General features: G+C 68.6%; 49 protein-coding genes and 4 pseudogenes (1 of these 53 running past the window's edge). 34 read left to right on the forward strand and 19 right to left on the reverse strand.

All coding sequences use genetic code 11. From position 1 onward, the window contains the following. On the reverse strand, positions 1-859 hold the 5' portion of the coding sequence (locus ACH4G3_RS22675) for a phosphorothioated DNA-binding restriction endonuclease (protein ID WP_397626234.1). 35 nt of this gene lie to the left of the window's left edge; only the first 859 of its 894 coding nucleotides appear in the window; it begins with the start codon at positions 857-859; its stop codon lies off the left edge, out of view. A 217-nt stretch (positions 860-1,076) separates the two neighbouring features. Between ACH4G3_RS22675 and ACH4G3_RS22680 the strand changes: the two genes are divergently transcribed. The 4 genes from ACH4G3_RS22680 (at position 1,077) to ACH4G3_RS22695 (ending at position 8,685) form a co-directional block, all read left to right on the forward strand. Continuing rightward, a complete protein-coding gene (locus tag ACH4G3_RS22680) occupies positions 1,077-1,661 on the forward strand; it encodes a TetR/AcrR family transcriptional regulator (RefSeq protein WP_397626235.1) in 585 nt (194 codons plus the stop codon). Positions 1,662-2,199: 538 nt separating this feature from the next. Beyond that, positions 2,200-3,018 carry a nuclease-related domain-containing protein gene (locus ACH4G3_RS22685; protein WP_397626236.1) on the forward strand — a complete coding sequence of 273 codons (819 nt, stop codon included), beginning with the start codon at positions 2,200-2,202 and terminating at the stop codon, positions 3,016-3,018. A gap of 206 nt (positions 3,019-3,224) precedes the next feature. After that, positions 3,225-7,724: an AAA domain-containing protein gene (locus ACH4G3_RS22690; RefSeq protein ID WP_397626237.1), complete on the forward strand. Its 4,500-nt coding sequence runs from the start codon at positions 3,225-3,227 to the stop codon at positions 7,722-7,724. Between the two features lies 1 nt (position 7,725). Then, on the forward strand, positions 7,726-8,685 hold the full coding sequence (locus ACH4G3_RS22695; protein ID WP_397626238.1) for a hypothetical protein: 960 nt from the start codon (positions 7,726-7,728) through the stop codon (positions 8,683-8,685). A gap of 284 nt (positions 8,686-8,969) precedes the next feature. On the opposite strand, the gene ACH4G3_RS22700 is transcribed toward ACH4G3_RS22695, so the two are convergent. The 11 genes and pseudogenes from ACH4G3_RS22700 to ACH4G3_RS22750 form a co-directional block, all read right to left on the reverse strand. Next, positions 8,970-11,855 (reverse strand): TrlF family AAA-like ATPase, encoded by a 2,886-nt coding sequence (locus ACH4G3_RS22700; RefSeq protein ID WP_397626239.1) that lies wholly within the window; start codon positions 11,853-11,855, stop codon positions 8,970-8,972. Between the two features lie 85 nt (positions 11,856-11,940). Next, positions 11,941-12,132, reverse strand: a pseudogene (locus ACH4G3_RS22705) (serine hydrolase domain-containing protein); the annotation flags it as partial. Between the two features lie 41 nt (positions 12,133-12,173). Beyond that, positions 12,174-12,536, reverse strand: coding sequence for a glutamate ligase domain-containing protein (locus ACH4G3_RS22710; RefSeq protein ID WP_397626240.1), 363 nt, complete (start codon positions 12,534-12,536; stop codon positions 12,174-12,176). Continuing rightward, complete coding sequence (locus ACH4G3_RS22715; protein WP_397626241.1) at positions 12,536-13,060, reverse strand: C39 family peptidase; 525 nt, start codon at positions 13,058-13,060, stop codon at positions 12,536-12,538. The genes ACH4G3_RS22710 and ACH4G3_RS22715 overlap by 1 nt, the downstream gene beginning before the upstream one ends. Before the next feature lie 36 nt (positions 13,061-13,096). After that, entirely contained in the window at positions 13,097-14,191 is a 1,095-nt protein-coding gene (locus ACH4G3_RS22720; protein WP_397626242.1) for a D-alanine--D-alanine ligase family protein, read from the reverse strand. Further along, positions 14,188-14,988: a diaminopimelate epimerase gene (dapF, locus tag ACH4G3_RS22725; protein ID WP_397626243.1), complete on the reverse strand. Its 801-nt coding sequence runs from the start codon at positions 14,986-14,988 to the stop codon at positions 14,188-14,190. The genes ACH4G3_RS22720 and dapF overlap by 4 nt, the downstream gene beginning before the upstream one ends. 389 nt (positions 14,989-15,377) lie before the next feature. Then, the gene (locus ACH4G3_RS22730; protein WP_397626244.1) at positions 15,378-15,923 is read right to left on the reverse strand and encodes an NUDIX domain-containing protein; all 546 of its coding nucleotides are present in this window, start codon (positions 15,921-15,923) and stop codon (positions 15,378-15,380) included. Further along, the gene (locus tag ACH4G3_RS22735; RefSeq protein WP_397626245.1) at positions 15,920-16,306 is read right to left on the reverse strand and encodes a hypothetical protein; all 387 of its coding nucleotides are present in this window, start codon (positions 16,304-16,306) and stop codon (positions 15,920-15,922) included. Before ACH4G3_RS22735 ends, ACH4G3_RS22730 begins: the two co-directional genes overlap by 4 nt. A gap of 95 nt (positions 16,307-16,401) precedes the next feature. Next, the gene (locus tag ACH4G3_RS22740; protein WP_397626246.1) at positions 16,402-17,247 is read right to left on the reverse strand and encodes a helix-turn-helix domain-containing protein; all 846 of its coding nucleotides are present in this window, start codon (positions 17,245-17,247) and stop codon (positions 16,402-16,404) included. A 27-nt stretch (positions 17,248-17,274) separates the two neighbouring features. Further along, on the reverse strand, positions 17,275-17,787 hold the full coding sequence (locus ACH4G3_RS22745) for a DUF6879 family protein (protein ID WP_397626247.1): 513 nt from the start codon (positions 17,785-17,787) through the stop codon (positions 17,275-17,277). After that, complete coding sequence (locus ACH4G3_RS22750) at positions 17,765-17,995, reverse strand: hypothetical protein (protein WP_397626248.1); 231 nt, start codon at positions 17,993-17,995, stop codon at positions 17,765-17,767. The genes ACH4G3_RS22745 and ACH4G3_RS22750 overlap by 23 nt, the downstream gene beginning before the upstream one ends. A 379-nt stretch (positions 17,996-18,374) precedes the next feature. On the opposite strand from ACH4G3_RS22750, the gene ACH4G3_RS22755 reads away from it, so the two are divergent. Further along, positions 18,375-18,824, forward strand: a complete 450-nt coding sequence (locus ACH4G3_RS22755; RefSeq protein WP_397626249.1) for a hypothetical protein — start codon at positions 18,375-18,377, stop codon at positions 18,822-18,824. 47 nt (positions 18,825-18,871) lie between these two features. Beyond that, positions 18,872-20,002 (forward strand): annotated as a pseudogene (locus tag ACH4G3_RS22760) (tyrosine-type recombinase/integrase); the annotation flags it as partial. A gap of 77 nt (positions 20,003-20,079) precedes the next feature. Here ACH4G3_RS22760 and ACH4G3_RS22765 read toward each other — a convergent pair. After that, complete coding sequence (locus ACH4G3_RS22765; RefSeq protein WP_003974483.1) at positions 20,080-20,517, reverse strand: hypothetical protein; 438 nt, start codon at positions 20,515-20,517, stop codon at positions 20,080-20,082. A gap of 488 nt (positions 20,518-21,005) precedes the next feature. Between ACH4G3_RS22765 and hemL the strand changes: the two genes are divergently transcribed. The 7 genes from hemL (at position 21,006) to ccsB (ending at position 28,811) form a co-directional block, all read left to right on the forward strand. Then, positions 21,006-22,322: a glutamate-1-semialdehyde 2,1-aminomutase gene (gene hemL, locus ACH4G3_RS22770; RefSeq protein WP_397626250.1), complete on the forward strand. Its 1,317-nt coding sequence runs from the start codon at positions 21,006-21,008 to the stop codon at positions 22,320-22,322. Beyond that, positions 22,319-23,047 (forward strand): histidine phosphatase family protein, encoded by a 729-nt coding sequence (locus ACH4G3_RS22775; protein WP_397626251.1) that lies wholly within the window; start codon positions 22,319-22,321, stop codon positions 23,045-23,047. Before hemL ends, ACH4G3_RS22775 begins: the two co-directional genes overlap by 4 nt. 151 nt (positions 23,048-23,198) lie before the next feature. Beyond that, the gene (locus ACH4G3_RS22780; RefSeq protein ID WP_397626252.1) at positions 23,199-24,488 is read left to right on the forward strand and encodes a polysaccharide deacetylase family protein; all 1,290 of its coding nucleotides are present in this window, start codon (positions 23,199-23,201) and stop codon (positions 24,486-24,488) included. A gap of 66 nt (positions 24,489-24,554) precedes the next feature. After that, a complete protein-coding gene (locus ACH4G3_RS22785) occupies positions 24,555-25,202 on the forward strand; it encodes a TlpA family protein disulfide reductase (protein WP_397626253.1) in 648 nt (215 codons plus the stop codon). A gap of 13 nt (positions 25,203-25,215) precedes the next feature. Further along, positions 25,216-25,986 (forward strand): cytochrome c biogenesis CcdA family protein, encoded by a 771-nt coding sequence (locus ACH4G3_RS22790; RefSeq protein WP_020271780.1) that lies wholly within the window; start codon positions 25,216-25,218, stop codon positions 25,984-25,986. A 3-nt stretch (positions 25,987-25,989) separates the two neighbouring features. Then, complete coding sequence (gene resB, locus ACH4G3_RS22795; RefSeq protein ID WP_397626254.1) at positions 25,990-27,732, forward strand: cytochrome c biogenesis protein ResB; 1,743 nt, start codon at positions 25,990-25,992, stop codon at positions 27,730-27,732. Then, on the forward strand, positions 27,729-28,811 hold the full coding sequence (gene ccsB, locus ACH4G3_RS22800) for a c-type cytochrome biogenesis protein CcsB (RefSeq protein WP_397626255.1): 1,083 nt from the start codon (positions 27,729-27,731) through the stop codon (positions 28,809-28,811). The genes resB and ccsB overlap by 4 nt, the downstream gene beginning before the upstream one ends. A gap of 64 nt (positions 28,812-28,875) precedes the next feature. Here the strand turns inward: ccsB and ACH4G3_RS22805 are convergent, their stop codons facing one another. Together ACH4G3_RS22805 and ACH4G3_RS22810 are read right to left on the reverse strand one after the other, a co-directional pair. Beyond that, complete coding sequence (locus tag ACH4G3_RS22805; RefSeq protein ID WP_397626256.1) at positions 28,876-30,273, reverse strand: condensation domain-containing protein; 1,398 nt, start codon at positions 30,271-30,273, stop codon at positions 28,876-28,878. Positions 30,274-30,387: 114 nt separating this feature from the next. Continuing rightward, on the reverse strand, positions 30,388-31,128 hold the full coding sequence (locus ACH4G3_RS22810) for a MerR family transcriptional regulator (RefSeq protein ID WP_397626257.1): 741 nt from the start codon (positions 31,126-31,128) through the stop codon (positions 30,388-30,390). A gap of 82 nt (positions 31,129-31,210) precedes the next feature. Between ACH4G3_RS22810 and uvrA the strand changes: the two genes are divergently transcribed. Continuing rightward, positions 31,211-33,712, forward strand: coding sequence for an excinuclease ABC subunit UvrA (uvrA, locus tag ACH4G3_RS22815; RefSeq protein WP_397626258.1), 2,502 nt, complete (start codon positions 31,211-31,213; stop codon positions 33,710-33,712). Between the two features lie 51 nt (positions 33,713-33,763). Here the strand turns inward: uvrA and ACH4G3_RS22820 are convergent, their stop codons facing one another. Then, positions 33,764-34,369 carry a DUF7848 domain-containing protein gene (locus tag ACH4G3_RS22820; protein ID WP_397626259.1) on the reverse strand — a complete coding sequence of 202 codons (606 nt, stop codon included), beginning with the start codon at positions 34,367-34,369 and terminating at the stop codon, positions 33,764-33,766. A 105-nt stretch (positions 34,370-34,474) separates the two neighbouring features. Here ACH4G3_RS22820 and ACH4G3_RS22825 point away from each other — a divergent pair, with 105 nt between their 5' ends. Together ACH4G3_RS22825 and ACH4G3_RS22830 are read left to right on the forward strand one after the other, a co-directional pair. After that, the gene (locus ACH4G3_RS22825; RefSeq protein WP_397626260.1) at positions 34,475-35,434 is read left to right on the forward strand and encodes a helix-turn-helix domain-containing protein; all 960 of its coding nucleotides are present in this window, start codon (positions 34,475-34,477) and stop codon (positions 35,432-35,434) included. Then, on the forward strand, positions 35,382-35,492 hold the full coding sequence (locus ACH4G3_RS22830) for a DUF397 domain-containing protein (RefSeq protein ID WP_397626710.1): 111 nt from the start codon (positions 35,382-35,384) through the stop codon (positions 35,490-35,492). The genes ACH4G3_RS22825 and ACH4G3_RS22830 overlap by 53 nt, the downstream gene beginning before the upstream one ends. A gap of 9 nt (positions 35,493-35,501) precedes the next feature. Here the strand turns inward: ACH4G3_RS22830 and ACH4G3_RS22835 are convergent, their stop codons facing one another. Then, positions 35,502-35,789, reverse strand: coding sequence for a PLD nuclease N-terminal domain-containing protein (locus ACH4G3_RS22835; protein ID WP_397626261.1), 288 nt, complete (start codon positions 35,787-35,789; stop codon positions 35,502-35,504). Between the two features lie 68 nt (positions 35,790-35,857). Between ACH4G3_RS22835 and ACH4G3_RS22840 the strand changes: the two genes are divergently transcribed. From ACH4G3_RS22840 to ACH4G3_RS22905, 14 genes are all read left to right on the forward strand, one after another. Then, positions 35,858-37,309, forward strand: a complete 1,452-nt coding sequence (locus ACH4G3_RS22840) for a menaquinone biosynthesis decarboxylase (RefSeq protein ID WP_397626262.1) — start codon at positions 35,858-35,860, stop codon at positions 37,307-37,309. Then, complete coding sequence (gene mqnP, locus ACH4G3_RS22845) at positions 37,306-38,208, forward strand: menaquinone biosynthesis prenyltransferase MqnP (RefSeq protein WP_397626263.1); 903 nt, start codon at positions 37,306-37,308, stop codon at positions 38,206-38,208. Before ACH4G3_RS22840 ends, mqnP begins: the two co-directional genes overlap by 4 nt. Positions 38,209-38,349: 141 nt before the next feature. Beyond that, a complete protein-coding gene (locus ACH4G3_RS22850) occupies positions 38,350-39,870 on the forward strand; it encodes a B12-binding domain-containing radical SAM protein (RefSeq protein ID WP_397626264.1) in 1,521 nt (506 codons plus the stop codon). A 181-nt stretch (positions 39,871-40,051) separates the two neighbouring features. Beyond that, positions 40,052-41,212: a hypothetical protein gene (locus tag ACH4G3_RS22855; RefSeq protein ID WP_397626265.1), complete on the forward strand. Its 1,161-nt coding sequence runs from the start codon at positions 40,052-40,054 to the stop codon at positions 41,210-41,212. Positions 41,213-41,362: 150 nt separating this feature from the next. Then, a complete protein-coding gene (locus ACH4G3_RS22860) occupies positions 41,363-42,418 on the forward strand; it encodes a hypothetical protein (RefSeq protein ID WP_397626266.1) in 1,056 nt (351 codons plus the stop codon). Positions 42,419-42,490: 72 nt separating this feature from the next. After that, complete coding sequence (locus ACH4G3_RS22865) at positions 42,491-43,168, forward strand: UbiX family flavin prenyltransferase (protein ID WP_397626267.1); 678 nt, start codon at positions 42,491-42,493, stop codon at positions 43,166-43,168. A 78-nt stretch (positions 43,169-43,246) separates the two neighbouring features. Next, on the forward strand, positions 43,247-43,702 hold the full coding sequence (locus tag ACH4G3_RS22870) for an Lrp/AsnC family transcriptional regulator (protein WP_059424549.1): 456 nt from the start codon (positions 43,247-43,249) through the stop codon (positions 43,700-43,702). Between the two features lie 37 nt (positions 43,703-43,739). Next, the gene (gene mqnE / locus ACH4G3_RS22875) at positions 43,740-44,903 is read left to right on the forward strand and encodes an aminofutalosine synthase MqnE (RefSeq protein WP_397626268.1); all 1,164 of its coding nucleotides are present in this window, start codon (positions 43,740-43,742) and stop codon (positions 44,901-44,903) included. Between the two features lie 24 nt (positions 44,904-44,927). Then, a complete protein-coding gene (locus tag ACH4G3_RS22880) occupies positions 44,928-45,578 on the forward strand; it encodes a UdgX family uracil-DNA binding protein (protein WP_397626269.1) in 651 nt (216 codons plus the stop codon). 16 nt (positions 45,579-45,594) lie between these two features. After that, entirely contained in the window at positions 45,595-46,116 is a 522-nt protein-coding gene (locus ACH4G3_RS22885) for a GNAT family N-acetyltransferase (protein WP_397626270.1), read from the forward strand. A gap of 104 nt (positions 46,117-46,220) precedes the next feature. Further along, positions 46,221-46,520, forward strand: a complete 300-nt coding sequence (locus tag ACH4G3_RS22890) for a DUF4229 domain-containing protein (RefSeq protein ID WP_397626271.1) — start codon at positions 46,221-46,223, stop codon at positions 46,518-46,520. Between the two features lie 166 nt (positions 46,521-46,686). Next, complete coding sequence (locus ACH4G3_RS22895; protein WP_354744256.1) at positions 46,687-46,764, forward strand: putative leader peptide; 78 nt, start codon at positions 46,687-46,689, stop codon at positions 46,762-46,764. 64 nt (positions 46,765-46,828) lie between these two features. Then, a complete protein-coding gene (locus ACH4G3_RS22900) occupies positions 46,829-48,130 on the forward strand; it encodes a dicarboxylate/amino acid:cation symporter (protein ID WP_397626272.1) in 1,302 nt (433 codons plus the stop codon). A gap of 77 nt (positions 48,131-48,207) precedes the next feature. Then, positions 48,208-48,873: a TetR/AcrR family transcriptional regulator gene (locus tag ACH4G3_RS22905; protein ID WP_397626273.1), complete on the forward strand. Its 666-nt coding sequence runs from the start codon at positions 48,208-48,210 to the stop codon at positions 48,871-48,873. Here the strand turns inward: ACH4G3_RS22905 and ACH4G3_RS22910 are convergent. Continuing rightward, positions 48,861-49,745, reverse strand: coding sequence for a MaoC family dehydratase (locus tag ACH4G3_RS22910; protein WP_397626274.1), 885 nt, complete (start codon positions 49,743-49,745; stop codon positions 48,861-48,863). The two genes, ACH4G3_RS22905 and ACH4G3_RS22910, sit on opposite strands and share 13 nt — an antisense overlap. Beyond that, a complete protein-coding gene (locus ACH4G3_RS22915) occupies positions 49,745-51,052 on the reverse strand; it encodes a 3-oxoacyl-ACP reductase (protein ID WP_397626275.1) in 1,308 nt (435 codons plus the stop codon). The genes ACH4G3_RS22910 and ACH4G3_RS22915 overlap by 1 nt, the downstream gene beginning before the upstream one ends. Positions 51,053-51,145: 93 nt before the next feature. Here ACH4G3_RS22915 and ACH4G3_RS22920 point away from each other — a divergent pair. The 4 genes and pseudogenes from ACH4G3_RS22920 to ACH4G3_RS22935 all read left to right on the forward strand — a co-directional run. After that, positions 51,146-52,428, forward strand: a pseudogene (locus ACH4G3_RS22920) (acetyl-CoA C-acetyltransferase). A 230-nt stretch (positions 52,429-52,658) separates the two neighbouring features. Further along, on the forward strand, positions 52,659-54,578 hold the full coding sequence (locus tag ACH4G3_RS22925; RefSeq protein WP_397626276.1) for an AMP-dependent synthetase/ligase: 1,920 nt from the start codon (positions 52,659-52,661) through the stop codon (positions 54,576-54,578). Between the two features lie 351 nt (positions 54,579-54,929). Continuing rightward, positions 54,930-56,054, forward strand: a complete 1,125-nt coding sequence (locus ACH4G3_RS22930) for a sugar ABC transporter substrate-binding protein (protein ID WP_397626277.1) — start codon at positions 54,930-54,932, stop codon at positions 56,052-56,054. Between the two features lie 141 nt (positions 56,055-56,195). Next, positions 56,196-56,507: pseudogene (locus ACH4G3_RS22935) on the forward strand (TetR family transcriptional regulator C-terminal domain-containing protein); the annotation flags it as partial. Positions 56,508-56,525: the final 18 nt, after the last annotated feature.

A 56,525-nucleotide genomic window follows, 5' to 3' on the forward strand; every position in this document is an offset into this window, starting at 1 on the left:
AGACCTGGCGGGTGTGCCACGCGCGGTGAGCCGCGGCGACAGAGCGCACGCCGGGCTGCGGGCCGGTGAGTGGGCGGCCGGCGAGGGCTACGACGTACTCGCGGGCGGCGGGGCTGTGGCCGACGAAGCGCTGTGAGACCAGGATGCGCTGATCGTCTCCCACGCCCAGGACGCCCTTGTCGAAGAGCTTGTGGTGCAGCGAGCACAGGCACAACCCGTTCTCGATCTCGTCGGGGCCGCCGAACGCCCACCAGCGCACATGTGCGGCCTCCAGCCCGACCGGTACCGCGCCGATCCTGCCGTCGTAACCGCAGAAGGCACACCGGTACTCGTAGGCGGTCAGGACCAGCTCCCGCATCCGTGGGTCCCGCTGCCTGCGCGTCGCGGCCGGCTGCTGGTTCTCGGCCGGTTCCAGTTCCAGGCCGACGGCCTCGCACAGTTCGCTGTGGAGAGAGGGCGGGAAGTGCAGGTCGAGCAGTAAGCGCGCGACCCTCCCCAGCAGTTCCGGTTCCCGTCGCAGCGCCGCTCTCAGGTCCGGCGTCAACTGCCCCACGGCGCCGGTCTCCCGGAGGTCCCGTACCCCGCTTCCGGGGCTGCCTGGCCCGCGATCGGTACGCACTTCCCATACGCCGTCGCTGACCAAGTGGTGGAAGGGGTAGGCGGGAGTCGTCTTGTTCGGCGGGCCGTACTCGGTCAGGAGCCGCTGCAGATCCTGCTCCACCGCGCTGTATCGCAGGCCGCCCTCCGCATCCCGCTGGAACCGGCCGAGGGCGTACAGGAGCAGCAGCGGCTTGTGCGGAGCGCGGGTTCCGCTCCTGGTCCACTGCCTCAGGTTCGCGATCCGCTCCAGCCAGTCCATGGCGGCCGATCGTAGACAAGCCCTTCCGCCCCCGGGGAACAGGGGCGGTCAGACATCTGCCCGGACGAAGACCGGCTTGAGGTGTTTCTCCGGGAGTGCGACGGCGACTGTTCGTCGTCGGCGTTTGTTCATCGACGGCCACTGTCTATGACAGTCGATATAACGACAGGTCACGGTAGACTATGACGGACGTTATAGCCAGAGAGGATGTGTACAGATGGCCGAGCGAAGTGCGCCGTCGCGTGAGCGGATCGTGGCCGGGGCCGCCGACATGATCAGTCGGCGTGGTCTGAGCGCCACGAGTATCCGGGAGATGGCCAAGCACGCCAAGGCGCCGCTCGGCTCGACGTATCACTACTTCCCCGAGGGCAAGCAGCAACTGGCCACCGAAGCCGTCCGGTACACGGGCGAGTGGGTCGCCCGCAGCCTGCGCAAGGAGCTGGAGTCGGGGCCGGTCGAAGGGCTGCGCGCGTTCCTCGCCCTGTGGCGCCGGATCGTCGTCGAGAGCGACTTCCACGCCGGCTGCCCCGTGTTGGCCGTGGCCATCGAGGAGCCCCCGGCCGATGAGATCCCGCCCGCTGTGGCCGCCGCGGCAGAGGTGTTCGCCCAGTGGGAGGCCCTGCTGGCCGCGTCGCTGCGGGAGCACGGCACCGAGGCGGAACAGGCCGCCCAGCTCGCGACCCTCGTCGTGGCGGCCGTCGAGGGCACGGTCGCCATGTGCCGCGCCAAACGCAGCGCACAGCCGCTCGACGACACCGCCGAGCAGTTGCAGGCGCTCATCGCCGGCGCGATCAAGTGCTGACAATGACTGCTCGCCGACCTTGGCGTCCCCCAATGACTCCTACAGGGCGTGGCGTTCGCCGAGGCGGTGTTCTGCCGTCCGGCGAGACCCGTACGCGCACGGCGATCGACGACCCTGGCCGCCTGACGGCCCTACCCGGCAAACGACGAAGGCGGGACCCGAAAGCCCCGCCCGCACCAAACGAAACCCCAGCTCAGGGCCAAACAAGGCAATAAGGCTGATGCCCCGCCTCATGCAACCGATGGCTGAAGTCCTGCCACTCGTGCAGCAATTGGGGGCGGTTGGGCACTGACCTGGGGTTTTGCAGGGGGATGTGCGTTGACCTGCGGAAACTCCTCTCCGTAGTTCTCACGGGTCAACGCCGTTTCCCAGGCTCATGTGCCCTGGATGTGCCCTCGTTCCTGTCTGCAGAACCGATTGGGAAGCGCTCAATCTCGGCCACCAGCCTGCTCGGTGCACCCACGAGGCCGTCTTGCTCGCTGTTTCGGATCCTGGTCGCATGGTCATGGTCTTTGATCCGACGCGAAACGGGGGGTGCATGAGCGGCTTACAGGTGTCCGCATGGAAGCGTTACGGACATGACCGTCTCTACGTGAATCAGTCGGACGGCAACAAGGTCGCTTGGCTCGACCGCCGCACGGGGTATCTGAAGCTTCTGGTTGAGGAACAGCGGGACGCGGTACTTGATGTCCTTGCGCCGTATCTCACTGCTTCTCCTTCGCCCGTAGCACAGAAGGCGCTGCGTTCTGCGGACGACCTTGCCGGGAACCGTCCGGGAGAGGCGCTGCAGATGAAGGTGGACGAGCTGACGCCCGGCTTCTGGCGGTGGGCGTTGGCCCGGCTATCCGGTCGGCGTCTGGAGGCGGACAGCTGGCGCGCAGGACTGGTCGGCGAGCGCCGGGTGGGAGCGGAGCTGGAGACACTGGCGCGGCGAGGCTGGCGAGTTCTGCACTCCATACCCCTGTCCGGTGAAGTTGACATCGACCACGTCCTGATTGGACCGGGCGGCGCCTTCTGCTTCAACACGAAGTGCCACCGCGGAGCGCGCGTTTGGGTGGGCGACGACTCTGTTCGCATAGGCGGCCAGTCGTACCCCTACGTGCGAAAGAGCCGAGCTGAGGCGCAGCGGGCCTCAGCCGCACTGACAACTGCGTGCGGCTTTCCCGTCGAAGTTCAGCCGGTGCTTGCTTTCGTTGCGGTGACAGAGCTGCAGGTCGTGCCATCACTTCGGGACGTGCGTGTCCTTCAGGAAGGCGACATCGCGGTCTTCAAGCACCTCAAGACTGGCTGGCGACCGGACAAGGTCGAGTCGGTCTACGCGGCGGCACGTGATCGCCACACGTGGGTTCGCTCCTAACGGTTGGCCGGGTTACAGCCAACTTTCGCGGAATGTGGCTTGTTCGCGTCATTACTCGTCGGTCCCTGTTGATGCCGCCGTCTCTCTCTCGCATCCTGGAAGGCTTTCCGTCGAGCCAAGATTTGGGGGGATAGGTGTCTCTTCGCTCTGCATTCCGTGCGAACAATCCGGACGCGGTCCACCACACGCGCCAACTCATCGAATACATGCGCGAAATCGTCCGGGGTTCGTACAAGCCGGTGCGGGACCTGCAGAAGTATCCGGAGGTGCTCTGGCTCTCCGGCCTGCCGGACGACAAACTCCGGCGGCACCCGGACGCCGACCGGACGCTGCTCAAGGTGGCACACCGCCCGCTTCGCCCGGCTCCTGTCCTGCCCGAGGTGCTGGTGGGGTGGGTCGATCCCGAGGCCGCCGCTACCGCGACGCCCGAAGCGCCACCGCTGGCCGAGTCAGGACCGGGACAGGGCTGGCAGGAGGATGAGAACGGAGACGTGTTCGAGGTCTCCGAGATCCGCCGGGAGGATGCGCACGACGTGCTGCGCGCCTACACGCGTTGGCTCGACGCGTGGCGCAAGTGGTCGGAAAAAGAGCGCGTCGACCGGCCGTACCGAGAACTCCATCAGCAGCTTTATCGAATGGCGACCAGGATTCAGCAGGACGGCGAGGAGTACGAGGCAGTACTGGGCGCCGGATTCCTGACCATCGGGGCTACGCGTCAGTCGGCGCGTATCGCCCGGCATATTCTGACGGCGCCGCTGATACTCACCGTGAATTCCACGAACATGTCCATCACCGTCGCCCTCGCGCCTGGCGACCCCGCGCGGTTGGAGGACAGCGAGTTCCTTGACGCGGACGAGGGCTACAGCACCCGTCTGCTGAGCCCGCTGCGGGACCGTATCGACGCGGAAGGATTCCATCTGCTGTCCCGTGACGCCCAGGACGTGCTCGGTGACTGGTCGGAGCGGGCGTTCGGCACCGATCGCGCGGTGGCGTTCCACCGTGGCTGGGGCCGTCCGCCCGCCGACCCGGCGCTGCCGGTGCCCACCCTCGGTTTCACGCCGGCCATCATTCTCCGCCAGCGCGGCCAGGGTGCCCTCGTGAACTTCTACGACGGCATCGCGAACCGCCTTGCCCAGCCCGGTGCCCTCGCTCCACTGGGCCTGGCTCAGCTTCTGTACAAGCTGGAAGCGGAAGACCGCAGGGGGTGGGGCACGGCACGGGGTCGCGACGTGCCGCCCGCCCTCGGTCCCGACCCGCTGTTCCCGCTGCTGTCGAACGAAGCCCAGCGGGAGGTTCTGAGGCGCCTTCAGACCGATACCGGCGTCGTCGTTCAGGGACCGCCCGGCACGGGAAAGACGCACACCATCGCCAACCTCGTGTGCGCCCTGCTGGCGGACGGCAAGCGGGTGCTCGTGACGAGTGAGAAGGGCCAGGCGCTGAAGGTCCTGCGGCAGCAACTGCCCGCCGAGCTGCGCAGCCTGTGCGTCCTGCAGGGCGACCGGCGCCAGGGCGGCAGCGATGACCTGGAGCAGTCCGTGCGCGCTCTCTCCGGGCTGAGTGCCACCCAGTCGACGGAGCGCCTCGACGCGAGGATCAAGGCCCATGAGGCGTTGCGCTCGGAATTGTCGGACACCTGCGCGCGGCTTCGTGACGAACTCCGCGCCGTTCGTGAGGCGGAGTGGTACGAACACCTCGACGTGGCACCCGGTTACGAGGGGCGGCTCGCGCAGATCGTGGAGACCGTCGCTGCCGGTGCGCCGGAGCACGACTGGATACCCGCCCTGCCCGCATCGGCAGCGCGCGAACCGTCGCTGAGCCAGGAAGAGGCTCAGCGTCTGCTGGGTCTGGTGTCCTCGCACGGGGCCGGAGTGCTGGACGAGCATGCGGCCCGCTGCCCGGACCCTGCGGAGTTCGTCGCACCCGTGCTGTTCGAAGAGGCGGTCAATGCACTGGACACCGCTGTGCGCTCCTGCGCAGAAGCGTCGTCCGACACACTTGCCCTCGAACTCGCGAATCACGGCCGCGAGCTGATCGCGACGTTGGTAGAGCTGCTGGACGCGGCGGAACACGCACTTCAGAGCGAGGGGCTGCCAGGTGAGCCGACCGCTTGGTCGCCCGACGAATGGACCACTCGTGCCCTGCGGGACGGTATGGCCGGCCAACGACAGCAGTTGTGGGACGGAGTGCGCCGTTCAGCCACCCGCGCCGAGGAAGTCCAGAGCGTGCTTCAACACATCCCGTTCGCCGTACTCGACGTACCTGACGTGGCGCTTGCTGAGGAGTCGCGCCTCATAGCCGCTGGGAGAGACCTCGAACAGTTCCTGCGAGGCGGCGGCAAGCTGCGCAAACTGGCTCCGAAGGCGGTGCAGAAGGAAGCCCAAGCTCTTCTCCGGGATTGCCGAGTGGACGGGCGACTGCCCAGTACGCCGGACGAGATCTCCGCACTCGTTGCTCACCTTGCGGCACGCCAGTGCGTCCGGCAGCTGAACGAGCGCTGGCACAGTGTCGGCGTGCCCGAGGCCGAGGGCTCCACGGAGGTGGCTCTGTCGGAGCTGTTGGACCGGGTGCCGACACTTCGCGCGGTGGACGGGTTCACTCAGTCCGTACGTACGCTGCACGACGTTCTACTCAAGGCCCGGATCAAAGCCACGGTGCGGACAGCACAGCAGTGGGACGACGTGCGTACCTCGGCGAACGGCGCGGAACGGCTACTGCGCGCCCGTGAGGCGGAGGAGAGGCTGCGGTCCATCGCCGAGCAGCTGCCGCGACCCGATGTCCGCGGAGTGGCCGAACTGGCGGAGGTGCACCGGGCCGTCACCGCCCGTGATCCGCAGGCGTACACGTACGCGATCGTCTCACTAACCAAGGCGTTCCACCGTGAGGCCGATCGCCGGGAGGCCCGCAAACTCTTGGACCGACTGTCCGAGGACCACCCTGAACTAGCACGGCGTTTCACCGAGTCCCCGACCGAGGCGGCTTGGGGGACCCGCCTCGTGTCCCTGGACGGAGCCTGGGCATGGCGGCGAGCGCGGAGCTTCCAGGACACGATGCTGACACCTGGCAGGGAAGCCAAGCTGGAAGGAGAACTCCAAGCGGTCGAGGCCCAGCTGAAAAACACGGTGACGCAGCTGGCGGCCGACCGAGCGCTTTACCACTGCCTGGACCGGATGACAGCTGGACAGAAACAGGCGCTGAGTGCCTACGCGTCGGCCATGGCGAATGCAGGCAAGGGCATGACGGCACTCGGCAAGCGGCATCTGAAGAACGCCCGCTCCGCGATGCGTGAGGCGCGTGCGGCGGTCCCGGCCTGGGTTATGCCGATCAAGCAGGTTGCCGAAATGATCGATCCCGACCCGGATGCCTTCGACGTCGTCATCGTGGACGAGGCGAGCCAGGTCGGTCTGGACGGGCTGATGCTGCTGTGGCTCGCTCCGAGGATCATCGTCGTGGGTGATGACAAGCAGTGTGTCCCGTTCTACACAGGCGGCAAGCACGAGCGGTTCGACGAACTCCTCGACTCACTCCTGCCTCATCTCACCGATTGGCAGCGGGACGGACTTAGCCCCAAATCCAACCTCTATGCCCTGTTGTCCGCCCGTTTCACCGAGACGATTCGGCTCACCGAGCACTTCCGGTGCATGCCGGAGATCATCAAGTGGTCTTCCGCCCAGTTCTATCCCGACAACGAACTCGTGCCGTTGCGGCAGTACGGAGCGGACCGGCTGCGCCCCCTCGAAGTCGTCCATGTCCACGAAGGCCACTGCGAGGGACGACGAGAGACTCTGGTCAACAGGCCCGAGGCTGAACGCATCGTCGCCAAATTGCAGGAACTCGCGGAGGACGAGTGTTATGCGAAACGGAGTTTTGGAGTCATCGTGCTCCGTTCCGGACACCAGACAAGGCTGCTGGAGAATCTCATCGACACGCGGATCGACCCTGCGATCCGTGAGCGGCACAACATCCGTGTCGGCACGGCCGAACAGTTCCAGGGGGACGAACGCGATGTCATCCTGCTCTCGCTGGTCATCGACGCCGACCACACCAGGGCTCTGACCGGCCAGGGGGATGGAAGGCGGTTCAACGTGGCCGCCAGCCGGGCCCGCGACCAGATGTGGCTGTTCACCTCCGTCACACCGGACCAGCTGCGCAGCGGGGATCTGCGCCACTCCCTGCTCACCTATATGCAGGCGCCGCCGGAACTCCAAGGCACGTCTCCCAGCCTTTCCGCCGTCTCAACCGACGAGCGGTGTGAACCGTTCGAGTCTCTGTTTGAGCAGCGGGTCTTCCGCAGGATCAAGGAACGCGGCTACCACGTCGTCCCTCAGTGGAAAGTCAGCGGCAAACGCATCGACCTTGTCGTCGTCGGCGAGACGGGCCGCCTCGCCGTGGAGTGCGATGGCAGCCCGTATCACTCCGCCCCTGACCAGATCCGTGACGACTGCGAGCGGGAGCGGGAACTGCGCCGGGCGGGCTGGCAGTTCTGGCGCATACGCAGCAGCGAGTTCGCCTTGTCTCCGGAGGATTCGCTTACCCCGTTGTGGAAGCGCCTTGAGGCTCTGGGCATCCGGCCCGGAGTCACCGAGGAGGTCCAGGGTGACTCGGGGAGTACCTGGACCCCGGTCGAGATTGACGATGCCGACCTCACCACTGATGAACTCGACGACATGCTCGATGAGGATGCGTCCGTCTCTCTCGAAGGAGCCTGATGTGAACGAGATCTTCGACGACAGCACGCTGACGGAGATCGCCCACCTAATCTGTGGGGACGAGACGCCGCTGCTCTACCGGAAGGGGTACGAGATAGCCGCGTTCTTCCAACGGGCCGGCTGGGACGACGTTCCGGAGTACGACGGCACACCGAGGCACAAGTGGGCCCGGGAACTCCTCAAAGAGCGGCAGGAGGACGGCACGGACGACGCCGAGCGCGCAATCCTGCGCCTGGCGAACCGCCTTGAGTACTACAACCAGCAGCAGGAGTACCACGCCACACTGAAGCGGCTCAACGAGATACTCGTGCTCGACGGGCGCCGGATCGGCAAAGACGGAGGCCTGCCGGTCCTCGTCCGCTGCGAAGCCGGTTTCGAGGGCGAAGTACGACAGCTGCCGCGTGTCGAGCTGAAGGTCTCCGTGACGGAGGTGGTGAGCGACCCGGAACTCGCTGCCACCGTGCAACTCCGGCTGGACGAGGCGCACATCTGCTACGAGCATGGCGCCTACACGTCTGCGGTCATCATGCTGGGCAGCCTCCTGGAGGGGGTCCTCGCGCATGCCGCGCAGGTCCGTGCCACACGCGTCCGCATGCCGAAGCCGTTGCGGAGCATGGGGCTGAACGACTTCTTGGATTTTGCGTACGAGAACAAATGGATCGAGCACGATGCCAAGCTGGGGTCGGAGCTTGTCCGGCACTGCAGGAATCTCGTCCATCCCCTGGCAGAGAAACGGACCGGACACAGTCCGAACCGTGACACGCTCGATATGTGCTGGCCGGTGGTGAACGCCACGCTGAACGACCTCGCGGCAACGGCGGCAGCGCCCCCTGCCCCGGCTTTTCCGCGTGCGCCCGCAGGTCGAGGTCGTGGCAGCAATCCCAATGCCGCCGCACAACGCCCAACGCCGGCCTCAGTCGCTCGCCGCCGTCCGGGAGGGGGAACAAAGGCGGGCACCTGAGGCGTGGGTGTACTCGATCCAGCGTGGGCGAAGAAGGCGCGGTGTGCCCGACGGTGCCTCCTCCGCCCACGCAGAACATAGGACACTGAGCGTGAAGGCGGGTTGCGTGGAGGCGTCCGCAGTGCTCGTGCTCTTCCGCAAACGCAGTAGGCGCATGGCCAGGACTGTTCACAGGGCCGCCTCAGTTCGGATCCCACGTCTGTCCTGGCCAGGCCTCGCGCCTTGTGGGACTTTGCCAGCGGGCGGACCAGAGCATGGCAATGGTGCAGAAGCTGGTATATCTGTCAGCCGTGTAGAGCGGCCCGGTAGGTGCTGAGTTCGTTGTTGTAGCGGCGTTCCCGGGACATGAATGCTGCGGTTCCGCCCTCCAGGATGTCCTGGATGTCATGGCGGACCTTCGTCACTTCGATGGGGCCCACGTGCTCCTGCTCTTGGTGCCCCTCAGTACCTGCCTTCGAAGCGCTTGTCTTGATTCGGATCCGAGAGCCGTCGTTCTCGAGGACGATCACCCGCTCCGCGTCAGCATTCACGGGAATATTAGCGTTGTGCGTGATCACGATGACCTGCCGGTGCCACCGACTCTTCCTGATCTCCGGGACAATGAGCTGAGAGATCCACGCAGTATCCAGGTCGTCCTCGGGTTGGTCTAGCACGAGCGGTTCCGTCCCATGGTGTAGGACGAAGCTGAGCATTGCCGCACTGCGCTGGCCTGGCGAACCGGTGGTGACCGACTGCCAGTCGGCGTCGTTTTCGGCCTTGCCGCCGTCCCGCAGGAAGTACATCACCACTGCGTCGTCCGGGAAATTCATTGCGAGGCGGATGCGTTGTGTCGACTCCAGCTTCGCCAGCTTGCTCCACCAGGTGGCTTTGCCGCCGGCCTCTTGGCGCAGTTGTGTGAAGTCGCGAGTCAGCAGGGACCGGCGCCAGAGTTCCTGACGGCGTTGGCCGTCGTTAAGTGGCGCGTTCCAAAGCCACTCAGCCAAGGCCGGGATATCGTCGACGAACCCGCCGGACCGAACGCCGAGTTGGCCACGAATGTCCTGTACCCAGCTGGTGCAGTTACCGTGCGGGACCACCTCGAAACGCAGTGACCCACTGCGTTTGGCCACTTCTGCAAACAGCCTCTCCCGACGTCGACGCCGGCGTTCGTAGGTGCGCTCCAGGTCGGACCAAGCCGCTTCCTCCGCGCTGCGTAGCCCAGGGGCAGCGGCCTCGTCATCCTCAAGCTCCCGCAGGATTCCCTGCACGGAGTTCAGCGCCTCGGTAAGCGAGAGGTAGGCCGTGGGCTCCACGCCGAGCAGGCTCAACCGTTGCTGAAACTCGATGATCTCCATGTCCGCACGCTGCACCCGATCGGCCCAGACTCCCGTCTGCTGCCGCTGGCGGTTCTGCTCAAGTGCCTCCTTCGCCGCGATGACACTGGCTCGGACGGTCCGGTTGAGCTCGGCGCGGATCTGGGCAAGTTCGGCGTACAACTGCCGGGGCTCCTCGTCCAACCCTGTTGGAGGCTTTGGCAGTGCGGCTTCCAGGCGCTGAATCGTCGCAGCGCCAAGTTCGTCGACTGCGGCTTCGAACCGCGCGGCGTCGGCGCCGAGTCTGGCGTGGTCGCGCCTGATCCGCTCGCTCTCCAAGCGGGAGCTTTGGCTCTCAGCATCCCCGAATGCCTCAATTTGATGTAGGAGTTCGCCGTGCCTGGCCTCCTGAGAGGGGCGCTGAGCAAGCCGAGCCTCGACGCTGAGACGCTTAGCGACTCTCGTCAGGCACTGGGTCCGTACCGCATCCAACTCGATCGCGAATCCGCCAGGAGTAGCCGCATCAGCTTCAAGAGCCTCGTCAACGAGGCTCAACAGGTGCTTGGATGCGGCGAAGCGGTCCGCACGGTCATGAGCTGTCCGTTCAAACAGCTCCTTCTGGCTGAAGACGCGCATCGGGAAGTGCGTCGGCAGGTGCACGCCGTTGCGCTCTGTCCGGGAGCCCAACGGGGAGCTCCACAGCGCAGTCTGCTGTTCCCGTGAGATGGCGAGCCTGTGCTGTGCGGTCAGTCGTGCTTCGCTGAAGACGCCATCGACGAAGGCGGTCGCCTCGTGCTCGATGGAGTCCGGCAGGCTCTGGGTGCTGCCGTAGAGCTGCCGCAAGGCGGAGACCACGGTTGACTTGCCGGCGCCGCGACCTCCGATTATGACGTTCAGCCGCGGGTCGAAGGAGACCCGTAGCGGCTCTACGGAGTTGCCCAAGGTGCCGCCGAGTTCGATACTCCCGACCCAGGCGTGGTCGACGACATTGGGGTCTGGGTTCGCGGTCAGCCGTGGATCCCAGCTCGGCATGATGCGAGCGTCGTGGTCAAGAAATGCCTGTCGCAGTGACTCTTTCGACGGCGTGTCCATCCGGATCCACGTGAAACGCGACCCCAAGCTTTCCAGGCTGTAGGCGTCTGACGTCGCGAGAAACGGTATGCGAGCAAGACAAGGGAATTCGTTCAGAGCCCGATTGAGGAACCGGGCTACGAACCCCTTCTCGGCACGTCGCTCCTCTGTTACCTCTCCGGGGTCCACCGCGCCGAGCCGGTCGTGATGGAGCGCCTTCCAACGCAGGTCTCCGCGTACGGTCTTCCCCGACGCGAGTCCGTTGTCGGTAAGCACATGCGGAGCAAAAGCCAGCCACTGATCGGGCAGGGCATCCAGGATCTGATTGACCGTCCGGGGAGCCGGTGCGGGGTCATGTGTTTGAGGGTTGAACCTCGGATGGTCGTCGTCGAAACCGCAGGTGCTAGCAAGCAGCACATTGATGTCCTGCTCTGTACGGTCAAGGTCGCCGATCAGTACCAGGTGAGCCCCGTCCGATCCAGAGGCAGTCGTCACCTCGACACCAGGAAACACGACGATGCCGTACCTGTGTCCCGCGGCCTGCATGACAGGCAGCCAGGCACCAGTGTTGTGATCCGCCAGTGCGATCACCTCGATGCCGCATTCACGGAGCCTCTCCATGTAGGCGTCCGCGAAGCTGGCCCTGTCCTCCTCCAAGGAGAAATCGTATGAGCTGCCTGCTGGCAGGCTGAACTTCCATGCTGGTGTGGCCACTTGAAGGTCACACTTGTACCAACGGGACGCCGTCATCACCGCTCTCGACGGGGCACATAAACATTTTGTGCGCCGGATGGGACAGGAGCCCATTGTGAGGCAGCAGAGGCCGGGACGCCGCCGCTTTTGCGTGATCCTTCGGGGTTGCTTGGTTAGCGCCCGAAACCTGCACGGTTCGGGCGAAGACGAGAGAGCGGAACTCGTCGCGGACGCGGGTGAAGGTTCGCGGTCCCGGCTGTAGTAGAGCTTGTTGGTGAGCAGAGCTGCCCAGCGGTCTCTCCTGGGGGAGAGCCACATGCCGGTGCCTGTGAAGCCCGTACTGCACCCAGACGTCGTCAGCTTCGGGCGTCGTGCCCGGTGCGGGGTGCCACTCCGCAAGCGGTGCCCGGCCCCTGGCTGCTCTGAGCCGGCTTACAGGCCCGTGACGGGCTGCCCGGTGAGTGCTTGCGCGATCTGCCAGAGTTGACCGCCGCGGGACGCCTTCACGAGCACGACGTCACCGGGGCGGAGGATGGAGTTGAGGTAGGCGGTGGCGGTGGCGTTGTCGCCCACCAGCGCGATGTCGGGAACTCCTGCCGCGCCTGCTGAGAGGGCCAGTTGCTTGGCTAGATCTCCGCCGACCGCGACAACGAGGTCGACGTCGCTCTCGGCCGCCATGCGTCCCACCTCGCGGTGGGCTTCGACGGACTCGTCTCCCAACTCCAGCATCTCTCCGAGTACGGCGATCCTCCGGCTGCCTGCGGCCTCGGTCGTGTCGCCGTCTGCCTCGGTCATCAAGACTCTCCGTTGTGCATGAGGGTTGCGAAGGTGATCGCACGGCCGGTGTAGGAAGTGGTCACGCGGCTGAGGGGGACTCGATCGTGTGTCTGGCCCCAGGCCGACGGGTCTCGGAAGTGGATCGTCGGGTCGGGGCCGTCCTCGTAGCCACGAAGGATGACGAGGTGGCCGCCTGCGCGGCCGTCGTCAGGGAACTGCTCGGTCACGGAAACGATGAGCGGGGCGTGGTCGAGCCGCCTCGTCAGATCTTCGACGGGCACGGGCTCGGCGGTCGAGGGGACTCCGAGGTCGGTCGCCAGGCTCGCGATCCCCGCGTGGAGCGCTCCACGCGGGGTCAGAATCTCCTGCTTGACCGCGAGCTTTAGGAGTTCCGTGACCGACGGTGCCTCGCACCCGTAGGCGAGCAGGATCATTCTCAGCGACGCCAGGCCGCACGCCCGGTTGGACCACTCGACCCTGTCCCCTAGCGCCCATCCCCCGTGTAGATCCCACTCGGCGGGAGCGATGAGCTGACGGCACATGGGGACATCGTGGACTCGCGGCACAGTGGCTGGCTCCTACGGCGAGACGGCAGCCTCCCGTGTCAGTGGTGTGGTGCTGGAGAACGCGGGAGTGGGCAGGGGGACATCGTATGGCTTGCGAGCCAGGGCCTCGTGGAGCATGGCCAATACGACGTCCGTATGCGTGAGTCCGACCATCGCCGCTCCTACCGCGAAGTTGCTGTCGCGGGACATGCCCGGTGTGGTGTTGACCTCCAGCACGTACGGCTCGTTGTCCTCGGTGAGGATGAAGTCGATGCGTGCCGAGCCGCGCAGCCCGAGTCCGTTCCACAGCGTGCGGGCGTGCGCGGTGATCTTGTCCAGTTCGGCGGGAGCCAGGTTGGCGGCGCGCACGGTAACAGCGCCCCTCGCGTCCACGTCGAGCTTCGTGTCGGCGTCGTAGAAGTCGGCTTCGGTGGCCTCGGTGGCCAGCGGCGGGAAGACGACGGCCGAGCCGCCGGGCAGCTCCAGCAGCCCCACAGTCATCGGCGTGCCGGTCACGTACTCCTCGATGAGCACCGGCGTGCCCTCGTCGCCGGCGGCGTCCGCGAGAGCGCCGGGCAGGTCTGCCGGATCGCGTACGAGGCTCATGCCCACGCTGGATCCGCCGAAGGGCGGCTTGACCATGATGGGTCGCCCGTTCCAGGTCACGGGGCCGCCGGACCAGACATGCCAGTCGGGCGTGGGGACGCCGAGAGTCAGCATCACCCGCTTGCAGAGGATCTTGTCAGCGGCCACCGCGGATGCCCCGACTCCGCTGCCGCAGTAGGGGACACGCAGGTAGTCGAGTAGGCCCTGCAACCGGCCGTCTTCGCCGTACGGGCCGTGGAGGTTGGAGAGGCACACGTCGTACTCGACCAGCTCCCTGATGAAGCCGGGCTCGCACGGGTTCAGCACCTTCCACCGGGCGCCGATCTCGTCCAGTGCCTCGGCCAGAGCGGTGACCGAGCTCTGTTCGACGGGGCACTTCGAGTGGTAGAGCCTGTCCTCGGCGGAGACGGGACCGTAGACGAGTGCGACACCGAGGCCCTGGCGGCTCTGCCCCCACGCGCGAAGGGCTTCAGCGGCCTTCTGCACAGCGAGGTCCGAGCTGGGGCTGAGGAACAGAGTCATGTGAGTACTCCTTCGAAGGTGTGGGTGACCGGACCGCCGACCCAGTGAGTCCGGTTCGGTCGGGCGTCGTGCGGCCGAACCGTGAGCGGCTCCCCGGCCCGGTTGTGGACGGTGACGGCCCGCCGGGCCACCAGACCCCGCATCGCGGCGACGACAACGGCTGCGACTGCCCCGCTGCCGCACGACAGGGTTTCCGCCTCGACGCCGCGTTCGTAGGTGCGGAGCTTCAGCGCCTGCTGGCCGGTGGACTGGACGAAGTTGACGTTCGTCCCCAGTGGGGCGAGGTCGGTGTGGTGGCGGACGAGGCGCCCGACCATGACCGCGTCGATGGCGTCCACGTCGTCCACGATGGCTACGACGTGTTCGGTGCCGGTGTGGGCACTGTCGAACCAGGTCGCCCTGCCGTTGATGACGGCCTGTAAGCGTCGAGGGAGAACCGCACCCACTTCGGCCGTGACCCACACGGACGCGTCAGACACGACCGCGTCGTGCACCACGCCGGCCATCTGGAGATTCATCTGTTGGAATCCGTGATCACGGTGAGCGGCCCAGGCGGAGCACCGCAGGGCATTGCCGCACATGGTGGCGACCGAGCCGTCCGCGTTGAAGCAGGCGACTTCGAGGACGGCAGGGCTGTCGCTGATAAGCCTGCTGATGACCAAACCATCCGCACCTACCCCGGTACGTCTGGCACACAGGCGTTCCGCCTCCTTGGACCAGTCGTTGTCGTGGTCCGGGCCGAGATTGGAGAGCAGGATGAAGTCGTTTCCGGCGCCATGGATCTTGCGAAAGCGCATGGCAAAGCTCCTCGCATGGTGAGGTGAGAGTGACGATGCGCCGCCCGAACAGGGCGGGTGATCAGCGCACGCCGACGGGCCGGTACGTCGTCCGGGCTTCTCGCATGACCCAGGGGGCCCGCCGGGCAAAGATCAGTACGCGGTGGGCTGCGGTGCCGGCCGACCGCATGTCCCGGACTCGCTGGTACGTGCCGTCGAGGTAGACGAAGTCACCGATGCGGACATCGCTCGGGGGCCGGGTGCTTCCTATGGTTCCCCGAGGCGGGGGCGGTATGGAGGGCGGTGCCTCGGGCCTGCGCTCGTGCATCAGCCCCTCCGGATACCGAGCAGGAGGGAGCCGCCGAGCGCGAGGAGGCCCACCAGGTAGGCGAGTTGTTGGTGTCGGGGACTCATCCGGTTCCGATCAGGTGGCGTTCCACGCGGCTGCGGACTGACACGACGCCTATCTGCGCGAGGGGCACCCAGGCCGCCGCACCCGTCTCGATCGCTGCCGGGAACACGGCGCGCGAGTGGGACCGGAAGAGGTAGCGGATGCCGACCCGGAGGCGAGGGCCATACCTGTGCTGCGCCGGCCGGGCCACGTCGACCAGGAAGGGTCCCTCGGCGCCGGGCTGTGTCCATACGTCCCGGATGCCGACCTCTTCGGCCAGCAGGCGCAGCGCCGCCTCGCTGAGGGAGTCGTCCGCTTCCTCTGGCTCCGCCTCCGCGAGGGCATAGCCTCCCTGGTGCCGCCGCAGACACAGGACGCGGTTGCGTTCGTCCACGACGACGGCTCCTGTGACCACGAGGGGGCAGCGCCGGTCGTGGGTGCAGGCTCGGCGCTGGGAGTGGTCGCGGGCCGCGTCGTAGACCGGCAGCAGCGCCATCCTGTCGGCGGGGTGCTCGTGGAGGTAGTAGGAGAGCTCCCGGATGATCTGGTCGTCCCTGACGCTCACGGCGCATCCAGCCCGTTCCGCTCGGCGTAGACCCACAGCAGCCGCCGCGTCAGAAGGGCCACATCGCGGAGGTAGAGGTAGGTCCCGAAGGCCGGCGTCTCCGCGGTCGGCCGGTTGGTGAGGTCGACCAGCCTGGTCCCTCTGCGCTGCAGGCTGCGCACCTCGCTGTCGTCGTCCGCGCCCAGGTCCTCGCGGAGCAACCGGTTCAGGTGGTGGGCGATTGCCGGCACCTGACGGTCCATTTCCGCGCGGGTTGTGGTGCCCATTTCCTGGCCGAGGACGGTGTTCGTCTGCGAGGAGATCGCCTCTACGTCGATGCGGGTGTCGGCGCCCTCAGCGTCCTCGGCTGTCTCGCTTCTCTTGCCCGTACTTGCCAAAGTCATCACTGGCCCCTCCGGAGCACGCTTTCTGCCGTGATGACAAAGCTAAGAAGAGGGGTGGCCGGTCCTCTATGAATGTGCCCGAACTTGCCCGACGTTCACCCTAGAGAATCGATGGCTGCCGTGATGAGTTCACGCGCTGCGGGGCCGTAGACGGCAAGTTCGGCCAGCTCACCGAATGTCTTGGCATACATGGCAAGTTCGTGTTTCTGGACGACGCTGAGATGTGCCGAGATCAATTCGACGTTCACCAGCTCGTCGTCATACAGGAAGAACCCCTCGACGGGCCAGAGCACCGAACGGTCAGCGTCCTGCGGGATGATGCCGATGCTCACCGACGGGAGCGCCATGACGCTGAGGAGGTAGCCGAGTTGGCCCGCCATCACGTCGGTACCGCCGATGCGATACCGCAGAACGCTTTCTTCCAGGAGAATGGCGAACGTGTGGTTGCCGTAGAGGACCTGTTGCTTCTCCACGCGCACCTTGACGGCCGCCGGTACGTCGTCGATGAGCCCGCGGCGGTCACGGATGGAGGTTAGAAGCGCGGTGATGTATGAGGCCGTCTGCACGGGGCCGGGGATGAGCCAGGGCGAATAAATGCGAAAGCGCTCGGTGCGCTCCCAGAGGGGAATCACGGATTCCTGTGCCCACTTGAGCCCATGGCGTTCCATCTTGCGCCACTCGACATACATGCCCTCGATTCCGCGGGCGGTCGAGATGAGGTCTTCTGCCTCACCCTCCGCGGCGCACGCGAAACACCACTCGCGAAGGTCGCGCTCCGAGGGCGCGCGGGCGCCGCTCTCGAAGCGCGAAGCCTTCGACTCGTGCCAACCCAGGCTCTGGGCCAGCGATCGCTTGGTGAGTCCGGCCGCCTTTCGGATCTCGGCGAGGCGTTGTCCGAGTGCTTTGCGGGCTTCCTGGACGCTGGAGGAGGGTGAGGTCATGTCGGTGCGAGGCTGCTGTTCTAGCCGTCAGGCCAGTGCGAACTGTGCGTGAGGTGTTGCCCGCCGCCACACGGCGTCGAAAGCCGACTCACAGAGCTTCGCCACCTCGGGGGCATCCGTGAGCTCCACCTCCATGTTCTCGCCGTCTCCGTCGAAGTGGTTGACGAGGACGAGGCTGGAGTCGAAGAGCCAGAAGTCGTTGCCCGGAAGGGCAAGGTCCGTCGCGCCGCGGCGCGAGAGCCAGCGCACGTCCTCGCCGGCGGCGAGGTTCAGCCCGTCGGTCACGTCGTACTCGAAGCGGATGTACTCGCTGACGGGCGTCGAGACAATTCGTGCCCGGCGCACTTCGACGCCCCGGGAGGTGGCGGCGGTGACGAGGGTGTGCCAGTCGGCCCAGCGCTCGGCGGGGTCGAGGGCCTGGCCGGCCTTCCAGTCGATGAAGGCCGGGTCCGACTTCATGTAGGCGTCGCGCATCTCCAGGTGGACCGCGGTCCTCTGGCAGTCGCGGAACAGCTCCTCAAACGTCGGAGTCCTCGTCATCCGTCTTCACCTCCAGGAAGAACTGCACCATGCGCCGCGGGATCTCCACCACCGACTCGTGTCCGGGGATGTCCATCTGGCGGAGGCGCTCGATGTCCTCCACCTTCCACCCCTGGACGAGGTAGTTGTCCTTCTCCTCGTCGAGGTAGATGGTGGGCGAGCCGCCACTGGGACTCTCCGGGTCTTTGCCGAGCTTACGCAGGGCCATGATGTCCTCCTCGGAAGCCGGTAACGATCTCTGTGCCAGAGCTTGCCCGCGACTGAGCCGCCAAGCCAGGAACTTGCCGAAACTTGCCAACACTTCGGGCTGCGACATCTCGGCGAGCGCATCAGCAGGGGTGAAATCAGCGGTGTCGGCGATGTGATGCCGTTGCACTGGGTTGGTGGGACGTGCCAGGCACATGTGGTTCGGCAGACCGTGTCGCTCGCGCGGTCGCGGCACTGCGTGCTTGTGCGGCCCGCGCTCGCTGGCTGGGTGCCGGCCTTGTGCCGAGGCGCTGGATGCGCCAGGTGAGGGTTTTGGCGGTGGAGCGGGCGTCATCCAGTGAGCGCTGGCGGGCGGCGAGCTCGAGGAGTTGCCGGGGTGCGTGGCCGGCTGTCTCGGCTCGGGTGAGAGCGGTGGCCAGTGCCGGCCAGGCGAGGTCGTCGAGGATTTGCTCGGCGTGGTGGGGGAGCACGGCTCGTATGTGCTGAGCGTGGCGTTCCACGGTGTGGGCAGGCGGCTTGTGCTGGGCCAGGGCGGTCAGCGGCCGATCCGCCGCCTGCTCGTAGGCCGCCTGGAGGTGGACCAGGGTTTGGTGGGTGGCGGCGACCTGTTGGTCGTTCCTGCGGGCTTGGTGCCAGCGGGCGGCTGCGATGACGACCAGGATGGTGATGTCGAGGAACATCGCCAGGCCGGTTCCGTCACCGGTGGCCGGTGCGGTTCGCAGTGTGCGTATGGCGCCGCGCAGGGCGCGGGCCTGATCCTGCCTGGCGCGGATGCGGGAGCGGGAGGCGCGTTCGAACGCGAGGGCAGCCTGCTGAAGTTGTGCTCGTAGGTGGTGGCCGGGGGCGATCAGAGGCAGGACGTCGAGGGCCTCGGCGACGGAGCGGCAGTTACGTCGTCCCCGCCGAGACGAAGCAGACGCTCGGCGCCTACGCCCAGAAGTGGCTCGAGGCGAACTCGGTGGGTCCGACCACGGCCCTCCGGTACGAAGCCACCGTCCGCAATCACATCGCCGCCCATCTCGGCCGACGCGAGCTGCGGTCCCTGAACAAGCCCTCGGTCATTCAGGGCTGGATCCGCACCCTCCAGGACGGCGGCTTCGAGGTGTCGACGATCGAGGGCTTCTTCGACATCCTCTCCAGCATCCTCGGCATGGCCGTGGAGGACGGGTTGCTGCCGAAGAACCCGTGCAAGTCGAAGTCGGTCAAGCTGCCGACGGCGACCAAGAAGAAGATCGTCCCCTGGCCTCTGGAGCGCGTACGCGCCGTCATCGAAGGGCTGCCCAAACGCTTCCAGGCCGGCGGCAAGCTCGCCTTCGGCTGCGGTCTGCGACAGGGGGAGATCTTCGGCTTCGCCGTCGAAGACGTCGACTTCAAGGGCGGCTGGATTCACGTCAACCGCCAGGTGCGGCTCGTCGGCACGAAGCCCGTCTTCGCCCTGCCCAAGGGGAACAAGATCAGGTCGGTGCCACTGCCGGCTCAGGTGGCCGCTGCCCTCAAGGCCCATATGAGGGAGTTCCCGCCGACGGTGGTCACGCTGCCCTGGGCGAAGCCCGACGGCGATCCCAAGACTTTCCGCTTGCTCTTCGTCGATGAGAAGGGACGGGCGTACAACCGCAGCGTCTTCAACATGGGCGCCTGGAAGCGAGCCCTGGTCGCCGCCGGCGTGATCCCTCCCCGCGAGCGCGGGGCGAGGTACTTCCAGGCGGCCCCGGAGGACGGCATGCACGCCCTCCGGCATGCGTACGCCTCCGTGCTCTTGGACGCGGGGGAGAGCATCAAGGCGCTCTCCGAGTACCTCGGCCACTCGGACCCCGGCTTCACTCTGCGGACGTACACGCACCTGCTGCCGTCCAGCGAGAGCCGCACCCGCAAGGCGATCGACGACGCCTTCACCGAGACCGAAGCGGGGGAAGGCGAGGCGGAAGACAACGGTGACCCGCCCGCGACCGAGGGCACATCACCGCCCCCAGCAAAACCAATGTGCCCTCAATGTGCCCTGGCCGCCTGACGGCCCCTCCCCGGCACGCAAAAGGGCGAGGCCCGAAGACCCCGCCCGACCCGCAAGAAACCCCAGCTCAGAGCTGATCAGGGCCACACCAGGCAATAAGGCTGATGCCCCGCCTCATGCAACCGATGGCTGAAGTCCTGCCACTCGTGCAGCAGTTGGTACACGTTGAACGCGTCCCGAGGCCCGCCCCGGTCCGGGACCGTCGACCAGATGAAGGCCGCCGCGCCCACCGCCTCCTCGCCGATGCCCCGCAGGGGGTCGACGACGGTCATCGGGAGTTTGACCACCGCGTAGTCGGGGTGCAGGACGACCAGTTCCAGGGGCGGCACCTTGTGCAGGGGGACACCCTCGATGCCCGTCAGGACCATCGCCGCCATGGTCTCCGGCTTGATCTTCGTGAACATGCCGTTCATGCCGAGCTCGTCGCCGCCGAGTTCCTCGGGACGCATCGAGATCGGGACGCGGGCCGCGGTCGCCCCGTCGGGCGCGCCGAAGTACTTGTACGTCACCCCCACCCGACCACCATTCCTGCTCCCCGTCCGAAGATCGTCCATCCGACGTTCAGTACGGCGGTCGAGCCGGTCCGGTTCACTCGGCAGCCCCTGCGTCTGACGTGCTTCCTGCGTGTCCTCCGCTTCGCGCCGGTGCCTTCCCCGCCGGGCACGTCGAGGACCCAGGTCATCAGTCCCCTCGCCCAGTCCGCCACCGCGATGCATATCTCCACCCGACTGCTTTTCTAGGACGCGTCGCCCCCGCCGCGCAACCCGATCATCGTGTCAGTGACCTCCCCCGCGGCCGCTCGCCGAAACGTGCGCTGAAACATCTGCCCGCGGGATCTTCGCAGCCTCCGACCATCCTGGGCCGTTTGAGCTGTGTGTATCACGCCCCAGTCTCGCAGACGACAGAGGTTCGGGTACCGGTTGCAGGGCACTGTCCTACCCTGAACAGGTCACACGCACCCGGATCCCGACGACGTCGGAGAAGGTCGGAGAAGTCGCAGGTCATGAGCGAACTGGCATATCCGTATGAAGCACCGGCCTCGCAGGCTCTGTTCGACCGTGCGGCGGCCGTCACACCCGGTGGCGTGAACTCGCCGGTGCGGGCCTTCCGCGCCGTCGGCGGCACACCGCGTTTCATGGTGTCCGGCAAGGGGCCGTATCTGACCGATGCCGACGGCAGGGAGTACGTCGACCTCGTGTGCTCCTGGGGGCCCATGATCCTCGGGCACTCGCACCCCGAGGTCATCGCCGCCGTGCAGGACGCCGTCGCCCGCGGTACGTCCTTCGGCACGCCCGGTGAGGGCGAGGTCGCACTCGCCGAGGAGATGGTCGCGCGGATCGAGCCGCTGGAGCAGGTACGCCTGGTGTCCAGCGGGACCGAGGCGACCATGTCGGCGATCCGGCTCGCGCGCGGGTTCACCCAGCGCAGCAAGGTGATCAAGTTCGCCGGGTGCTACCACGGGCACGTCGACTCGCTGCTCGCCGCGGCGGGCAGTGGCGTCGCCACCTTCGCGCTGCCCGACACCCCGGGCGTCACCGGCGCCCAGGCCGGTGACACCGTCGTCCTGCCGTACAACGACCTCGACGCCGTACGCGCCGCCTTCGCCGCCCACCCCGGCGAGATCGCCTGCGTGATCACCGAGGCCTCCCCGGGCAACATGGGCGTCGTACCGCCCGCGGACGGCTTCAACCAGGGCCTCAAGGACCTGTGCGCCGAGAACGGCGCCCTCTACATCTCCGACGAGGTCATGACCGGGTTCCGGACCAGCCGGGCCGGGTGGTACGGGATCGACGGGGTCCGGCCCGACCTCATGACCTTCGGCAAGGTCATGGGCGGCGGCTTCCCGGCCGCGGCCTTCGGCGGGCGTGCGGACGTGATGGCTCATCTCGCTCCGGCCGGGCCCGTCTACCAGGCCGGCACCCTGTCCGGGAACCCCGTCGCCACCGCGGCCGGGCTCGCCCAGCTGCGGCTGCTCGACGACGCCGCGTACGACAAGGTCGACGCGGTGTCGCAGCAGATCCAGGGGCTCGTCACCGAGGCGCTGACCAAGGAGGGGGTCGCGCACACGCTGCAGAACGCCTCCAACATGTTCTCCGTGTTCTTCACCGACCGGCCCGTGCGGAACTACGAGGACGCCAAGGCGCAGGAGTCCTTCCGCTTCACCGCCTTCTTCCACTCGCTGCTGGCGAACGGCGTCTACCTGCCGCCGTCGTCGTTCGAGTCGTGGTTCGTCTCCACCGCGCACGACGAGCGGGCCGTGCAGCGGATCGCCGACGCCCTCCCGGCGGCGGCCCGAGCTGCCGCGGAGGCCACGGCATGAGCACCCGCAACGACAGCCCCGGGAACGACAGCTTCCAGAGCAACGGCGACGACGGCGACATCACCGTCGTCCACGTCATGCGGCACGGAGAGGTCGCCAACCCGGACGGCATCCTCTACGGGCGGCTGCCGGGCTACCACCTCTCCGAGCTGGGCCGGCGCATGGCCGACCGGGTCGCCGAGCATCTGTCGGCGCGCGATGTGACGTACGTCGTCGCCTCGCCGCTGGAGCGGGCGCAGGAGACGGCGGAGCCGATCGCCAAGGCGCACGGGCTGGACCTCGCCACCGACGAGCGGCTGATCGAGGCCGACAACATCTTCCAGGGCAAGACGTTCGGCGTCGGCGACGGCGCGCTGCGCAGGCCCGGCAACTGGAAGCACCTGGTCAACCCGTTCCGGCCGTCCTGGGGCGAGCCGTACGTCGACCAGGTCGTGCGGATGATGAACGCGCTGAGCGCGGCGAAGGACCGGGCCCGCGGGCACGAGGCCGTCGTGGTCAGCCATCAGCTGCCGATCTGGATCGTGCGGTCGTACGTCGAGCGGCGGCGGCTCTGGCACGACCCGCGCAAGCGGCAGTGCACGCTCGCCTCGCTGACGACCTTCACCTACCGGGGCGACAGGATCGTTTCCGTCGGCTACACCGAGCCGGCCCGCGATCTCGTCCCGGCGCATCTCCTCGCCGGTGCCAAGCCGGTGAAGGGGAAGGACAAGGCGTTCGGCGCGTGAGGCGGCGCGCATGACGCCCGGTGAGCGCTTCGGCACCTTCTGTGCGCTTCTGATCGCTTAGTTACGGAATCTGCAAATATCAGCGGAACCTCCCCGTTCATCACTTCCTCTGACTGGGTGACCACCAGAGAACGTGACGAACGGGGATGCAATGCGCCCTTACTCCCGCAGGGGAATGCTCGGAATCGGCGCGGGGGCCGCGGCCGCCGTCTCGCTCGCCGGGTGCGGCGGACTCACCGGGTCGGACGGGTCCAGCCACGCCGACGGTTCCGGGGAATCCGCACAGGGCGGGTCCAAGCCGAAGCCGGCCGCCCGGCCCATCGGCGACGGCTCCACCGCCTACACCGGCAAGCAGCCCCACCAGCCCGCGAAACCCCAGCCGCTGGAGCCGGGTCAGACTCCGCCGCAGTTCGTGGTGTTCTCCTGGGACGGCGCCGGCGAGGTCGGCAACGGCCTCTTCCCGCGCTTTCTGGACCTCGCCAAGGAGCACGGCGCGAGCATGACCTTCTTCCTGTCCGGGCTGTACCTGCTGCCCGAGTCGAAGAAGCGCCTCTACGACCCGCCGAACAACCCGCGCGGCGCCTCCGACATCGGCTACCTCACCGACGAGCACGTCAAGGACACGCTGAAGAACGTCCGCCGGGCCTGGCTGGAGGGCCACGAGATCGGCACCCACTTCAACGGGCACTTCTGCGGAGAGGCATACGGCTCGGTCAAGAACTGGACGCCCCGGCAATGGCGCAGTGAGATCGACCAGGCGAAGTCCTTCGTCAAGGAGTGGCGCACCAACACCGGCTGGAGGGACCTGCCGTCCCTGCCGTTCGACTACGACAAGGAACTCGTCGGCGGCCGCACGCCCTGTCTGCTCGGCCAGGACAACCTGCTGCCCACCGCCCGCGAGCTGGGCTGGCGCTACGACGCCTCCTCGCCGGGCGGCCGCCAGGTCTGGCCGGTGAAGCGGCAGGGGATCTGGGACCTGCCGCTGCAGCAGATACCTTTCCCCGGGCGTGGCTTCGAGGTCCTCTCGATGGACTACAACATGCTGGCGAACCAGTCCATCAGCACCACCAAGGCCCCGGCGCACAACTACCCGGGCTGGCGGCAGCAGTCGGCCCAGGCGTACATCCAGGGATTCAAGCGGGCATACGAGACCAATCGGGCACCTCTCTTCATTGGCAACCACTTCGAGCAGTGGAACGGCGGCATCTACATGGACGCCGTGGAGGAGGCCTTCAAGCACATCGCGCGGGAGAAGGAGAAGGGCGCGGATGTGCGTCTCGTCTCCTTCCGGCAGTTCGTCGACTGGCTGGACGTGCAGAAGCCCGAGGTGCTCGAAAAGCTCCGCACGCTCGACGTCGGGCAGCAACCGGCCGGTGGCTGGAAGGGGTTCGTCGAGAAGACCCCGTCAGGCGCCGGCACACCCTCCCGGAACGCCGCCTGAAATGCGGTTTTCCGCCCGCAAGGGGGGTGGGCGAGAGCCCCGGAACGGACATGCGAAACTTTTCACATGAGTGCCGCCAGCCGCGCCCCCCTGCGCTCGAACCGCTCGTCCCGCACGACCCCCTCGAACCGGGTCCGTCGCCGCGCCGCCCTGACCACCGGTGCCGCCGTGGCCGCGCTGCTCGTCACCGCGTGCGGCTCCGGCGGCACCTCCGGCGGGGGCGGCAACACCAACTTCGTCACCGGCACCGACGGCATCGCCACGGTCGCCGAGGGCGAGCGCACCCCGGCACCCGACCTGTCCGGCAAGACCATCGCCGGCAAGACCCTCGACGTCGCCGACTACAAGGGCAAGGTCGTCGTCCTCAACGTGTGGGGATCCTGGTGCAACCCCTGCCGTGCCGAGGCCAAGTACTTCGCGAAGGTCTCCAAGGAGTACGCCGGCAAGGGCGTGCAGTTCGTCGGCATCAACACCCGCGACACCTCCACCGGCGCCGCGCTCGCCTTCGAGAAGGACTGGGGCATCACCTACCCCAGCCTCTACGACCCGACCGGCAAGCTGCTGCTCCGCTTCGACAAGGGGACCCTCAACCCGCAGGCGATCCCCTCCACCCTGATCCTCGACCGGAACGGGAAGATCGCGGCCCGCTCGCTGTCCGCGCTCAGTGAGGAACGGCTGCTGAAGATGCTCAAGCCGGTCGTCGCCGAGAAGTGAGCGGAGTAGTGACGTGAGCGCGCTCACCCTCGCCGCGGTGGCCGACCCCAACGGCACGGTGCTCAACGGCGCCCTGCTGGTGGCCCTGCCCATCGCCCTGCTCGGCGGACTCGTCTCCTTCTTCTCGCCCTGCGTGCTGCCGCTCGTGCCCGGCTACCTGTCCTACGTCACCGGCGTCAGCGGCACCGACCTGGCCGAGGCCCGGCGCGGCCGGATGGTCGCCGGGGCCTCGCTGTTCGTGCTCGGCTTCACCGCCGTCTTCGTCTCCGGCGGGGCCTTCTTCGGATACTTCGGCCAGACGCTCCAGGAAGAGCGGGGCGTGCTGTCCAAGGTGCTGGGCGTCTTCATGATCCTCATGGGCGTCTTCTTCATGGGCCTGATGCCCTGGCTCACCCAGCGCGAGTTCCGCTTCCACCGGAAGCCGGCGGCCGGTCTCGTCGGCGCCCCGGTGCTCGGCGCGCTGTTCGGCATCGGCTGGACGCCCTGCATCGGCCCGACGCTGGCCGCCGTCCAGACCCTCGCCCTGAACCAGGGCAGCGCGGGTCGCGGGGCCGTACTGACCATCGCGTACTGTCTGGGCCTGGGCGTGCCGTTCGTGCTCGCCGCGGTCGCCTTCCGCAAGGCCCTCGGCGCCTTCGGGTGGATCAAGCGCCACTACGTCTGGGTGATGCGGATCGGCGGCACCATGATGATCGTGACCGGTCTGCTGCTGCTGACCGGCGCCTGGGACCGCATCGTGCAGGAGATGCAGGTCTGGTCCGACGGCTTCACTGTGGGGATCTGATCGATGAGCAAGACCACCGCCTCCGACCCGGCCCCGACTGCCGCAGAGGACCAAGAGCTCGGCGACGCCGGCTCCCAGCTGTCCACCGCCCCCACGGAGGACGCGCCCAACCTGCCCTCCCTGGGCGTCATCGGCTGGGCCCGCTGGTTCTGGCGGCAGCTGACCTCCATGCGGGTCGCGCTGCTGCTGCTCCTGCTGCTCTCCCTCGGCGCGATCCCCGGCTCGCTCATCCCGCAGTCCGGCCAGGACGAGACGAAGGTCGCCGACTTCCGCAAGGCCCACCCGGCCCTCGGGGACGTCTACGACAAGCTCGGCCTGTTCCACGTCTACAGCTCGGTGTGGTTCTCCGCGATCTACATCCTGCTGTTCATCTCCCTCATCGGCTGCATCGTCCCCCGCACCTGGCAGTTCGTGGGCCAGCTGCGCGGCCGCCCGCCCCGCGCGCCCCGGCGGCTGAACCGGCTGCCCGCCCACACCACCTGGCGCACCACGGCCGAGCCCGAGCAGGTCCACAGCGCCGCCCTGGCCCTGCTGAAGAAGCGCCGCTTCCGCGCCCACCTCGCCGGTGACGCCGTCGCCGCCGAGAAGGGCTACCTGCGCGAACTGGGCAACCTCGTCTTCCACATCGCCCTCATCGTGCTGCTGGTCGCCTTCGCCTGGGGCCAGCTGTACAAGTCCGAGGGCAACAAGCTGGTCGTCGAGGGCGACGGCTTCTCCAACACCCTCACCCAGTACGACGACTTCAAGTCCGGCAGCCTCTTCACGTCCGACGACCTGGTGCCGTTCAGCTTCAACCTGAAGAAGTTCACCGGCACCTACGAGCGCACCGGCCCCAACAAGGGCACCCCGCGCGTCTACCAGGCCGACCTCACCTACAGCGACGGCCCCTACGGCAAGGACCAGAAGACCACCGTCAAGGTCAATCACCCGCTGGAGATCGGCGACGCCAAGGTCTACCTGGTCAGCCACGGCTACGCCCCGGTCATCACCGTCCGCGACGGCAAGGGCAACGTCGTCTACGACGACGCCGTACCGCTGCTGCCGCTCGACGCCAACGTGACCTCCTCCGGCGTCGTCAAGGTCCTCGACGGCTACCGCAACCCCGAGGGCAAGAAGGAACAGCTCGGCTTCAACGCGTTCTTCGTGCCGACCTTCGGCGGGGCCGCCAGCGGCACGATGCTGTCGCAGTTCCCCGCGCTGGACTATCCGGTGCTCGCGCTGTCCGCCTACCACGGCGACCTGGGGGCCGACTCCGGCATCCCGCAGAGCGTGTACCAGATGGACAAGACCAACATGAAGGAGTTCAAGGACTCCAAGGGCAAGCTGTTCAAGAAGCTGCTGCGGCCCGGCGAGACCATGAAGCTCCCGAACGGCGCCGGTTCGGTCACCTTCGGCAAGGACGTCAAGGAGTGGGCCGGCTTCCAGGTTGTCCAGGAGCCGGGCGGCGGCTGGGCCCTCGCCGGGGCCCTCGCGGCCATCGGCGGCCTCGCCGCCTCCCTGTTCATCCAGCGCCGCCGCGTCTGGGTGCGCGCCGTCAAGGGCGCCGACGGCGTCACCGTCGTGGAGATGGCCGGCCTCGGCCGCAGCGAGTCCGCCAAGGTCCCCGAGGAGCTGGGCGACCTCGCCGGGATCCTCTACGACGAGACACCGGCCGCCCCCGGCCCCGACGACCCCGCAGATTCCCCCGACACCGACCAGGAGCCGGGTACCGAAACCCCCGTACCTGCCGAAGGGGCTGAGAAGTGACTCTCGCCGCCGCCACCAACGAAAACCTCGCGAACATCAGCAATGTGCTGATCTACTCCGCGATGGCCGTCTACACCCTGGCCTTCTTCGCGTACATCGCCGAATGGCTCTTCGGCAGCCGCAGCAAGGTCGCCAGGACCGCCGCCGCACTCACCGCCGAGCCGGCAGAGGCGAAGAAGGCGCCCGCCGTCACCGTGAACCAGGCGGGCGGCACCGCCGTCCTGGAGCGGCCCAAGGTCACCGTGCGGGCCGCGACCGGTCAGCGGGACGTGCCGGACGGGCCCGGGGCGCACGGCGGTGACGAGCAGGGCGACCTGTACGGCCGGATCGCCATCTCCCTCACCGTGCTCGCCTTCCTGGTCGAGCTGGGCGGTGTCATCGCCCGCGCGGCCTCGGTGGAGCGGGCGCCGTGGGGCAACATGTACGAGTTCAACATCACGTTCTCCACGGTCGCGGTCGGCGTGTACCTCGGGCTGCTGGCGCTGAAGAAGAACGTGCGCTGGCTCGGCCTGTTCCTGATCACCTCGGTCCTGCTGGACCTCGGCCTCGCGGTCACGGTCCTCTACACCGCCAGCGACCAGCTGGTCCCGGCCCTGCACTCGTACTGGCTGTACATCCACGTCTCCACGGCGATCTTCTGCGGCGCGGTCTTCTACGTCGGCGCGGTCGGCACGATCCTCTACCTCTTCAAGGACTCCTACGAGAACAAGCTCGCGAGCGGCGGCACGCCCGGCACCTTCGCGACGTCCGTCCTGGAGCGGCTGCCCTCCTCCGCCTCCCTGGACAAGTTCTCCTACCGCGTCAACGCGGCCGTCTTCCCGCTGTGGACGTTCACGATCATCGCGGGCGCCATCTGGGCCGGTGACGCCTGGGGCCGCTACTGGGGCTGGGACCCGAAGGAGACCTGGTCCTTCATCACCTGGGTCGCCTACGCCTGTTACCTGCACGCCCGCGCGACCGCCGGCTGGAAGGGCCGCAAGGCCGCCTACCTGGCCCTGATCGCCTTCGGCTGCTGGCTGTTCAACTACTACGGCGTGAACATCTTCGTCTCCGGCAAGCACTCCTACGCGGGCGTGTAGCTCCCGTAGCCGTCGAAGGCCGGTTCCCGCGACCTGAGTCACGGGAACCGGCCTTCGTCGTCGTTCAGGGCCTGCCGGCCGTGCCCGTCACGATGTCCCGCAGTCGCTCGGCGTACAGCCGCATGTTCTTGTGCGCGATGTCCGTGTCCGGGTAGCGGCCGGCGAACCACAGGCCCTCGTGGAGGCGGGTGATCCAGGCGCAGACCTGGTCGCCGTAGGAGACCCTGAGCAGCCCGTACGCCTTCTGGTCCGACCAGTGGTCGGAGCCGGGGATACCGCGGGTGTCGACGAACGAGACGATCGAGTACAGGTCGGGGGAGGTCGGGCGGAAGTCGCTGCCGAGGAGGTGCAGGACGCGGGCCAGGGGGATGCGGGCCAGCCGGCGGTTGGCCTGGAGGGCGGCGCGTACGGTGCGCAGGGCGCTCGGGAAGTCGACGGCTTCGGACATGGGGATCTCGATCGGGGCGCCGCCCACGTACCAGCCGACCGACTGCGACCACTGGGATTTCACCCGGGTGTGGAACGGCACGACCGTGCGGTAGACGGGCTCGCCGCCGATCTCGTGGACGATCAGGGCGGTGGCCGCGAGGACCCCGACCAGGCTCCCGCCGTAAGGGCGGCAGTACGCCTCGAACGCGGCGGCGGCATCCGCGTCCACCATCATCTCGCGCATGAACTTCTGCGTGGGCAGTCCGCCCCCGGGTTCCAGGCCCAGGTCGACGGGGAAGCTCGGCAGCCGTCCGCCGCAGCGCTGGATGAACTCCCGCCAGCGGGCGACGATGTCGTGGTCCGCGTCGATGCGGTCGGCGTCGGCCCGCTCGGCCTCGCAGAAGTCGACGTAACTGCTCGCCGGCTCCGGCCCCTCGGCCCTGCCCGCGACCCCGGCCTCGTACAGCTCGTGGATCTCGGCGGGGATGCGGTGGATGGAGTAGGCGTCGACGTTGCTGTGGTCGAAGGCCATGTACACGCTGGTGCAGTCGTCGCGGACGACCGCCGTGTAGATGAGGTTGGGCCAGCGCAGGGCGTCGGCCGTGGTGTCGAAGCGGTCCTGGAGGTGCTGGGCCAGGGCCGTCGGGTCGGTGAAGTCGCCGACGTCCTCGCGGTGCAGGGACACGGAGGACGGGTCGAGTGTGAAGCGGCGGATCGAGTCGCCGGGCCCGCCCGCCCAGCGGAAGCCGCTGCGCAGCGTTTCATGGCGCAGCGTCCAGCCGCGCAGCGCCTCGCCCAGCGCGTCCAGGTCGGCCCGTCCCGGGATGTCGAACGCCGCGCCCAGCCAGGTCGGGACGAACAGTCCGTCCTCCCGTACGGACCGGGCCGTCCGGATGTGCGACTCCTGGATGTACGCCGGTGGCCTGGAGTCTTCTGGCAGAGCCTTCGCCGTCGCGACGGTCGCCGGACTGAGTGTCCATTCGACGAGTCGCCCAGGTCGGACCTCGCAGCGCTGGATATCAGTCATTCGCACAGGGGGTCTCCGTTCGCAGGTGGGATAGACCCGACCAAACGAATGGCGAACCCGCTACCGGCGACACCGGGTGTCGCCGGTTTTTCAATGGATCGGATGGCATCTCGAACGGTGTTACGAGCCCTGACCGGTGCGTTCGGTTGACGCGGTGACCCATTCGAGGTGGGCGTGGAGGGCGCCCGCGCCCTCGACCATGCCCCTGGTGCGAGCCGTCAGGGCCTCTGCGCGGGCCGCGATCGCCGCCCGCAGGGCGTCGCTGCTGCCCTCCCGGCGCAGCCCCTGGAGCACCGGGCGGATCTGGTCGAAGAGATAGTGACTGCGGCGCAGCGTGTGCACGAGCCGGGCGTCGCGCACATCGGCGGGTTCGTAGACCCGGTACCCCGTGCCGCGCTCGCGGCCGGGCGTGAGCAGCCCGGCTCCCTCCCACACTCGCAGCGCGGACGTCCGTACGCCCAGCAGCGCGGCCACTTCCCCGATGCGCAGCCCGCCGGAGCGGGGCAGCGGGGCGGGCGGCTCGGCCGCCAGCAGCTCCAGGGCCTCGCTCGCGGCCCGCAGGGAGACCCGCTCCTCGTGCAGCGCGGCGTGCGCGGCGTCGACCAGGGCGAGCGCGCCCGGGACGTCGCCGTCGTGCAGGGCGCGCATGATCCGCGTCGCCGTCAGCGGCCCGTACCCCCGCATCAGGGCCCGGTACGCCAGCAGTGCGCTGCGATGGATGTCGGTGAAGACGCGGTAGCCGGACTCGGTGCGCGCGGCGGGCGGCAGCACTCCGGCGTCCTCGTAGTTGCGGATCTGCTGCGTCGAGACACCGGCCACCCGGGCGAGGTCGACGGGACGGAGACGGCGTTCGTTGGTCATCGATTTGAAGGTTACGACAGTGAAGTCGGCCTCTATGCCCGGAAAAGTCTCAACACCGCACTTAAATGGAAGACTTGAAGGAATGGACAACTGCATCCGGGTCACCGGCGCCCGCCTCCACAACCTCAAGAACGTCTCCCTCTCCGTCCCGAAGAACAAGCTGGTCGTCCTGACCGGCCTGTCCGGATCCGGCAAGTCCACGCTCGCCTTCGACACCCTCCACCAGGAGGGCCAGCGGCAGTATCTGGAGTCGCTGGGCATGGTCACCGGCTTCGTCAGCAAACCCGCTGTCGACTCGATCAGCGGCCTGTCCCCGTCCATCAGCGTCGACCAGCACCTCACCAACCGCAGCCCGCGCTCCACGGTCGGCACGGTCACCGAGGTGTTCACCTACCTCCGGCTGCTGTGGTCGCGGATCGGGACCCGCCCCTGCCCCGGCTGCGGCAAGAGCATCCCGCCGTCGTACGCGAACGCCGCCGAGGTCACCGCGGCCGACGACGACGCCGAGGGCGAGCACATCCCCTGCCCGCACTGCGGCACTCTCGTGCCCGAGCTGGTGATGGGCTCCTTCTCCTTCAACAAGCCCGCGGGCGCCTGCCCGTCCTGCACCGGCCTGGGCGATGTCATCCGGCCCGACGTACGGCGCCTGGTCGACGGCTCCCGCTCCCTGGCCCAGGGCGCGGTACGGGGCTGGAACCCGAAGCTCACCGAGTGGAACCTCACCGCGCTGCGGGCCGCCGCCCGCCACTACGGCTTCACCTTCGACGCGGACCGCCCGGTCGGCGAACTGGGCGAGCCGCAACGGGACCTGCTGGTGTACGGCGTCGAAAGCCCCGAGTTCCGGCGGCACTTCCCGTCGGTCGAGACGCCGGCCACCGTGGCGGCGGGCCGCTTCGAAGGGGTCGCGACGGCGCTGCTGCGGCGCTACACCGAGCGCGCGGACGACCCCGAGTACCGCGAACGGGCCGAGAAACAGGGCCTGGTGAAACAGCCCTGCGGCCAGTGCGAGGGCACCCGGCTGCGGCCGGAGAGCCGGGCGGTGACCGTGCACGGACTGACGATCGTCGAGGCGGCACGACTGCCGCTCACCGAACTCGACGGCTGGCTGGCCGGCCTGAAGGAGCGGTCGGCCGGGGACGAGTGGCTGCTCGTCGAGCCGGTCGTCGCCGACCTGGAGGAGCGGGTACGGCGCCTGGTGGACGTCGAAGTCGGTTACCTCAGCCTGGAGCAGTCCACGCCGAGCCTCTCCGCCGGCGAGACCCAGCGGCTGCGGCTGGCCGCCCTGCTCGGCTCCGGCCTGACCGGCGTGCTGTACGTCCTCGACGAGCCGACCATCGGTCTGCACCCCTCGGACACCGCCCGCCTGATCGGCGTCCTGCACCGGCTGCGCGACCTGGGCAACACCGTGCTGGTCGTCGAGCACGACCTGGACGTGCTGCGGGCGGCGGACCACGTGGTGGACGTCGGCCCGGGGGCGGGCCGGAACGGCGGACGGATCGTGGCGGCCGGGACGCCCCAGGAGGTGGCCCGGGCCGGGTCCTCGGTGACCGGCGCGTACCTGTCGGGCCGGCTGCCCGCGCCCGCGAGCCGTGGCCGCGGCGACAACACCTCGGCGATCGTGATCCGGGGGGCCCGCGCCCACAACCTCAAGGACGTGACCGTACGGATCCCGCTGCAGCGCCTGGTGACGGTCACGGGCCCGTCCGGCTCGGGCAAGTCGACGCTGCTGCTGGACATCCTGGGCCGGGCCGCCCGCCGCCACTTCCACGGGGCGGGCGAACTCCCGGCCGAACACGACGGCATCGACGGCTGGGAGCACCTGTCCAAGGCGGTCCTCATCGACCAGGAGCCCATCAGCCGCGTCCCGCGCTCCAACGCCGCGACGTACTCGGACGTCTTCACACCCATCCGGGAGGTCTTCGCCGCGAGCAGCGAAGGACGCCTGACAGCGGGCCGGTTCTCCTTCAACGTGCCGGGCGGACGCTGCGAACGGTGCGAGGGCGCGGGCGTGCTCACCGTACGGATGCACTTCCTCCCGGCCGTGGAAGTGCGCTGCCCGTCCTGCCGGGGCCGCCGCTTCCGGCCCGAGGTGCTGGCGGTGCGGTACCAGGGGTACGACATCGCCGAGGTACTGGAGGCGACGGTGGACGAGGCCCTGGGCGTGTTCCGGGACGTGCCCGCCGTGGCCGGCCGGTTGCGGCGCATGGCGGACGTCGGCCTCGGCTACCTGCCGCTGGGACAGCCCGCGCCCACGCTGTCCGGGGGTGAGGCGCAGCGCCTGAAACTGGCGAAGGAGCTGGGCCGCCGGGCGGCCGACCGCACGCTCTACGTCCTCGACGAGCCGACGACCGGCCTGCACGCGGCGGACTCGGCGCGGCTCCTGGATGTGCTCCAGCGGCTGGTGGACGCGGGGCACTCCGTCATCACCATCGAGCACAACGTCGATGTCATGCGGGCGTCGGACTGGCTGATCGACCTCGGGCCGGTCGGCGGGGCCGGCGGGGGCCGGGTGGTGGCCGAGGGGGCCCCGCAGGAGGTGGCGGCCGTGCGGGCGTCTCGGACCGGTGGGTTTCTGGCAGGGTGACCTGCGCCGGGCTCTCGGGTTCGCCCGCTTCCTCGGCGGCGTCGTGCCTCGTCAGCCCTGCCTCTCCAGCACCGCGTAGTCGGCGAAGCTGCGGCGGTAGCGCAGGTGCCGGGTCTCCTGGGTGTGCCTGCGCTGCCACTCCTCCACCTCGGCCGGGGCCGGGCGTGGGCCGGAGCTCGCCCCGCAGTCCTCGTCCTCTCCCGAGACGCAGTACGCCTGGTACTCCGGGAGGGCCGAGGCGTCCTGCACGATCGAGTACGGGACGTACCGGAAGATCCGGCGCCCCGCCGGTTGTCCGCCGTGCTCCTCGCGCTGGTGCTGGCGCAGCAGCACGTTCGCGTCCGTCACGGCACTCCCGTCGAACGCGGCCCGTGCCCGGTCCCGGCGGACGGCAAGCTCCTCGCACGCCGCGCACCCGGGCACGGGTACGGGCGGCCGGTTCGGATCGGCCGACAGCCCTTCCCTGGAACGGCCGTTGGCCGCGCGTACGCCCGCCCTGAGCCGCTCCTCCAGGGTGGCCACCCGGATCCGCGCCGGGTCCGCCTGCCACTCCCGGCCGCCGCCGACCGGGCGCAGCATCACATACGGGCCGGTGTTGTCCTGATACTCGCCGACCTTGCCCGTCGCAGGGTCGTAGACGAGCGTTCCCGGTTCCATCCCGTGCACCTCCGTAACTCTGGGTGTATCGAGCGTTGCGCAGGGGAACAGTCCGGTTCAATGCTTGGCGTGTGACACCGGTGCACTGTCACGGAGGGGGAGGCCGTGAGCCGACGGAACGGCGGGGCGGAGTCGGGAGCGAGCACGGCGGCCGTGTTCGGCGAGGTGCTGCGGCACTTCCGCGAGGCGGCGCTGCTCACGCAGGAGGGTCTGGCGCGGCAGATCCCGTGCGACCGCTCGCACGTGGCGCGGGTGGAGGCGGGCACGAGGGTTCCGCAGGAGGGTTTCGCGAAGAAGTGCGACGAACTCCTCGGCACGGGTGGGGTGTTGCTGCGGTTGTGGGGGCGGATCGACTGGTATCCGCAGGTGGAGCATCCTGACTGGTTTCGGCGGCGGGCTGAGATGGACGAGGTGGCCGTCGCCTTGCGGGAGTACCAGGAGCGAGTGATTCCGGGGCTTTTGCAGACAGCGGACTACGCGCGTGCGCTGTTCAGCCGCCGTGGTGCGGATGCCGAGGAGGTGGACTCACGCGTCCGGGCTCGACTGAGCCGACAGCAACGCTTTCTGGCCGACGGCGGTCCGCTGTACGTCGTCATCCTCGACGAGAGCTGCCTGCGCAACGGTGTGGGCAGCCCGGAGGTCATGCGTGAGCAGTGCGCGCACCTGCTTGCGGTCGGGCAGCGCCGGAACATCCGTATCCAGGTGGCCCCATCAGACGCATTCGGGCTCGTCCGGCCCCGAGGATCCATGTCGCTGATCGAACTGGCCGACGAGCGATGGGTGTACTCGGAGTCCCTGGACCGTGGCCACTTCAACAACGATCCGGCCGTCTACCAGCGGCATTCCCAGACCTATGATGTGCTCAGGGCCGACATCCCGTCAGCCCGCGAATCCGCCGCCCTGATCAGCGACGCGATGGAGGGGTACGAGCATCATGGACCGGTACGAGCTCTGCGCGGCGCAATGGATCAAGAGCAGCTACAGCGACGACAACGGCGGCAACTGCGTGGAAATAGCCCCCGGTTTCCCCGACACCGTCCCCGTCCGCGACAGCAAAACCCCTGACGGTCCGGTCCTGCTCGTCACCCGGTCCGCCTGGTCGGCGTTCACCGGCGCTCTCTGACGCTGACGACTACGGCTCGTCGTCCCGCTTCTCCTCGTCGTCCAGGGACTTCAGGAACTCGGGGTTGTCGTCGGGCGCCACCCACTGCCGGGGACGCGGACGGCCCCCCGCCGCAGCACCTCGCTTCTTCCCCGCGATGAGCCAGGAGATCGAGCCCACGAGCGGGAACAGCAGCACGAGGATCGCCCACAGCGGCTTGGGCATGTGACGGATGTCGTCGTCCTTCGTGCTGATGCAGTCGATGAACGCGTACACGCTCAGCGCCAGCGGCACGAGGAACATCAGTACCCGGAGCATGCGCGGCCTCTCAGCAAAGCGGGTGGGCGGTTCAGGGCCAGGGTAGCCGCTCGGGGATACTGGACCGCATGGCTTACGACGATCTTCGCTCCCTGCTCAGGGCTCTGGAGCGCGAGGGCGACCTCAAGCGCATCAAGGCCGAGGTGGACCCGTATCTGGAGGTCGGGGAGATCGTCGACCGGGTGCAGAAGGCCGGCGGCCCCGCGCTGCTCTTCGAGAACGTACGCGGGTCGCGCATGCCCCTCGCGATGAACGTCTACGGCACGGACCGGCGCCTGCTGAAGGCGCTGGGCCTGAAGTCGTACGCCGAGATCTCGGAGCGGATCGGCGGGCTGCTGAAGCCCGAGCTGCCGCACGGGTTCGTCGGCGTGCGGGAGGCCTTCGGGAAGCTCGGCGCGATGACGCACGTACCGCCGAAGAAGGTGAAGGACGGCCCGGTGCAGGAGGTCGTCCTCACCGGGGACGACGTCGATTTGGAGCAGCTCCCGGCCCTGTTCACCTGGCCCAAGGACGGCGGCTCCTTCTTCAATCTGGGGCTCACCCACACCAAGGACCCGGAGACGGGCATCCGCAACCTCGGGCTGTACCGCCTCCAGCGCCACGACAAGCGCACGATCGGCATGCACTGGCAGATCCACAAGGACAGCCGCAACCACTACCAGGTGGCGGCCCGGCGCGGTGAGCGGCTGCCCGTCGCGATCGCCTTCGGCTGCCCGCCCGCCGTGACGTACGCGTCCACCGCGCCGCTGCCCGGGGACATCGACGAGTACCTGTTCGCCGGGTTCCTCGCGGGCAAGCGGATCGAGATGGTCGACTGCAAGACCGTGCCGCTCCAGGTGCCGGCGCAGGCGGAGGTCGTCATCGAGGGCTGGCTGGAGCCGGGCGAGATGCTGCCGGAGGGCCCGTTCGGCGACCACACCGGCTTCTACACACCGCAGGAGCCGTTCCCCGCCCTGAAGATCGACTGCGTGACGATGCGGAAGCGGCCCCTGCTCCAGTCGATCGTCGTGGGCAGGCCCCCGACGGAGGACGGACCGCTCGGCCGGGCGACGGAACGCTTCTTCCTGCCGCTGCTGAAGATCATCGTGCCGGACATCGTGGACTACCACCTGCCGGAGGCGGGCGGCTTCCACAACTGCGCGATCGTCTCGATCGACAAGAAGTACCCGAAGCACGCGCAGAAGGTCATGCACGCGATCTGGGGCGCGCACATGATGTCGCTGACCAAACTGATCGTGGTCGTCGACTCCGACTGCGACGTCCACGACCTGCACGAGGTCGCCTGGCGGGCGCTCGGCAACACGGACTACGCCCGCGACCTGAGCATCGTCGAGGGGCCGGTCGACCACCTCGACCACGCCTCCTACCAGCAGTTCTGGGGCGGCAAGGCCGGTATCGACGCGACGAGGAAGTGGCCCGAGGAGGGCTACACGCGTGACGGCGGCTGGCCCGACATGGTGGAGTCCGATCCGGAGACGGCGGCGAAGGTGGACCGCCGCTGGAAGGAGTACGGCCTGTGACCTCCGCTTCCGCCGCGATCCCCCAGCCGGGACGCACGAAGGCCTTCCTGCGCCTCGTGATGATCGAGCACTCGGTCTTCGCGCTGCCCTTCGCCTACATCGCCTCGCTCACGGCGATGTACCAGTGGGACAAGAACGTCCACTGGGGCCGGCTGCTGCTGGTCACCATCTGCATGGTGGGGCTGCGTACGTTCGCGATGGCGGTCAACCGGATCATCGACCGCGAGATCGACGCCCGTAACCCGCGCACGGCGCACCGCGAACTGGTGACCGGCGCGATGTCGGTCCGGCACGCGTGGACGGGGGCCCTGATCGCCCTGGTCGTCTTCCTCGGCGCGGCGGCCCTGCTGAACCCGCTGTGCCTGGCGCTGGCCCCCATCGCGGTGATCCCGATGGTGGTCTACCCGTACGGCAAGCGGTTCACGAACTTCCCGCAGGCCATCCTGGGCCTGGCCCAGGCGATGGGCCCGGTCGGCGGCTGGCTGGCGGTCACGGGTTCCTGGTCCTGGGACGCGGTGATCCTCGGGCTGGCCGTCGGCATCTGGATCGGCGGCTTCGACCTGATCTACGCCTGCCAGGACGTCGAGACCGACCGCGAGATCGGCGTCATGTCCGTCCCGGCCCGCTTCGGCATCCCGGCGGCGATCTGGGGCGCGCGGGTCTGCCACACCATCACGACGGCCCTGTTCGTCTGGTACGCCCTCGTCACCGACGCCGGCGCCTTCTTCTGGCTGGGCCTGCTGATCGTCGCCGCCGCGTTCCTCTACGAACACACCATCGTCCGCCCCCACGACCTGTCCCGAGTGAACCGCGCGTTCTTCAGCGTCAACGGCTTCATCGGCATAGCGCTGTTCGTGTGTGCGCTACTGGACCTGCTGGTGCGCGGGCTCACGGTGTAGGCGGGCAGGGCAGCCGGGGGCGCCGCACTGGCGTACGCCCGGCTCCCGACCGGCGCTGTCCTGCGCCCTTGACCCCGCCTGTCGCGTGCCCGATGCTCCAGATGTGCGGGTCGCGGTGCACGGCGGAAGGCAGGGGGAGCCATGGACGGCGACGGTGTCCGGCAGGCTCTGCTCGTAGCACCCTCCTACGATCATGACGAATACCTCGGGGCGGAGAGCCTCGGGATTCGTTCGGTCGCGGCCACCCTCCTCGGCGAGGGCGCACGGGTGACGGTGGTGGACGAGTGTCCGGCCGAACCCTCGGCGGAGGTTCTCCGCGTGGCCGGCCAGTCCTCGTTGATCGGGATAGGCGCACTGTTCACGCGGCAGATCCCCGACGCTCTCGCCCTGGCACGCACCTTCAGAGCGGTATCGCCCGACGCGCACATCACCATCGGGGGCCAGGGCTCCTACTCCCTCTGGCCCCGCATGCTCGAAGAGTGCGAGGCGTTGAATTCGGCCTGTCTCAACGAGGCGGAGGAGACCGTCTCCGAGTTATGGCGGCACATCGTCGCAGGGGAAAGCCCCGGCACTGTGCGGGGGATGTATCTCAGGCTCGGCGGTGAGCTTCTCTTCACCGGCCCGCGGGCACCGACCGAGGATCTCGACGCGCTGCCTCTGCCGTTCCGCGGCGGTCGCGAGAACGCCTACGCGGACAGTCACGTCACCCTGTGCACGAGCCGGGGCTGCGCGGCTCACTGCTCGTTCTGCCAGTCGGGGAACTACGCCAATCGTCATCCCGGAGCACCGCGCTGGCGGTATCGCTCGGCGGAACACGTCGTCGACGAGATCGAGCACTTACAACAGGCGTACGGCGCCCGCATGTTCAGCATCGTCGACGACGATTTCCTGGGCGGTGACGGCCGGGGGATACAGCGGGCCCAGGACTTCGCCCGGCTGGTGCGGACACGGGGACTGGACATCAGGTTCGCCATCGAATGCCGCATCAGCGAGCTGGAAGCGGCGCTGCTGACGACCCTGCGGGACGTCGGGCTCCGCCACGTGCTGATCGGGATCGAGTCCGCGAACGACGCGGACCTCAGGTTGTACGCGAAGCGCACCACCCCTCAGCAGGCGGCAGAAGCCATCGCGTTGCTCAGGAAGAGCGACATCGAGTACTCGGTCGGATTCATCATGTTCCAGCCGCTGTCCGACCTCGGCGGGATCAGGACGAACCTCGACTTCCTGCTGGCGAACAACGTGGGAAGCTACCGCAGGATCGTGAACCGGCTGGAGGTCTATCCGGGGTCCCCCCTCATCGGGTATTTCCGACGGAAGCAGGTGCATTTCTGGGAGGAGTCCTACCGGATGTACTACGACTTCCAGGACCCGCGGGTGGCCCTGCTGTACGAGGCATTCGTGAAGCTCCTCAAGCCTTTCGAGGAGCTGGAGAGCACCGCGGCCCGGGCCATATTCAGGCTGCGCGCCGAAGAGGGGCCTGCCGAGCTGCACGCCCTCCGGCGTCTGACCGAAGTCACGGAGAACATCACGCGCGCCCTGCTGGCCACCGCCTATCGCTGTCTCCAGGTGGCCGAAAGCGGTGGCGTTCCAGCCGACGACAAGCGGCTCGTGGCCTACGCGGCCGGTCGGGTGGACGAGTTGAGAAACGTTTTGTCTCCCTGACGGAGAAAAACGCGGCACACGCGAAAGGGGGTGAGTTCCATGTGGGTCAACGGCAACGGTGGTGGTGGCTGACAGCAGCCGTCGGAACGACCGGCCCGGCGGAGCGTGAGTACGATACGGTCGCGTCCGTCCCCGCCGGGCCGGGGGCCATGGAAGCGGAATAAGACAGGGGTGCTGAGCTGTGCGGTTTTCCGACTACTTGTTCGGAGGGATCTATCTCACTGCTTGCCGGTTTGCCAACATTGAGCGCTTTGCTTCCTATGTGACCGATGTAGTGGGCGCGGACACCGAAGTCGCCTCCGCATCGGCGGCTTCCGCCCTTCTCCGGGAGGCCGCCGACCGTATCGACACCGCGCCGGAGTCGGTGGTCTCCACGGAAGAAGAGGCGCAACGCAGGCTCGTCGCGCGGGACCTCCGCCTAATGGCCTCCGCCGAACTGGAACGGGTCGACGAGTTCAGTTCCGTCGAGGAGCGACTGGACCACTTCGGCCCCCGCCTCCAAGCCCTCATCGCCGACCTGGGGCTGGATGTGAGGGAATCACCCCTGCGGATCGTCGACAGCTTTCCCGAACCGTTCCACCGCTTCGACTGGGCGGCTTTTGCGCCGGACTCCGAGGACGAGGAGAATTTCGGCATCCCGTCCGGAGTGTATTTCCGCCGAGACAAGCTGAGGCCCTTCTACAGCGAAGCTCTGTTCGCCCATGAAGTGGTGCACACCGTGACCGGAAGAGTCGACCCCGACGTCTATGCCATGGGGCTCGAAGAAGGGATCGCCGAGGTCCTCGGAACCTGTTACGCGGGCTCCGCCGTGCTGCCGGAAAAGGCGCTGAAGAACATTCTCGTGCACGGTCGGCACGGTGTGCAGAGGCCGAAGCTCTGGACGGTCTATCTGAATCACATGCGACAGGCGAGCCTGATCTACGACGTATTCGGGCTCGACGGTCTTTCCGAGCTGATCAGGAGTGGCCGAAAGGCCATTCATGACGCCGAGCACGCCGTGCTGAGTGGTGACGTGAGAGACCTCGACCTGCCCAAGGGGAAGGGTGATCCCAAAACCACGAGAATCCTCGACTTCGCGTGCCGCGGATATCTGTCCGCTCACGTCTTCTCGCCGCTCGAATGTCTTGTGCTGCTGAGCGTCCGGCGCGGTTCGACCGTGGCAGAGATCTGCGGCGATGCGGGAGTCGACCCGCAGGCAGGGGTTCCCGTGCTGGAGAAACTCGGTGCCGGGTCGGCCCTGTTCGTGCAGAACGGAAACGAGATCGCTTATTCGAATGTCGAGCGCTATCTGCGTGCGGAGGAATCAGCGCACACGGCGCTCACCAGATACCTTCCGCTCTGACCGCGCATCCGACTGACGGGGGAGATCGTGGCGGCACCCAACGGACCGAATCCTGGCGCCCGCCGCACGCTGGGCAGCGCCTTGACGGACCTGTACCGCAGTCGTGGGCTTCTCCTCGGTCTCCTGGCGATAGCGGTGGGCGTCATTCTCATGACCACAGTGCCGCAGGACACGGTCTACATAGTCCGCGAGCCGGACGGCGACTACGTCCTGAACAAGGGCGCCGAGACCCTCCAGAGCCGACTGCACCTCTTCGACATCGGAAACGCGATCTTCCAGACCGGCCTGGTGATCGTGCTGTTCCAGGTCCTCCTCAACCAGATCGCCGACGACCGACTTGTCGAGCAGGTCAGAAACATCATGGACGCCGAGCAGGAGATGGTCCGTGAAGCCGTGGCCCGGTCGATGGCGGCGGGTCAGCACATAAGGTCGCTGGAGCTCTCCGCCGCCGAACTGGACCGGGTCATCGAAAGTGCCGTGCATCTGCGCTCCGGCAGCTCCGAACTCGGCTCCGTGGTGGCACGCAAGCTCCGACTCGGGGTCTTCGAATCGGAGGAGATCTGGCGGAACCTGGTCGTCCGGGCCGAGATCCTGGAGATCGAGTCCGCCGCTCCGGGCGGCCGGGACCACGACTACTACACGGTGTACTTCCAGTTCGGCTACCACACCAACAACACCCGCCGCACCAGGTTCTCCTTCAAGGTGGCTACCTGGGGCGAGGAGTACGACCGGACTCTCCGTGCCCATGATCTGGGGGGAATCTGGCGCCTGCCGTCCACCGGCGAGTTCGACGCGGACTGGACCAGCGGCTTCTCCCTCACGTCCGTCTCCTTCGCCGGCCGGTCGGTCCCGGTCGGACTGAACGAGGCCGACCGTGAGTTCTTCGTCCACATCCCTGTGGACGAGTTCGAGGACGCCGAAAGCGTCAGGGTCCAGTACTCCTTCATGGCCAAGGTGCGGGCGGACGGCAACCTGCTGAGTTTCGAGGTGCCGAGACCCACGTTCGGGGCCAATTACTCCGTGAGTGTGGGAGTGAACGACATAGAGAGCATCAGGGCTCTCGACTACTTCGGCGCCACCCGCCCCGCCTCGATCGACTACAGCCCCGGACTCTCGGCGACCCGGGTGGTCAGCGTCAGCATCGACGACTGGATCCTGCCGAAGGCAGGCATGGTGCTCGTGTGGAAGCGGGGCGGCCACCCGTGACGTGCGCCCCCAGGGTTCTGGACGCGCCCGGCCGGTCCTGAGGAGCGACCCGTCCGCCGGTAGGCTCAAGACGTGAACGCAGGAGAAACGCAGCGCAGGCCTTGGATCGTGGGGGTGTCGGGAGCGTCCGGTACACCGTATGCGGCCGCCGTGCTGCGTGCGTTGCTGGAGGCCAGGGAGAGCGTCGACCTGGTGGTCAGCCGGGCCTCCCGCCTCACCCTGCTCGACGAGACCGGGATCTCCTTCCGGGACGCCCACTGGCAGGACGACCTGCGGGAATGGCTGTCCCGGGGGGCCGACGGCAAGCCCGGCACGTTCTCCGTGGACATCGGCGCCGTACGGCACTGGAGCGCCGGCGACCTGGCCGCCGGGCCCTCCTCGGGGTCGTACCCCACCAAGGGCATGCTGATCGTGCCCGCCTCGACCGCGAGCGTGGCCGGGGTCGCGCTCGGGCTGTCGAAGGACCTGTTGCAGCGGGCGGCGAGCGTGACCCTGAAGGAGAGCCGCCCCCTGGTCGTGGCCGTGCGCGAGACCCCGCTGAACGGTCAGACCCTGCGGCACCTGGTCACCCTCGACGACGCGGGTGCGACCGTCGTGCCCGCCTCACCCGCCTTCTACGCGGGCGCGACGCACATCCAGGACCTGGTGGACTTCGTCGCCGGACGCGTACTCGACGCGGCGGGCGTGCCGCACGGGCTCTACCGCCGTTGGCAAGGTGAGCTCGGCGGCGGATCACACCGCGCCGGCTGAGCCACACCCTGCACGGCAGCTGTACGTCATCACAACCACAGACTCTTCGGACAACTTCAGCGGAAGGCTTCGATCGCAATGGACGCGGTGGACAGGCAGCTCATCCAGGCCCTGAGGGAGAACGGCCGGGCCTCCTACGCGGAGCTGGGACGCCTCGTCGGGCTGTCGGGACCCAGCGTCACCGACCGCATCAACCGGCTGGAGGCGGCCGGAGTCATCACCGGTTACCGGGCCACCGTCGACGCCGCCTCGCTCGGCCTCGGTGTCACCGCCCTCATCGGCATCTCGCTCTCCGACGCCACGGACCACGAGGACGTGGCGCAGCGGCTGAGGGATCTCTCCGAGATCGAGGACTGCTGGTTCATCGCGGGCGACGACTCGTACATGCTCAAGGTGCGGGCGGAGAACGTGGACGGCCTGGAGAAGATCATCCGGCGGCTCAGCGGCACGAAGGGTGTGTCCCGGACGCGTACGACCATCGTGCTCTCCACGAAGTGGGAGAACCGGGTCGGAGAGCTGCCGGAAGAGGCGTAGTCGTACGGTTGGGACGTCGTCGTAGAAAGGTGTGGGCATGGATCTCGGGCTCAAGCGCGAGCTGGAGGAAAAGGTCAGGGCCGGTGAGCGGCTGACCCGTGAGGACGGCATCGCGCTGTACGAGTCGGACGACCTGGCCTGGCTCGGCGGCCTCGCACACGAGGTGCGCACGCGCAAGAACGGCGACGTCGTGCACTTCAACGTCAACCGCCACCTCAACATGACCAACGTGTGCACGGCCTCCTGCGCGTACTGCTCCTTCCAGCGCAAGCCGGGGGAGAAGGACGCGTACACGATGCGCATCGAGGAGGCCGTCAAGCTCGCCAAGGCGATGGAGAGCGAGAACCTCACCGAGCTGCACATCGTCAACGGCCTGCACCCGAACCTGCCGTGGCGCTACTACCCGCGCTCGCTGCGGGAGTTGAAGGCCGCGCTGCCGCACGTCTCGCTGAAGGCCTTCACGGCGACCGAGATCCACCACTTCGAGACCATCTCCGGGATGAGCGCGTCCGAGATCCTCGACGAGCTGATCGACGCGGGTCTTGAGTCGCTGACCGGCGGCGGTGCGGAGATCTTCGACTGGGAGGTCCGGCAGCACATCGTGGACCACCGGACCCACTGGGAGGACTGGTCCCGGATTCACCGGCTGGCGCACGAGAAGGGTCTGAAGACCCCCTGCACGATGCTGTACGGCCACATCGAGGAGCCGCGGCACCGGGTGGATCACGTGCTGCGGCTGCGTGAGCTGCAGGACGAGACCGGGGGTTTCCAGGTCTTCATTCCGCTGCGGTACCAGCACGACTTCGTCGACATGCAGGACGGGAAGGTCCGCAACCGGCTGCAGGCCCGGACGCAGATGGCGACCGGGGCGGAGGCGCTGAAGACCTTCGCGGTGTCCCGGCTGCTGTTCGACAACGTGCCGCACGTGAAGGTCTTCTGGGTCATGCACGGCGTGCAGACCGCGCAGCTCGCGCTGCAGCACGGTGCCGACGACATGGACGGATCGGTCGTCGAGTACAAGATCACGCATGACGCGGACAACTTCGGCACGCCGAACAAGCTGACCCGTGAGGACCTGCTGGATCTCATTCGCGATGCCGGGTTCCGGCCGGTGGAGCGGAACACGCGGTACGAGATCATTCGGGAGTACGAGGGGCCGGACCCGGAGCGTCGCGAGTCTCCCCAGCCGATGCGGGTATGACCCTGAGCTGGGTACCCGGAGGGCATGGTTGCCACCAAGGCGCCTGAGGACGCCTACACCGCTGAACCGTTCGTTCCGGATCGCGGCGGCTTGCCCGCTCTGCGGCGGGCCGCTGCCGAGTGCCGGGGGTGTCCCCTGCACCGGGACGCCACCCAGACCGTGTTCGGGGCCGGGAGCAAGGACGCTCGCGTCATGCTCGTGGGGGAGCAGCCCGGGGATCAGGAGGACCGGCAGGGGAAGCCGTTCGTCGGGCCCGCCGGGCGGCTTCTGGACCGGGCCCTGGAGGAGGCGGGCATCGATCCCTCCGAGGCCTACGTCACCAACGCGGTCAAGCACTTCAAGTTCACCCAGGCCGAGCCGCGCAAGCGCCGGATCCACAAGGCGCCCAACCTGCGTGAGATGACCGCCTGCGGTCCCTGGCTGGCCGCCGAGCTCGCGGTCGTGGAGCCGGAGCTGATCATCGTCCTCGGGGCCACCGCGGGGAAGGCGCTGCTCGGGTCCTCCTTCCGGGTCACGCAGGTGCGGGGCACGGTGCTGGAGGAGGAGATCCACGGCCGGCCGGAGCGGCTGGTGCCGACGGTGCACCCGTCGTCGGTGCTGCGGGCGGACGACCGGGAAGCGGCGTACCGGGGGCTGCTGTCCGATCTGAAAGTGGCGGCGCACGCGCTCTCGTAATAGCTATCATCGGCCTATGCCCCTTACCTTCACGCTCGATCCCGCCGTCACCCCCGCCCTGCGCGACGGCCTGCTCGATCTGTGGACCGATGCCACCAACGCCGGGGGAGCCGTCGGCTTCGTGCCGCCGGTGACGCGCGAGGACGTGCGCCCCGAGTTGCTGAGGCACTTCGCGGCGATGTCGGAGGGCCGGGCCAGACTGCTCGTCGGGCAGGACGAGGAGGGCCGGGTCGCGGCGACCGCGTTTCTGACGTTCAACACGCACCACCTGATGACGCACTGGCTGTGGCTCTACACGGTGATGGTGCATCCGCGTCACCAGGGCAAGGGCTATGGGCGTGATCTGCTGGCCGTCGCCGAGGGCGCGGCCCGTGATCTCGGCTTCGAGGCGATCCGCCTCACCTGCCGGGGCGGTCTCGGCCTGGAGCGTTTCTACGCGTCCTGCGGCTACAAGGAGGTCGGCCGCGTCCCCGGCGCGATCCGGGTGGGGCCCGGTGAAGACCGGGAGGACATCTTCATGCTGCTGCCGCTCGCCTGAACCCCGGCTCGTACCCCCCTGCAAGATCGACCGTCCGGCGTGCTTCACTGGACGGGGCCCCTTTGGGTGCGTTCTGGCCGTTCGAACCGGAAGAGTGGATTGAGATGCTCCGCTACACGCTGATGCGCCTCGGGATCTTCGCAGGCTGCCTCGTGGTCGTCTGGGGCCTCGTCTACTCCGGCCTCGCCCCGCGCGGCCTCGGCTCCAGCAACGGCCTGTGGGTCGTGATGCTCGCCCTGCTGCTCTCCGCGCCGATCAGTTTCGTCGTGCTGCGCAAGGAGCGGGACCGGGCGTCCGTGCAGATCGTGCAGCGGGTGGACCGGATGAAGGCCAACCTGGAGGCCAACCGCAGCCAGGAGGACGTCGCCGACGACACGTCCCGGGCGCAGGGCCAGACCTCATAGGTCTCCTGACACAGGCGTACAGCGCCCCGTTTCCGTGCATACGCGGAAACGGGGCGCTTTGTGTTGTGTGGGTGAGTATGCGTTTCTGCCTGTCAAAGGTAGGCTTTGGGGTCCTCAAAGCTCGGGTGTTAAGGTCGTTGTCATGAAGTCAGCAGTCGCGCCCCCCATGCCTGAGAGCGTTCCGCTCGTGGCGCGCCTGCACGTGGATCTCTGCCGGTGCGCGTCCGCTGCCTGTCGTCCCTGACGTCACGCAACCCCCCCGTCGTCTCCCACGTCAGTCCCTACGCGTCCCCCAACGGAGCCCGTCCGTGTCCTCACGCACGAAGTCCTTCAAGGTGCCCTTCTGGGCCCAGATCATCGCCGGTCTCGTCCTGGGCGTGCTGCTCGGCTGGCTCGCCCGCAGCCAGGACCTGTCCTGGCTGATCACGTCCCTGGAGAAGGTCGGCGACACCTTCATAGGCCTGCTGAAGCTCGCCGTCGCCCCGCTCGTCTTCTTCGCGATCCTGGTCTCCATAACCAACCTGCGGAAGGTCAACAACGCGGCCCGCCTGGCCTCGCGCACCCTCCTGTGGTTCATGGCCACGTCGCTGATCGCGGTGAGCATCGGCCTCGTCATCGGCCTGGTCACCAACCCGGGCGCCGGCACCGGCCTCACCCCCAAGGACGGTGCGAAGCCCGACGACACCGGCTCCTGGATCGACTTCCTGACCGGCATCGTGCCGACCGACGTCATCACGCCGTTCACCGAGCTGAACGTGTTGCAGATCGTCTTCATGGCCGCCGTAGCCGGTATCGCCGCCCTCCAGCTCGGTGAGAAGGCCCAGCCGATCCTCACCCTCAGCGAGTCCGTCCTCGAACTGCTCCAGAAGGCCCTGTGGTGGGTCATCCGGCTCGCCCCGCTCGGCACCGTCGGCCTCATCGGCAACGCCATCGCCACCTACGGCTGGGACCTGATCGGCAAGTACGCGACGTTCACCGCCGACATCTACGTCGGCTGCCTGATCGTGCTGTTCGGCGTCTACCCGGCGCTGCTCGCGACCGTCGCCAAGGCCAACCCGGTCCAGTTCTTCAAGGGCGCCTGGCCCGCGATCCAGCTGGCCTTCGTCTCCCGCTCGTCCGTGGGCACGATGCCGCTGACCCAGAAGGTCACCGAGCGGCTCGGCGTGCCGAAGGAGTACGCGTCCTTCGCGGTGCCGTTCGGCGCCACGACCAAGATGGACGGCTGCGCCGCGATCTACCCGGCCATCGCCGCGATCTTCGTCGCCCAGATCTTCGGCATCCAGCTGGGTGTCGGCGACTATCTGCTGATCGCGTTCGTCTCGGTGGTCGGCTCCGCGGCCACCGCCGGTCTCACGGGCGCGACGGTCATGCTGACCCTCACCCTCTCCACCCTCGGCCTGCCGATGGAGGGCGTGGGCCTGCTCCTCGCGATCGACCCGATCCTCGACATGATCCGCACCGCGACCAACGTCGCCGGTCAGGCCCTGATCCCGGTCCTGGTCTCCGCCCGCGAGAACCTGCTCGACCGTGACGCCTACGCCACGGCCGACGGCTCCTCCCTGGACGAGCCGCGCGAGGCACGGCCCGAGCAGGTCCCGGCCGCGGCCTGACGCACCGACGCCCCCTGGCCGGTTCTCCCTCGGTTTCCCGGACGAGGGCCGGCCAGGGGGACCGTACGCTAAGCGGTATGGGTGCCGTGAAGACCAAGCGGATGCCGCGTGCGGTCCGTGAACAGCAGATGCTGGACGCCGCCGTGCAGACCTTCGGACAACGGGGCTACATGGCCGCGTCGATGGACGAGATAGCCGAACTCGCGGGCGTGTCCAAGCCGTTGGTCTACCTGTACCTGAACTCCAAGGAAGACCTCTTCACCAGCTGTATCCGCCGCGAGGCCAAGGCACTCGTCGAGGCCGTCCGGGCCGGTGTCCGGCCCGATCTGCCCGCCGACCGGCAACTGTGGGAAGGGCTCGGCGCGTTCTTCGCGCACACCGCCCGCAACCCGGACGCCTGGGCGGTCCTGCACCTCCAGGCCCGTACGCACGGCGAGCCCTTCGCCTCCGAAGTCGCCGCGATGCGCGAGGAGATCGTCACGTTCGTGACGCAGCTGATCCTCGCCGCCGCGCGCGAGGCCCACCACGACCCCGATCTCCCGGAACGCGAGGTCGCCGGTCTCGCCGAGGCCCTGGTCGGCGCCGCCGAGTCGCTCGCCGCCTGGGCGAACGCCACCCCGGGCGTCACGGCCCGCCAGGCCGCGGCCACGATGATGAACTTCGCCTGGGCGGGGCTGGGCGACCTCATGGCGGGGCGGCCGTGGTCACCGCCGGAGGAGCAGGCGGGCACTCAGGTGGGGTAGACGTCGCCCGTCAGATGGAGGCGGTCCTCCCGCCCCCGCAGTTCGAACCGGCCGTCCTGCGCCGCGTACGTCACCGTCCCCGGCAGCAGGACCGGTGCCCGGAACTCCGCGCGTAGGTGGCAGGAGGCAGGCGTGCCGTGTGCGGCGAGGCACCGCGCGACGGTCCACATGCCGTGGGCGATGGCCCGGGGGAAGCCGAACAGGCGGGCGGTGAGCGGGTGGAGATGGATCGGGTTGCGGTCGCCGGACGCCGCCGCGTACCGCCGTCCGACGTCCTCGGCGAGCCGCCACTCGGCGACGGCCGGCAGCGGCTTGCGTACTTCCTCCCGGGGCCCGGTCTCCTCCCGGAACATCCCGGTCTCCTCGCGGGGCGCCCCGGCGGGCCGTCGCGTGCGGTGCCGGGCGAGGTAGGTGCTCCTCGACTCCCATACGACGTCCCCGTCCTCGCGCACCTCGGTGACGACCGTCGCCTCCGTGCCGCGCCGGTGGGGTGCCAACCCCTGGACATACACCGTGAGTTCGTGCGCGCCGGTGGCCGGCATCGCCCGGTGCCGGGTGATCGTGATCGACGTGTGGACGAGTCCCAGCAGCGGCAGCGGAAAGTCCCGGCCGCTCATCAGCCGCATGGCCAGGGGGAATCCCAGCACGTGCGGATGGGTCACAGGCAGCGCGTCCTCCCCGGTCGGGAACCCGCAGACCCGCTCGTACGCCGCCAGCCGCGCGAGGTCGACGCGCAGGCCGGGCAGGACGAGCCGGGTGCGCGGGAACTGCGCGTCGGGGGCCGGGCGTTTGAAGGGGGACAGCACAGCGCCGCGCGCGAGGAGCGGGGCGAGGGAGGGGGACCCGGTGAGGACGAGAGCGGCGTCGGCCATCACGCCCCCAGCAGGCTCTGGCCGCATACGCGTACGACCTGCCCGTTGACCGCGCCCGAGGCCGGGTGCGCGAGCCAGGCGGTGGTCTCGGCGACATCGACCGGAAGACCGCCCTGCGCGAGGGAGTTCATACGGCGGCCGGCCTCGCGGATGAACAGCGGGACGGCGGCCGTCATCTTCGTCTCGATGAAGCCCGGCGCGACCGCGTTGACCGTCACCCCGTGTTCGGCGAGCGCGCGCGGCGCGAGGGAGCGGACCAGGCCGACGATGCCCGCCTTGCTCGCCCCGTAGTTGGTCTGGCCCGCGTTGCCGGCGATGCCCGCGATCGAGGCGGTCGCCACGATCCGGCCGCCCCGGTTCAGCGTCCCGGCCTTCAGCAGCGCGTCCGTCGTGCGCAGCACGCTCGCCAGGTTCACCTCCAGCACCGAAATCCAGCGCTCGGCGGGCATGTTCACCAGTCGCCGGTCCCGCGTGATGCCCGCGTTGTGGATCAGCAGGTCCAGGCCGTCCGGCAGGGCCTCGGCGATCCGCGCGCCCGCGTCGGCGGCCGTGATGTCGAGGAGCAGCGCGGTGCCGCCGAGCCGGTCGGCGACGCGCCGGGCGTCCCGCTCGGCCTGCGGCACATCGAGGACGACGACCCGGGCCCCGTCCCGGGCGAGCGTCTCGGCGACCGCCTCGCCGATGCCGCGCGCGGCACCGGTGACCAGGGCGGTGCGGCCGGCCAGAGGGCGGTCCCGGTCGAAGGGGGTGGCGGGCTCGTCGCCGGAGCCGATCTCGATCACCTGCCCGCTCACGTACGCCGACTTGGGCGACAGCAGGAAACGGAGCGTGGACTCGGCGGCCGCGGCGTCCGTGAGCCGGACCAGGTTCACGGTCCTGCCCCGGCCGATCTCCTTGCCCAGGGAGCGCGTGAAACCCTCCAGTGCCTGCTGGGCGGCGGCCTGGTGATGGTCGGCGGGGTCGAGCGGCGCGCCGAGCACGACCACGCGCCCGCTCGCCGCGACCGACCGCAGGACCGGGTGCAAGGCCGCGTGCACCTCGGCGAGCCCCTCGACGTCCCGCACCCCGCTCGCGTCCAGGACGACGGCCGCCGCACGGTCGGAGCCGACCGGGCCGATCCCCGTCCGGGCGAGGACCGGCGCCAGTTCGAGGCCGGACCTGCCGGCGGTGAGATGGCGGAGGCCTCCGTCCAGGGCGGGCCGCTCGGGGGACCAGCGGGTCAGCGCCGCGGGCTGGGGCAGACCGAGCCGGCGGGTGAGGAATCGGCCGGGCGCGGTGGCGGTGAAGCTCAGATAGCGGTCGGCCATGGCGACTCCCAGCTCGGATGACTGCTCACAATTGCTTACTCTGGAGTAAGGTTACCGTAGGTAAGGCTACGTCACAGGCGAGGAGCGGTCGAGATGAGCCCCGAGAAGACGTCGGTGCGGCGTGTGGCGGTCGTCGGCGGAGCGCGCATCCCGTTCGCCCGCTCCGACGGCCCGTACGCCACCGCCTCCAACCAGCAGATGCTCACCGCCGCCCTCGACGGCCTGGTCGAGCGGTTCGGGCTCCAGGAGCCGGGCGCGGTCGGCGAGTTCGTCGCCGGCGCGGTCCTCAAGCACAGCCGCGACTTCAACCTGGCCCGCGAAACGGTCCTCGGCTCGCGTCTGCACCCCACCACCCCGGCCTACGACATCCAGCAGGCCTGCGGCACCGGGCTCCAGGCCGTCATCGCCGCCGCCAACAAGATCGCACTCGGCCAGACCGAGTCGGCGGTCGCGGGCGGCGCCGACACGGCGAGCGACGCGCCCCTGGGCGTCAACGACACCCTGCGCCGCATCCGTTGGAGGCGCGCCGGGCGAAGTCGCTTGGCGGGCGCGTGAAGGCCCTGGCAAAGGTGCGCCCGGGCCACCTCGTCCCCGACATCCCGCGCAACGCCGAGCCGCGCACCGGCCTGTCCATGGGCGAACACGCCGCCGTCACCGCCCGCGCCTGGGGCATCGGCCGTGCGGCGCAGGACGAACTGGCGGCGGCCAGTCACCAGCGGCTGGCGGCGGCGTACGAACGCGGCTTCTTCCAGGACCTGGTGGTCCCCTTCCGCGGCCTGGCCCGCGACCAGAACCTGCGCCCCGGCTCGACCGCGGAGAAACTCGCCTCCCTGAAGCCGGTGTTCGGCCTCGACCACCCCGACCCGACCATGACGGCCGGCAACTCGACCCCGCTGACGGACGGGGCGGCGACCGTGCTGCTGACGAGCGAGGAGTGGGCCCGCGAGCGCGGCCTGGAGCCGCTGGCGTATCTCACCGCGTACGAGACGGCGGCCGTCGACTTCGTCGGCGGAGACGTCGCGGGCGGCGAGGACGGGCTGCTCATGGCGCCCGCGTACGCCGTTCCGCGGATGCTGGAGCGGGCCGGGCTCGGCCTGGCCGACTTCGACCTGGTGGAGATCCACGAGGCCTTCGCCTCCCAGGTGCTGGCGACGCTCGCGGCCTGGGAGAAGCGGGGCCTGGGCACGGTGGACCGCGCCCGGCTGAACGTCGCGGGCTCGTCCCTCGCCACCGGCCATCCCTTCGCCGCCACCGGTGCCCGGATCGTGGCGACCCTGGCCAAGCTGCTCGCCGAACGGGACGCGCCCGCCCGCGGGTTGATCTCCGTCTGCGCGGCGGGCGGGCAGGGCGTGACGGCGATCCTGGAGCGGGCCTGAGGCCGACGGCGTACCGAACCTGAAGGACCCTCACTTAACCCCCGAGAATGCACAGGCCTGGCTCCGGACCATCCCCGAACCCGCACAAACCCGCCACGTGAGGCCCGTACGATCCCGTTCCTACCGTCAGTAACCCCTTTCTGGGGGTTCAGCCGGTTGAGCGCCTCGGCGTGCGAGGCACGTACTCATGCAGCAAGCAGTTCCTTCGCTGCGCGCCCCAGGAGCCGCCCGTGTCCACTGCCCATCCCTCCTCCGCCTACGGCGACATCTACGGCGGACCGGTCCTGGTCGAACCCGAGACGCGGCGGCTGGACGGGGCCGTACGGGAGGCGTCCGTACCGCCGCTGGCGCCGCCGTGGACCCACGGGTCGCTCGCCGACCTGCCGTTCGACAACGCGAGCGCGTCCCCCGACGCCGTGGCGCTCAGCCGCAAGGACGCCGACGGGCGCTGGAGCGACGTCACGGCGGCCCGGTTCGCCGAGCAGGTGCTGGCCGTGGCGAAGGGACTGATCGCCGAAGGGCTGATGCCGGGCGACCGGATCGCGGTGATGGCCCGCACGATCTACGAGTGGACCGTCCTGGACTTCGCGGCCTGGGCGGCCGGTCTGGTCACCGTCCCCGTCTATCCCACGTCCTCCGTCTTCCAGGCCCGCTGGATCCTCCAGGACTCCGGCGCGGTCGCCCTGGTCACCGAGTTCGCCGGACAGGCCGCCGCACTCGGCCCGGAGCGCGAACGCCTGCCCGACCTCAGGCACATGTGGGTCGTGGAGAAGGGCCACATCGAGCGGCTGGCCGAAGCCGGCGCGCACCTCTCCGACCAGGAGGTGGAGGTGCGGCGCGGCATGCTGGGCCCCGACACCCTCGCCACCCTCGTCTACACCTCGGGCACCACGGGCCGCCCCAAGGGCTGCGCGCTCACCCACGGCAACTTCTTCGCCGAGGTCGACAACGCCATCGAGCTCCTCTACCCGGTCTTCAGGGCCAAGACCAGCGAAGAGGCCTCGGTTCTGCTGTTCCTGCCCATGTCCCACGTCTTCGGGCGCATGGTGGCGATCGCCTGCGTCCGCGCCCGCGTACGGCTGGGCCACGCCCCGAGCATCAAGGCGGAAAACCTGCTCCCGGACCTGGCGAGCTTCCGGCCGACCTGTCTGCTCGCCATCCCGTACATGCTGGAGAAGGTCTTCAACTCGGCCCGCGCCAAGGCCGAGGCGGGCGGCCGGGTCACGTCCTTCGACCGCGCGGTGGGGGTGGCGCGGCGCTACGGCGAGGCCATGGAGGCCCAGCAGACGGGCACCGGCCCCGGCCCCTCCCGCGCCCTCAAGGCCGCCCGGGTCTTCTACGACCCCCTGGTCTACCGCCGGATCCGCAACGCCATGGGCGGCAGGGTCCGTTACGCCATCTGCGGCGGCTCGCCCCTGGGCCGCCGGCTCGCCGCGTTCTACGCCGGAGCCGGCATCGAGATCTTCGAGGGCTACGGCCTGACGGAGACCACGGGCGCGTCGACCGTCACCCCGCCCCTGAAACCCCGCCTGGGCACGGTCGGCTGGCCCCTGCCCGGCACCCGCGTCCGGATCGCCGCCGACGGCGAGATCCTCCTCGCCGGCGACCACGTCCTGCGCGGCTACTGGGACCCCCAGGCCGGAGGCGTCGTACCAGCCGCCCCCGACGGCTGGCTCGCCACGGGCGACATCGGCGAACTGGACGACGAGGGCTATCTGACGATCACCGGCCGCAAGAAGGAACTGCTGATCACCGCGGGCGGCAAGAGCGTCGCCCCGGCGCCCCTGGAGAACTGGCTGCGCTCCCACCCGCTGATCTCCCAGTGCATGGTCGTGGGCGACGGCCGCCCCTTCGTCTCGGCCCTGATCACCCTGGACCCGGACGGCATCACCCACTGGCGCCAGATGAACGGCAAACACCCCGTACCGCCCAAGCTCCTCGTCGACGACGAGGAGCTCCGCGCCGTCCTCCAGCGCGCCGTCGACGAGGCCAACAAGATGGTCTCCCGCCCCGAGTCCATCCGCCGCTTCGCGATCCTCCCCGAGGATTTCTCCGAGGAGGCGGGCCATCTGACCCCGTCGATGAAGCTCCGCCGCGAGGCGGTGATGCGCGCCTTCGCGGCGGAAGTGGAGGGCCTGTACACGCGGTGAGGCACCGGGCCCGCGCCGGCAGACGGCGCAGACCGTCCTGTCCCCCGGGGAGCCGGACGAGGCGCTGCGCCGTTACGCCACGCGCATCCGTGTTCGTCACGCCCACCGCACGGGCCGACCCGCCGCCCGTGGAACTGCCCCGCGACAGTGCTGGCCGGCCCGCACGAGGACCGTCTCGTCCTGCTCGGCGACCCCCGGCGGACCCCACCGGCTTTCCTGAGAAGGGCCCGGCGGCGAGCCGCCACTCGGCCTTTGCGAGGTCTTCACACCTGGTCCTTGACGACGCACGGTGCCTCCCCGTTGGCTTTCTGCCACCTCGTTGCGATGCTCCCCCATCGGAAGGCACCACCAGTGAAAGCGCGTACCACCCGCCGGCCCGCTGTGCGCCCCCTCTCCATAGCCCTGGCGGTCTCCACGGCGGCCCTGTCCCTCACCGCGTGCGGCGACAGCGGGAGTGACGACTCCGCGGGCGTGAAGAAGGGCAACGACATCACGGTGGGCCTGCTGCTGCCCGACCGGGACACGGCACGCTTCGAGAAGTTCGACTACCCCCTGATCAAGGAGGAGGTCGCCTCCCTCACCGAGAACCAGGGCAAGGTCAAGTACGCCAACGCCGAGGCGAGCGTGTCCAGACAGAGCGAGCAGTTCCAGAAGATGATCGACGACAAGGTCGACGTCATCCTGGTGGACGCGCTGAACTCCAAGACGATCGCCTCGGACGTACGCAAGGCCAAGGACGCCGGCATCCCGGTCATCGCCTATGACCGGCTCGCCGAGGGCCCGATCGACGCGTACGTCTCCCACGACAACGAACTCGTCGGGCAGGTGCAGGGCCGCGCCATCGTCGGGGAGCTCGGTGACAAGGCCCAGAAGAGCAAGGTCGTCATGATGAACGGCGACCCCGCCGACCCGAACACGGCACGGTTCAAGGACGGCGCGCTCGGCGAGCTCCAGGGGCAGGTCGACATCGTCCAGCAGTACGACACCAAGGAGTGGAAGCCCTCGATCGCCAAGGCGAACATGAAGAAGGCGATCCGGACCGTCGGGCTGGACAACATCGCCGCCGTCTACTCGGCCAACGACGGCATGGCGGGCGCTGTCATCGAGGCGCTGAAGGAGGCGGGCGCCACGAAGATCCCGCCGGTGACCGGGCAGGACGCCAACCTGGACGCGGTGCAGCGGATCGTCTCGGGGGAGCAGTACATGACCGTGTACAAGTCGTTCCTGCTGGAGGCGACGAACGCCGCGAAGATCGCCGTGGCCAAGGTCCAGGGACGCTCGATCGAGTTCGCCGCGCTGACCAGGGAGACGGTGGACAGCCCCACGCAGAAGGACATCCCGGCGATGCTGGTGCCGGTGGTCGCCCTCACCAAGGACAACATCAAGGAGACGGTGATCACGGACGGGGTCTACACCGTCAAGGACATCTGCACGGCGAAGTACAAGGCGGACTGCGCGGCCATCGGCCTCGAATAGGCCGGCCCCACAGTATTGGAACCTTCAGTTCAAAACTGTTGGCGTGCTGCCATGGCCCGGCCGAGGCGCAGCAGCGTCTACAACACCTTCCAGAGCAAGCAAGCGCTGTTCGAGCGGGCCCTCGCCCGCTACCTGGACACCATGACGGTGACGCAGACGGCCGTCCTCGACGACGTGGAGCGGCCGGCCGCCGACCGGGTGCGGGCACTGCTCGCCCGGGTGGTCGAGGGTGAGGCGGAGTGCCGCGAAGGCTCCGGGCGCGCCCTCGGCTGTCTGGGGGTCAACACCGTCGTGGAACTGGCCGGGCGCGACCCCGCGGCGGCCGCGCTGCTGGAGCGCGACACCGTCCGGCGCCTGGCCGCCTACCGGGCCGTGCTGGAAGCCGGCCGGCGTGACGGCAGCATCACCTCCTCGCGCGACGCGGAGGCGCTGGCCCGTTTCCTCAACGCGACGGTCGCCGGTCTGCGCGTC

The organism is Streptomyces afghaniensis (assembly GCF_044327915.1).
Taxonomy (GTDB): Bacteria; Actinomycetota; Actinomycetes; order Streptomycetales; family Streptomycetaceae; genus Streptomyces; species Streptomyces afghaniensis.

What these genes read in the sequence shown, in the direction of transcription:
- ACH4G3_RS22680 (WP_397626235.1), top strand. Translation starts at nt 1,077, where the DNA reads ATGGCCGAGCGAAGTGCGCCGTCGCGTGAGCGGATCGTGGCCGGGGCC.
- ACH4G3_RS22685 (WP_397626236.1), top strand. Translation starts at nt 2,200, where the DNA reads ATGAGCGGCTTACAGGTGTCCGCATGGAAGCGTTACGGACATGACCGT.
- ACH4G3_RS22690 (WP_397626237.1), top strand. Translation starts at nt 3,225, where the DNA reads ATGCGCGAAATCGTCCGGGGTTCGTACAAGCCGGTGCGGGACCTGCAG.
- ACH4G3_RS22700 (WP_397626239.1), bottom strand. Translation starts at nt 11,855, where the DNA reads ATGGGCTCCTGTCCCATCCGGCGCACAAAATGTTTATGTGCCCCGTCG.
- ACH4G3_RS22710 (WP_397626240.1), bottom strand. Translation starts at nt 12,536, where the DNA reads ATGACCGAGGCAGACGGCGACACGACCGAGGCCGCAGGCAGCCGGAGG.
- ACH4G3_RS22715 (WP_397626241.1), bottom strand. Translation starts at nt 13,060, where the DNA reads ATGTGCCGTCAGCTCATCGCTCCCGCCGAGTGGGATCTACACGGGGGA.
- ACH4G3_RS22720 (WP_397626242.1), bottom strand. Translation starts at nt 14,191, where the DNA reads ATGACTCTGTTCCTCAGCCCCAGCTCGGACCTCGCTGTGCAGAAGGCC.
- dapF (WP_397626243.1), bottom strand. Translation starts at nt 14,988, where the DNA reads ATGCGCTTTCGCAAGATCCATGGCGCCGGAAACGACTTCATCCTGCTC.
- ACH4G3_RS22735 (WP_397626245.1), bottom strand. Translation starts at nt 16,306, where the DNA reads ATGACTTTGGCAAGTACGGGCAAGAGAAGCGAGACAGCCGAGGACGCT.
- ACH4G3_RS22740 (WP_397626246.1), bottom strand. Translation starts at nt 17,247, where the DNA reads ATGACCTCACCCTCCTCCAGCGTCCAGGAAGCCCGCAAAGCACTCGGA.
- ACH4G3_RS22745 (WP_397626247.1), bottom strand. Translation starts at nt 17,787, where the DNA reads ATGACGAGGACTCCGACGTTTGAGGAGCTGTTCCGCGACTGCCAGAGG.
- ACH4G3_RS22750 (WP_397626248.1), bottom strand. Translation starts at nt 17,995, where the DNA reads ATGGCCCTGCGTAAGCTCGGCAAAGACCCGGAGAGTCCCAGTGGCGGC.
- hemL (WP_397626250.1), top strand. Translation starts at nt 21,006, where the DNA reads ATGAGCGAACTGGCATATCCGTATGAAGCACCGGCCTCGCAGGCTCTG.
- ACH4G3_RS22775 (WP_397626251.1), top strand. Translation starts at nt 22,319, where the DNA reads ATGAGCACCCGCAACGACAGCCCCGGGAACGACAGCTTCCAGAGCAAC.
- ACH4G3_RS22780 (WP_397626252.1), top strand. Translation starts at nt 23,199, where the DNA reads ATGCGCCCTTACTCCCGCAGGGGAATGCTCGGAATCGGCGCGGGGGCC.
- ACH4G3_RS22785 (WP_397626253.1), top strand. Translation starts at nt 24,555, where the DNA reads ATGAGTGCCGCCAGCCGCGCCCCCCTGCGCTCGAACCGCTCGTCCCGC.
- resB (WP_397626254.1), top strand. Translation starts at nt 25,990, where the DNA reads ATGAGCAAGACCACCGCCTCCGACCCGGCCCCGACTGCCGCAGAGGAC.
- ACH4G3_RS22810 (WP_397626257.1), bottom strand. Translation starts at nt 31,128, where the DNA reads ATGACCAACGAACGCCGTCTCCGTCCCGTCGACCTCGCCCGGGTGGCC.
- uvrA (WP_397626258.1), top strand. Translation starts at nt 31,211, where the DNA reads ATGGACAACTGCATCCGGGTCACCGGCGCCCGCCTCCACAACCTCAAG.
- ACH4G3_RS22820 (WP_397626259.1), bottom strand. Translation starts at nt 34,369, where the DNA reads ATGGAACCGGGAACGCTCGTCTACGACCCTGCGACGGGCAAGGTCGGC.
- ACH4G3_RS22835 (WP_397626261.1), bottom strand. Translation starts at nt 35,789, where the DNA reads ATGCTCCGGGTACTGATGTTCCTCGTGCCGCTGGCGCTGAGCGTGTAC.
- ACH4G3_RS22840 (WP_397626262.1), top strand. Translation starts at nt 35,858, where the DNA reads ATGGCTTACGACGATCTTCGCTCCCTGCTCAGGGCTCTGGAGCGCGAG.
- ACH4G3_RS22850 (WP_397626264.1), top strand. Translation starts at nt 38,350, where the DNA reads ATGGACGGCGACGGTGTCCGGCAGGCTCTGCTCGTAGCACCCTCCTAC.
- ACH4G3_RS22860 (WP_397626266.1), top strand. Translation starts at nt 41,363, where the DNA reads ATGACCACAGTGCCGCAGGACACGGTCTACATAGTCCGCGAGCCGGAC.
- ACH4G3_RS22870 (WP_059424549.1), top strand. Translation starts at nt 43,247, where the DNA reads ATGGACGCGGTGGACAGGCAGCTCATCCAGGCCCTGAGGGAGAACGGC.
- mqnE (WP_397626268.1), top strand. Translation starts at nt 43,740, where the DNA reads ATGGATCTCGGGCTCAAGCGCGAGCTGGAGGAAAAGGTCAGGGCCGGT.
- ACH4G3_RS22880 (WP_397626269.1), top strand. Translation starts at nt 44,928, where the DNA reads ATGGTTGCCACCAAGGCGCCTGAGGACGCCTACACCGCTGAACCGTTC.
- ACH4G3_RS22885 (WP_397626270.1), top strand. Translation starts at nt 45,595, where the DNA reads ATGCCCCTTACCTTCACGCTCGATCCCGCCGTCACCCCCGCCCTGCGC.
- ACH4G3_RS22890 (WP_397626271.1), top strand. Translation starts at nt 46,221, where the DNA reads ATGCTCCGCTACACGCTGATGCGCCTCGGGATCTTCGCAGGCTGCCTC.
- ACH4G3_RS22895 (WP_354744256.1), top strand. Translation starts at nt 46,687, where the DNA reads ATGCCTGAGAGCGTTCCGCTCGTGGCGCGCCTGCACGTGGATCTCTGC.
- ACH4G3_RS22905 (WP_397626273.1), top strand. Translation starts at nt 48,208, where the DNA reads ATGGGTGCCGTGAAGACCAAGCGGATGCCGCGTGCGGTCCGTGAACAG.
- ACH4G3_RS22910 (WP_397626274.1), bottom strand. Translation starts at nt 49,745, where the DNA reads ATGGCCGACGCCGCTCTCGTCCTCACCGGGTCCCCCTCCCTCGCCCCG.
- ACH4G3_RS22915 (WP_397626275.1), bottom strand. Translation starts at nt 51,052, where the DNA reads ATGGCCGACCGCTATCTGAGCTTCACCGCCACCGCGCCCGGCCGATTC.